Annotated in this window: 40 protein-coding genes and 1 tRNA gene; 23 read left to right on the forward strand and 18 right to left on the reverse strand. The window is 56.2% G+C overall.

All coding sequences use genetic code 11. The annotated features are described in order from the left end of the window. Positions 1-808, forward strand: an 808-nt coding sequence (locus tag RE6C_RS06455) for an NAD(P)/FAD-dependent oxidoreductase (protein WP_039961369.1), incomplete at its 5' end; no start/stop codon positions are given. Between the two features lie 280 nt (positions 809-1,088). Here RE6C_RS06455 and RE6C_RS06460 read toward each other — a convergent pair. Together RE6C_RS06460 and RE6C_RS06465 are read right to left on the reverse strand one after the other, a co-directional pair. Next, the gene (locus tag RE6C_RS06460; RefSeq protein ID WP_008654965.1) at positions 1,089-2,504 is read right to left on the reverse strand and encodes a DUF58 domain-containing protein; all 1,416 of its coding nucleotides are present in this window, start codon (positions 2,502-2,504) and stop codon (positions 1,089-1,091) included. Further along, positions 2,501-3,544: an AAA family ATPase gene (locus RE6C_RS06465; RefSeq protein WP_008654969.1), complete on the reverse strand. Its 1,044-nt coding sequence runs from the start codon at positions 3,542-3,544 to the stop codon at positions 2,501-2,503. Before RE6C_RS06465 ends, RE6C_RS06460 begins: the two co-directional genes overlap by 4 nt. Before the next feature lie 292 nt (positions 3,545-3,836). On the opposite strand from RE6C_RS06465, the gene RE6C_RS06470 reads away from it, so the two are divergent. Further along, on the forward strand, positions 3,837-4,238 hold the full coding sequence (locus RE6C_RS06470; protein ID WP_008654971.1) for a response regulator: 402 nt from the start codon (positions 3,837-3,839) through the stop codon (positions 4,236-4,238). A gap of 56 nt (positions 4,239-4,294) precedes the next feature. Then, complete coding sequence (locus tag RE6C_RS06475; protein ID WP_236617989.1) at positions 4,295-5,425, forward strand: hypothetical protein; 1,131 nt, start codon at positions 4,295-4,297, stop codon at positions 5,423-5,425. Here the strand turns inward: RE6C_RS06475 and miaA are convergent. After that, the gene (miaA, locus tag RE6C_RS06480) at positions 5,405-6,415 is read right to left on the reverse strand and encodes a tRNA (adenosine(37)-N6)-dimethylallyltransferase MiaA (RefSeq protein ID WP_008654973.1); all 1,011 of its coding nucleotides are present in this window, start codon (positions 6,413-6,415) and stop codon (positions 5,405-5,407) included. The two genes, RE6C_RS06475 and miaA, sit on opposite strands and share 21 nt — an antisense overlap. 72 nt (positions 6,416-6,487) lie before the next feature. On the opposite strand from miaA, the gene RE6C_RS06485 reads away from it, so the two are divergent. Next, positions 6,488-7,054: a GNAT family N-acetyltransferase gene (locus RE6C_RS06485; RefSeq protein WP_008654974.1), complete on the forward strand. Its 567-nt coding sequence runs from the start codon at positions 6,488-6,490 to the stop codon at positions 7,052-7,054. Between the two features lie 66 nt (positions 7,055-7,120). Here RE6C_RS06485 and RE6C_RS06490 read toward each other — a convergent pair whose 3' ends face one another. The 4 genes from RE6C_RS06490 to RE6C_RS06505 form a co-directional block, all read right to left on the reverse strand. Then, positions 7,121-7,591: a hypothetical protein gene (locus RE6C_RS06490; RefSeq protein ID WP_008654975.1), complete on the reverse strand. Its 471-nt coding sequence runs from the start codon at positions 7,589-7,591 to the stop codon at positions 7,121-7,123. Next, positions 7,588-9,207, reverse strand: coding sequence for a hypothetical protein (locus tag RE6C_RS06495; RefSeq protein WP_008654976.1), 1,620 nt, complete (start codon positions 9,205-9,207; stop codon positions 7,588-7,590). The genes RE6C_RS06490 and RE6C_RS06495 overlap by 4 nt, the downstream gene beginning before the upstream one ends. A 307-nt stretch (positions 9,208-9,514) precedes the next feature. After that, complete coding sequence (locus RE6C_RS06500; protein ID WP_008654978.1) at positions 9,515-10,402, reverse strand: DUF58 domain-containing protein; 888 nt, start codon at positions 10,400-10,402, stop codon at positions 9,515-9,517. Then, positions 10,399-11,088, reverse strand: coding sequence for an ABC transporter ATP-binding protein (locus RE6C_RS06505; protein ID WP_008654979.1), 690 nt, complete (start codon positions 11,086-11,088; stop codon positions 10,399-10,401). The genes RE6C_RS06500 and RE6C_RS06505 overlap by 4 nt, the downstream gene beginning before the upstream one ends. Positions 11,089-11,092: 4 nt before the next feature. On the opposite strand from RE6C_RS06505, the gene RE6C_RS06510 reads away from it, so the two are divergent. The 4 genes from RE6C_RS06510 (at position 11,093) to RE6C_RS06525 (ending at position 14,448) form a co-directional block, all read left to right on the forward strand. After that, on the forward strand, positions 11,093-11,380 hold the full coding sequence (locus RE6C_RS06510; protein ID WP_039961370.1) for a hypothetical protein: 288 nt from the start codon (positions 11,093-11,095) through the stop codon (positions 11,378-11,380). Between the two features lie 382 nt (positions 11,381-11,762). After that, entirely contained in the window at positions 11,763-12,866 is a 1,104-nt protein-coding gene (locus tag RE6C_RS06515) for a DUF1559 domain-containing protein (RefSeq protein WP_236617990.1), read from the forward strand. Then, positions 12,863-13,345 carry a carboxypeptidase-like regulatory domain-containing protein gene (locus tag RE6C_RS06520; RefSeq protein ID WP_008654982.1) on the forward strand — a complete coding sequence of 161 codons (483 nt, stop codon included), beginning with the start codon at positions 12,863-12,865 and terminating at the stop codon, positions 13,343-13,345. The genes RE6C_RS06515 and RE6C_RS06520 overlap by 4 nt, the downstream gene beginning before the upstream one ends. Positions 13,346-13,461: 116 nt before the next feature. After that, complete coding sequence (locus RE6C_RS06525) at positions 13,462-14,448, forward strand: YdcF family protein (protein WP_008654983.1); 987 nt, start codon at positions 13,462-13,464, stop codon at positions 14,446-14,448. Between the two features lie 74 nt (positions 14,449-14,522). Here the strand turns inward: RE6C_RS06525 and RE6C_RS06530 are convergent, their stop codons facing one another. Beyond that, positions 14,523-15,302, reverse strand: coding sequence for an SGNH/GDSL hydrolase family protein (locus RE6C_RS06530; RefSeq protein WP_008654984.1), 780 nt, complete (start codon positions 15,300-15,302; stop codon positions 14,523-14,525). A gap of 99 nt (positions 15,303-15,401) precedes the next feature. Here RE6C_RS06530 and RE6C_RS06535 point away from each other — a divergent pair, with 99 nt between their 5' ends. Then, positions 15,402-16,742, forward strand: coding sequence for a B12-binding domain-containing radical SAM protein (locus RE6C_RS06535; RefSeq protein ID WP_236617992.1), 1,341 nt, complete (start codon positions 15,402-15,404; stop codon positions 16,740-16,742). Beyond that, the gene (locus tag RE6C_RS06540; RefSeq protein WP_008654987.1) at positions 16,739-18,127 is read left to right on the forward strand and encodes a hypothetical protein; all 1,389 of its coding nucleotides are present in this window, start codon (positions 16,739-16,741) and stop codon (positions 18,125-18,127) included. The genes RE6C_RS06535 and RE6C_RS06540 overlap by 4 nt, the downstream gene beginning before the upstream one ends. A gap of 41 nt (positions 18,128-18,168) precedes the next feature. On the opposite strand, the gene RE6C_RS06545 is transcribed toward RE6C_RS06540, so the two are convergent. After that, complete coding sequence (locus RE6C_RS06545) at positions 18,169-20,085, reverse strand: serine/threonine-protein kinase (protein WP_008654988.1); 1,917 nt, start codon at positions 20,083-20,085, stop codon at positions 18,169-18,171. Then, positions 20,078-21,262 (reverse strand): aldose 1-epimerase family protein, encoded by a 1,185-nt coding sequence (locus RE6C_RS06550; RefSeq protein ID WP_008654989.1) that lies wholly within the window; start codon positions 21,260-21,262, stop codon positions 20,078-20,080. Before RE6C_RS06550 ends, RE6C_RS06545 begins: the two co-directional genes overlap by 8 nt. Positions 21,263-21,456: 194 nt before the next feature. On the opposite strand from RE6C_RS06550, the gene RE6C_RS06555 reads away from it, so the two are divergent. Continuing rightward, positions 21,457-22,707, forward strand: coding sequence for a cupin domain-containing protein (locus tag RE6C_RS06555; RefSeq protein WP_008654990.1), 1,251 nt, complete (start codon positions 21,457-21,459; stop codon positions 22,705-22,707). 95 nt (positions 22,708-22,802) lie between these two features. Here RE6C_RS06555 and RE6C_RS06560 read toward each other — a convergent pair whose 3' ends face one another. Then, positions 22,803-24,146, reverse strand: a complete 1,344-nt coding sequence (locus tag RE6C_RS06560) for a Y4yA family PLP-dependent enzyme (RefSeq protein ID WP_039961376.1) — start codon at positions 24,144-24,146, stop codon at positions 22,803-22,805. 312 nt (positions 24,147-24,458) lie between these two features. Here RE6C_RS06560 and RE6C_RS06565 point away from each other — a divergent pair. The 3 genes from RE6C_RS06565 (at position 24,459) to RE6C_RS32755 (ending at position 29,739) form a co-directional block, all read left to right on the forward strand. After that, positions 24,459-24,543: transfer RNA gene (locus RE6C_RS06565), tRNA-Leu, on the forward strand. A 245-nt stretch (positions 24,544-24,788) separates the two neighbouring features. Then, entirely contained in the window at positions 24,789-28,583 is a 3,795-nt protein-coding gene (locus RE6C_RS06570; RefSeq protein ID WP_008654993.1) for a secretin N-terminal domain-containing protein, read from the forward strand. Positions 28,584-29,298: 715 nt separating this feature from the next. Continuing rightward, the gene (locus RE6C_RS32755) at positions 29,299-29,739 is read left to right on the forward strand and encodes a hypothetical protein (RefSeq protein WP_236617994.1); all 441 of its coding nucleotides are present in this window, start codon (positions 29,299-29,301) and stop codon (positions 29,737-29,739) included. 316 nt (positions 29,740-30,055) lie between these two features. On the opposite strand, the gene RE6C_RS06585 is transcribed toward RE6C_RS32755, so the two are convergent. From RE6C_RS06585 to RE6C_RS06610, 4 genes are all read right to left on the reverse strand, one after another. After that, the gene (locus RE6C_RS06585) at positions 30,056-31,480 is read right to left on the reverse strand and encodes a Gfo/Idh/MocA family protein (protein WP_008655003.1); all 1,425 of its coding nucleotides are present in this window, start codon (positions 31,478-31,480) and stop codon (positions 30,056-30,058) included. A 401-nt stretch (positions 31,481-31,881) separates the two neighbouring features. Beyond that, the gene (locus RE6C_RS06590; protein WP_008655005.1) at positions 31,882-32,463 is read right to left on the reverse strand and encodes a histidine phosphatase family protein; all 582 of its coding nucleotides are present in this window, start codon (positions 32,461-32,463) and stop codon (positions 31,882-31,884) included. Continuing rightward, a complete protein-coding gene (gene rpe, locus RE6C_RS06595) occupies positions 32,460-33,167 on the reverse strand; it encodes a ribulose-phosphate 3-epimerase (protein WP_008655006.1) in 708 nt (235 codons plus the stop codon). The genes RE6C_RS06590 and rpe overlap by 4 nt, the downstream gene beginning before the upstream one ends. A gap of 851 nt (positions 33,168-34,018) precedes the next feature. Further along, positions 34,019-37,207 (reverse strand): type II secretion system protein GspD, encoded by a 3,189-nt coding sequence (locus RE6C_RS06610; RefSeq protein WP_008655011.1) that lies wholly within the window; start codon positions 37,205-37,207, stop codon positions 34,019-34,021. 362 nt (positions 37,208-37,569) lie between these two features. Here RE6C_RS06610 and RE6C_RS06615 point away from each other — a divergent pair, with 362 nt between their 5' ends. Next, positions 37,570-39,264: an ATP-dependent DNA ligase gene (locus RE6C_RS06615; protein ID WP_008655012.1), complete on the forward strand. Its 1,695-nt coding sequence runs from the start codon at positions 37,570-37,572 to the stop codon at positions 39,262-39,264. Between the two features lie 136 nt (positions 39,265-39,400). Here RE6C_RS06615 and RE6C_RS06620 read toward each other — a convergent pair whose 3' ends face one another. Continuing rightward, positions 39,401-40,459, reverse strand: a complete 1,059-nt coding sequence (locus RE6C_RS06620) for a sugar phosphate isomerase/epimerase family protein (protein WP_008655013.1) — start codon at positions 40,457-40,459, stop codon at positions 39,401-39,403. Positions 40,460-40,670: 211 nt separating this feature from the next. Between RE6C_RS06620 and RE6C_RS06625 the strand changes: the two genes are divergently transcribed. Continuing rightward, a complete protein-coding gene (locus RE6C_RS06625) occupies positions 40,671-43,166 on the forward strand; it encodes a ligase-associated DNA damage response DEXH box helicase (protein ID WP_008655014.1) in 2,496 nt (831 codons plus the stop codon). Between the two features lie 120 nt (positions 43,167-43,286). Further along, on the forward strand, positions 43,287-45,011 hold the full coding sequence (locus RE6C_RS06630) for a glutamine--tRNA ligase/YqeY domain fusion protein (RefSeq protein ID WP_008655015.1): 1,725 nt from the start codon (positions 43,287-43,289) through the stop codon (positions 45,009-45,011). A gap of 208 nt (positions 45,012-45,219) precedes the next feature. On the opposite strand, the gene RE6C_RS06635 is transcribed toward RE6C_RS06630, so the two are convergent. Together RE6C_RS06635 and RE6C_RS06640 are read right to left on the reverse strand one after the other, a co-directional pair. Continuing rightward, a complete protein-coding gene (locus tag RE6C_RS06635; RefSeq protein WP_008655018.1) occupies positions 45,220-46,752 on the reverse strand; it encodes a carboxypeptidase M32 in 1,533 nt (510 codons plus the stop codon). A gap of 95 nt (positions 46,753-46,847) precedes the next feature. Beyond that, positions 46,848-48,560, reverse strand: a complete 1,713-nt coding sequence (locus RE6C_RS06640; protein WP_008655019.1) for a hypothetical protein — start codon at positions 48,558-48,560, stop codon at positions 46,848-46,850. Positions 48,561-48,666: 106 nt separating this feature from the next. Here RE6C_RS06640 and hisD point away from each other — a divergent pair, with 106 nt between their 5' ends. The 6 genes from hisD to RE6C_RS06675 all read left to right on the forward strand — a co-directional run bounded on the left by hisD (position 48,667) and on the right by RE6C_RS06675 (position 57,124). Continuing rightward, positions 48,667-50,031 carry a histidinol dehydrogenase gene (gene hisD, locus RE6C_RS06645; protein ID WP_008655020.1) on the forward strand — a complete coding sequence of 455 codons (1,365 nt, stop codon included), beginning with the start codon at positions 48,667-48,669 and terminating at the stop codon, positions 50,029-50,031. Between the two features lie 201 nt (positions 50,032-50,232). After that, entirely contained in the window at positions 50,233-51,492 is a 1,260-nt protein-coding gene (locus RE6C_RS06650; RefSeq protein ID WP_008655021.1) for a beta-ketoacyl-[acyl-carrier-protein] synthase family protein, read from the forward strand. Between the two features lie 369 nt (positions 51,493-51,861). Then, positions 51,862-52,113, forward strand: a complete 252-nt coding sequence (locus RE6C_RS06660) for an acyl carrier protein (RefSeq protein WP_007325818.1) — start codon at positions 51,862-51,864, stop codon at positions 52,111-52,113. A gap of 100 nt (positions 52,114-52,213) precedes the next feature. Continuing rightward, the gene (locus RE6C_RS06665) at positions 52,214-53,608 is read left to right on the forward strand and encodes a phytoene desaturase family protein (protein ID WP_008655023.1); all 1,395 of its coding nucleotides are present in this window, start codon (positions 52,214-52,216) and stop codon (positions 53,606-53,608) included. Between the two features lie 162 nt (positions 53,609-53,770). Continuing rightward, entirely contained in the window at positions 53,771-56,002 is a 2,232-nt protein-coding gene (locus RE6C_RS06670; protein WP_008655025.1) for an NADP-dependent isocitrate dehydrogenase, read from the forward strand. A 114-nt stretch (positions 56,003-56,116) separates the two neighbouring features. Next, positions 56,117-57,124 carry a class I SAM-dependent methyltransferase gene (locus tag RE6C_RS06675; protein ID WP_008655027.1) on the forward strand — a complete coding sequence of 336 codons (1,008 nt, stop codon included), beginning with the start codon at positions 56,117-56,119 and terminating at the stop codon, positions 57,122-57,124. The last annotated feature ends 109 nt before the right edge of the window (positions 57,125-57,233 follow it).

A 57,233-nucleotide genomic window follows, 5' to 3' on the forward strand; every position in this document is an offset into this window, starting at 1 on the left:
TTTGACCGGTGCGGATTTGGCCAATCGCGGCTATTTGCAGGCTTTGAAGTTTGGAGCACAGTTCACCGCGCCGGTTTCGGTCGCGTCGATCGTGCAAGACGACAGTGGTGTTCACGTCGTCAGCTTTTGCACTGGCCAAAAGGTTCGAACACGCACCGTGTTGATTGCGACCGGGGCGTCGTACCAACGGTTGCCGCTGGATGCTTGCGAACGCTTTGAAGGCATGGGCGTTTACTACTCCGCCACATCCGTGGAGGCGAGATTGTGCCGGGAATCGACCGCGGTCGTGGTGGGTGGCGGGAATTCTGCCGGCCAGGCCGCAATGTTCTTGTCGCAGCATGCCGCCGATGTCCGTTTGTTACTTCGTGGGAACGATCTTCGCAAAGGCATGTCCAGTTATCTGGCGGACCGAATTGAAAAGCAGTCGAACATCGAAGTGATGTGTCACACCGAGCTTTGCGAGATGGCGGGTGACAAGCATTTGGAACGAGTTGAAATTCGAAACAACCAAACCGAAGAACGCGAGATGTTGGATTGCCCCTCCGCGTTCATCTTTGTCGGTGCAAAGCCTCACACGGAATGGTTGCCGGATTCGGTGGCGCTCGATGACCGCGGTTTTGTGATGACGGGGCCGATGATCCATCATCACGAAAAACTTCCCGAGGGACGCACGCCGTGTGAGCTGGAAACAACCAGTCCGGGCGTGTTTGCTTGCGGTGATGTTCGCAGCGGGACGACCAAGCGGTGTGCTTTCGCGGTAGGTGACGGGGCGTTGGCGATCACCTGCGTGCACCAGTATTTGCAGTGAGTCGTGACGATGAGCTTTCTCGCTGACTCGTGAATACATCAGCTACATACAGTGATCGCACACAGCGAAGGAATGCAATGAAAAAGAAGGCGTCGAGCGGCGGGAAGGCTCGATAGCGGTGAAAATCTTCGGCATCGCCGTACTGACCGTCGCGAAATTCGTCAGGAATTTCGATCTTTCTCCACGACTTCCATCAGTCTTGATGATTTCCGCTACGGGTCATCTCTGAAAGAGCTATTGAATTGCTTGCAAGTGATTTCGATCGAGACAAAGTCAGCCATCAACGAGCCATCTGGGCTCGGCAAACATCCATGATGCTGTCTTCGGTTTGCAAGTGGCTAACGTGAATGCGTTCGGCGAGCAGCGGGCCCGCCATACGTGAGTAGCGATCGATATCGAGCGTGTTGATGACAACGGCGATGGCCCATCCGCGACGCGAAAGTCCGACGAGCGCGGCGATGTCGGCTTCGGTGGCTTGTTGTAGCATCACCAACATGGTTGTTTCGCTGGAAAGTTGCGATTCGGTTTCGACGAGGAATTCGGCCAGCGTCAGGCCATCGGTTCGCTCGAGACGAGCCAGCGTGCGGAACATTTCTTTCAGGTGCACCGGTCCACGATCGACGTTGACGAGAACCGGTCGCAGTCGTTCGTTGAGTTGTTTGAGCGAAGCCGCTTTGACGGAAGCATCACGCACTCGGTGATCACCGCGAAAACCTTCGGTGCGAATTCGGTCGGCGGCGTCGCGGCCATTGGTGGCCAAGCCAAAGGGCTCGCCCGCGTCATGCAGTGCCGCCGCGATGGATGCTGCCGCGGTTATCGTCAGATCCGTGCGGAGTGGTTCGTGCTGGTCCGGATTGGTGTCGACGTGCAAGTCCAGAATGATTGTCGCGCCGGCGACGGAAGATGGCTCGTAGACTTTGCTGTGCAAGGTTCCGGTTCGCGCAGTCGCGGCCCAATGAACGCTGCGAAGTGGATCACCGATCTGCCATTGCCGGATGCCTCGCAGACGCGTCGGATCGGTCATCGAAGACGCACGAATTTTGATTTCGCCGATCGGCCGACGCGAGCCGATTTCATAGGTCGATAGCAATTGGACCTTTGGCAGGACGGTCACAAACATCGGGCGTGCACCCAACCGATAACGTCGAAACATCCCGACGGGGTCTCCGGTTTCCAACACCGTCGGACCGATCTGGAAATAGCCTCGCCGGAGACAACGCACCGAGTACTCGATGCGTTTGGATTGGCCGGGTAGCAACGCCATGACGGCCAAGCGGGCGCCCTCGATGGGGAGCGGCGTGGTGCGTGGATCGATTGCCATGCCGTCGGCCTGGCGGGCTTGTTGTGTGGCGCCGCGAGGGATCAAGTCTTCGGCGAGGACCCAAGCGACTGGCAATTTGCCTTGGTTGGTGACTTCGACGGTGACGGGAACCAGCGATCCAATCACGACCTCGAGATCGCGGCCTTCTTCGGGAGAGTCCAAACGGACGGCAACGACTCCGGCGGACCACTGGGTTGCGACCCAGTTGCCGATTGCGACGACGGAGGCCACGGTGATCGCGGCGGTCATCCACAATCCTGCACCGGCGACCATTCCTAAGAAAACAACGATTGCGCATACAACGATGATCGTCAGCCAACGCGATGGAGCGGGCGGATCGGATCGCGATTCCGCTGCGTTGCCTTTGTCCGTCATGATGAGATCGTGGGCACCGCGATTTCGCTGAGGATTTCTTCCAGGACCTTTTCCGTGGTTAGTTTCCGCAGCCTGCTCTCGGGGCGCAGGATCAATCGGTGGTTCATGACGGGCGCGATGATTTTCTTGACGTCGTCGGGAGTCACGAAGGTTCGGCCGCGAATTGCTGCCATCGCTTGGCTGCATCGGAACAAGGCGATCGTTGCACGGGGGCTGCCTCCGAGAGCCAAGTTTTCGTTGTGCCGAGTTTGGTGAACGATTTGAAGCAAGTAGTGGCGAACTCGCGGATCGACGTGAACGGACCGAATCGCTTGTTGAGCCGCGACCAATTGTTCGGCGGTGGCGACGGCGGTCATCGAATCAACCGGATGTTTGAACTGGAGCAGGTCCAGCATCCGCAGCTCTTCTTCGATGGACGGGTATCCAAGCGAGAACCGCATCAGGAAACGGTCGAGTTGGGCTTCGGGCAGCGGGAAGGTGCCTTCGTGATCGACCGGGTTTTGAGTTGCGATGACGAGGAAGGGAGGATTCAACGTGTAGGATTTTCCGTCGACCGTGACACGGGCTTCCGCCATGGCTTCCAGCAACGACGCTTGCGTTCGCGGAGTGGCTCGGTTGATTTCGTCGGCGAGCAGGATTTGCGTGAACACTGGGCCGGGACGGAATTCGAACTCAGAGTTCTTTTGGTTGAAGATCGATGTCCCGGTGACATCGGTGGGTAACAAATCGGGTGTGCACTGGACTCGTTTGAAGTGGCAACCAAGACTTTTCGCGAGGGCTCGGGCGAGCATCGTTTTCGCCACACCGGGAACGTCTTCGAGGAGAATGTGTCCTCCGCTGAGCCAAGCGACCATCGAAAGGACGAGCTGTTTGCGTTTGCCCACGATCGCATTTTCGACGTTGCCGATGACGCGTTTGGAAAGTTCCGCAACCGCGGAGACATCGACGGGGGCACCGTTTGCGGACTTGGACGCGGGAGCAGGCGGTGGCGGGGTTGCGTTGCCGCGAGAAGCAGCGGGCGGGGTCGCTTTGGAATTCAAGGGCAAACGCTCCGGTGACGGATGACTCCGATGGACGAGGTCGCGAGGCGGTCGAAACCGTGACGCGATGCGCCCATGATAGCCGGGAAACGCGTATGGCGTGGTGGTTTGGTGGTCCCGCGACGGCCGCAGTTGCCGGTTGAGAAGAATCGGTTGGACCGGGTGGGTGGATCCTGCTGAAAACTCTGTTGGCAGGAGACCAACCCAACAACGAGCTCGTGACGTATAATGGATGGATTCACAATTGACAGTGAACAAATTCTTTTTCTGTTTGCGGGGGTGTGGATGAGCCATGGTCGACGCTGGCATGATCCCAACAGTCTTGGTAACCGACGACGACGCCGATTTTCGCGGCGTGGTTTGCGAGGCTCTCGTGCGCGGTGGCGTGCAAACGCAGCAGGCCGCTGACGGCGACGAGGCTCTTCGCGTCATTGAGAGGACCGCCATTCACATGGTGCTGCTGGACGTGCACATGCCGCGAGTGACGGGGCTCGATGTGATGCGAATTTTGTCACAACGTCCCAACGCGATGCCGTACGTCCTGATGAGCGCCTTGATGGACGAAGCGATCGAGCGAGAAGCGGCTCGGATGCGAGCCTACAAAATTCTTCGTAAGCCAGTTCGATTGGGCAAGCTTCGTGAAATTGTGTGTGGCGGATTGGCGGAAGCCTACGGTTGGCGTCCGCCGGAATGACGGATGAGGACAGTGATGCCAAGCCAACGTCGAGAACCGACATAGAACGAGCGTCGGTGAATCCGTACGCGACTTCGATGCGACCGAGCGGATCGGAACCGGAGCCCGCTGCCAGCTCCGATCAAATCGGTACGGTTCTTGCGTTTGATGGCGAGATCACCGAAGTCGACATTCGGATGTTGATCCCAGAACGTGGGTTGTGGATTCTGTTGGCGGTGTTGATGTGGGGAATGATCATTCCCGCGTTTGCGATCGGAATCGTGGTGGCGACGACCAACATGTTCTTCAGTGGCGTGGATTCCGAAACCGTTTTCGGAATCTTGATCGGCGTCTTCGTCGCCATTGGGTTTGCGGTTGCAACTCAATACGTTGCACCGTCTAGACGAACACGGCGGGCGTTGAAGCAGCGGCCTGACTTAGTGGGGCGTGCGGTCGGCCGGTTTGTGCCGTCGGGTTTACTGTTCAACGATGGTGAACGGACCCATTTTCTGAATGGGGACTATTGCCAGCGAGCCGAGACAACCAAACATGGCATTCGAGTTCCATTGTTAGAAGGACCCTACGTTCAGCTCTATCTTGCCAAGCGATTGTTCGAACGATTCGACGAGACGGTTTGGAAAGAACTGCAAGCGATCTGGCAACAACCCGATGCGAAGCCATTCGATCGCGATGCGGTCATGGAACGAAATTGCCAGCAGTTGGGCAAGCGTCCTGAGTCGGCGATTTCCTTCGACGGACAAGTCACGTTACATGTGCCGGTGGACCACGCGGCGGTGCGGAAAATCATGTATCGAAACGGTGGCATGATCGTCGTTTACGGGGTCGCGGCGTTGCTGGCTTGGCATTTCGGACACTGGTTCATCGCCTTGGGAGCTCTGATTTTGGCTATCAGTACCGTGCGATACTTTTACAACAGTTGGCGATGGATGGCGATTCCAACTCAGGACACCACATGGCATCAGCATGGATGGATCAGCCCTGAAGAAGTGGTCAGTGTCACTGAAACGAACGGTGTACGCTTATTTCGCAATGAGTGCCAAAGAACCGAATGGATTGGCGAGACACTGGTTTGGCACCTGCCAACCAACAGAGCGATGTATTTTTCTCGCGAGCACTTTGAAAGCGACGAAGATTGGATCCGAGTCAGCGAACCCAGTTCGCTCGAATCAGTTCCCTCGATCGAATGACAAGATGGTTTCGACCATCGAATCGACGCATTGATCAATGTCCGGTGCCGAGTCCGACTCAAATGACCCGAGACCGCGAATTTCGGAGAACGATCGCAGCCAGGTTTCTTGTCGTCGAGCCAAACGCCGGGTGTGGAAGACGACTTGTTCAGCGGCGGTTTCAGGTGCGTCACCCGCCGCGATTGCTTCGATGATCTCACGGTAGCCAACCGCTTGGCGTGATGTCTTGGAAAGCGGTCGTTCGAGCTCCAACAAACCTTGCACTTCGGCGACCAAGCCTTCGTCGAACATCTCTTCGACGCGTTTTTCGATTCGTTGATGGAGAACCGGTCGAGGAACGCGGAGTGCAAAGACGAGTCCTTCGCGGCTGGATCGAGCGGCATCGAATTGCAGTTGTCGGTGGCTAATCGGCGTCCCGGTCGCTCGAGCGAATTCGAGGGCGCGAATCATCCGACGCGAATCACCCGGATCAATCTTGGCGGCCGATAGCGGGTCGACTTGTTCTAAACGTTCTCGAAGTGCGCCAATGCCATGTTGATTCAGGTCTTCTTCGACAGCGTTTCGAAATGCTTCGTCGGCGGGCGGACCAGCATCAAAACCACGCAAGACGCCTTTTAAATACATCGGTGTGCCACCGACAAACATCGGAAGTTTGCCTCGGTCGAGGATGTCTTGGACGCAGGCGTGAGCGGAATGCAGGTACTCCGCGACGCTGAATTCTTGCCAAGGATCGACCAAATCGATCAAGTGATGGGGGGCTCGGGCCAGTTGGTCGGAGGTGGGTTTGGCCGAGCCGATGTCCATTTCGCGGTAGACTGCGATGGCATCGAGAGAAAGGATTTCGACTTCTTGTCGGCCATTTGTTCTGGCCGCCAGAGTTTCCGCGACCCGCAGAGCCAGTTCCGTTTTGCCCGAAGCGGTCGGGCCGGTCAGAACGATCACGTCGTCGAACAAAGGGGCAAAGGGCTGGGATCGCGTGTCAGGATGCATCTCGAAAGTCAGCTGATGTGGTAAACTGGATTGTTCACAAGAGACCGTGATCCTGGAAAGGGGGCAACCCGAGTGGGCATGACTTACTTTCGCCGCTATCGCATGGAGATGAACCTGCGCGATTGGAGCGGATCTTGGGACGCACCCGATATGGCCGCTCGCGGATACGAGTGGGTGGCGTTCGATGAGGGATTGGTGCGTGAACATGCGGCCGCGAAATTTCAATCGTTTCGCAGCGAGATGGACGCGGATGTGTTCCCGTGTTTGGGCCGCCGCGATGGTTGTCTGCGTTTGATGCGAGAGATCACCAGTCGTGCCGCATTTGTGCCAGAGGCGACTTGGTTGATCCGCTATCGCGATCGTCCGGGGGGCCGCCCCATTCCCGTTGGCACGATCCAAGGTTTGAATCTAGACGAGTGGGGTGCGGTGCAGAATCTAGGCGTCGTCCCAGAACATCGCGGCAACGGACTTGGGCGGATGCTGATGATGCGATCCGCAGCGGGATTCAAATCCGCGGGGCTGGAACGAATGCATTTGGAAGTGACCACCGCGAATACTCATGCGGTTCGGCTGTACGAGCGAATTGGATTTCGCCAGGCGAAGGTGGTCTACAAGGCTTGCGAAGTTGCCGGGGTTTGAGGCGATTCAGCTCGCTTATTCATCGGCCGAGTGACTCAGCCGAACAGATTGACTTCGCGTTGCTTTTCAAGCGTCGAATAGCGTTCGACGAATCTCGCCCAACCATGCATGATGATGCCGACGCAGTCTGACCGCATTCTTCGCTTTTTCGATCGCGGCATCAAAATGCGCTGGCGACAAAAACATCTCGGCCGTGTGAGGTAGTTCGGCGGCGACGGCTAGGCGATCGATCAAACCGCGATGATAGATCGACAAGCCGTGAGCTCGACAAAGATCCATCGTGACCGCGTCGCTGGTTGGGACTTCGGGTTCGCGTGTTCGATAGTACCAAATCATGCCACCTGCGATCGCAGCCAAGACGAGCACGATTCCGGCAATCAGAGCGATCGGGAGCGATGAGTCTTCTGTGACGGCTTGGTATTGTGGAGCCAAGTCCGTCATGCGGGTGACGTTCATCAACGGCATTGAATGAGCCGTGTCAAAATCTGAAAGAATCTGAAGGGGTTGCATGAAAACGACGTTGGATGGTGAACTCATACCGTCAAGCCTCGTTCTGCCATGGAAACGACTGCGGCGTCTCGCAGCGATCCATCGGGAAGGCTGCAAAGATCTCGTAGCACCGCTTCGGATTGGGATCCGGTACCGTGCGCTAACGCCTGAGCGGTTCTCAGTTTTGCCAGTTGGTGATCGGTCTTCGCGATTTGCCGAAGGGGATCGATCATCAGATCAATAAGCCCCAGTGACTCAGCGAATGCGATGGCATCGAGTCGGTTTTGCATGACTGCGTGTCGCAATCCCTGCCGGACCATGTCGAGGGTGCCGGAATCTGTCTGCATCAGAATACGCCCAAGTTGCTTTCCGACTTCCGGTGATAATTCTCCGAAGATCGGAAGAACTTCGGCAGTGTTCAAATGAGCGAGCAAAGATTGAGCGGCGGCAGCAAGCGGTTTTGATTCGCTGTCGGAAAGTGCGATCAATTCGTCTAGAAGCCGAATGGTCCGATCGCAATCTAGAGTTTGCTCAGTCGTGCCGGAACCGTCTTTCTCGGCATCCAATGCAACCTGTTTTTCGAGCGAATCTTGCAGCACAGAAATCCAGTCTGCCAATTCAGGTGCTTCGATGCGTTTGAGGCAAAGTTCGGCGGTGCGGATGGCGGAGGGGCCGCCTCGTTCCAGCATCGCGATCACCAAGTGAATGGATTCTGGTTCGTGGGGCATCGCGATGGAGTAGGCGTTGCACATTGCGCCGTCGCGATCGCTTCCGAGCGAACGCATGAATGACTCACCGCCACGCAAGCAGTCCGGCAGGCCGTATTCGCGTAAATTGATCGCGGTGACCGGAGTCGGATTGTCGCCAATGGTTTCCAGAAGAGTTTCGCAAAACTTGGCATCGTGACGGCGCAGCAACAAACCGATCACCGGTCCGGGGATTTTGCGCCGCCGAATGAAACCTGCCAGTAGTTGCAGCACAGATTGATGTTCGCTAGTACGCATGCGACGAAGTAGCGTTTCTTGGGTCGGTGATTCGTCACTCATCAAACGTTGGAACAGTGCATCGTTCCAATCCGAGATGACCAGAAACGCATCCAATAGATCGGTGTTTCGATGAGTGTTGTATCGCTCGACCGCTTCGCCCAGCAGTTCTGCGATGGATTGCCGAAATCGTTCTAATTCCGGATTGATCCGTTCTCCGTCGCCACGGTGTCGGACCGCTTTGGACAGCGGGCTGGCAAGTGCCAGGGTCACTTCGCCCGAGGCCGCTCGGATGAGCGAGTCTTCGTGGTTTTGTGCGAGGTTGATCAGTCTTGCCAACGAAGCGGTTTGATTGAGGCAATCCACCAAGTCGATCAGTCGCAATCCGATCGCTTGATTCCATCCGTCTTTGGCCAGTTGTTTTGTGACCGCCGTGCCCAAGTAGCCTGCATCGAGTTCGCCGGACTTGGTCGTGAGCGCCGAAAGCAGATCGTCGTGGTATTTCTCAAAGCGATTAATCAACCAGTTCAGCGATTTCACGTCTTTGCGGTGCGCCATTGCTCGCAAGCAATTTTGACGCGTGGATTGGTCATCACTTGTCGCACCAAATTGCAGCACTTCGCCAGCGCTGGGCGATGAGTGTGTCGTGAGGATATCGAATGTGACGTCCAGTGATGACATGACTCGCGGGGCCGGAAAGGAGAAAGCGTGAGACCGGGGCGTTGTCTCGAGATTGATTGGGAAGAGTGTGTGATGTGAGACGGATAGCGATCGCCCGGCCGCTCACGCATATTGAGACAATGCCCAGTCAACAGTAGCCCTTGGATGGTGAGGGTCGGTTAAACGCTCCCGAAAAAAATCGCTGTCGCGGTTTGCCACCCGGCACAATCGATCCATTGTTCGCAACAGGTGCGTGGAATCGCTCTGGTGTTGCGTACAGTTGGGATGGCGCCGATGGCAAGGTTTATGCCGGTGCGGATCCGACTGCCTAGAACCTTGCTTGGCGTTGCTGCAGGTACTCGGTCAGTGCACGGTCAAACGGCATGCTGGTGTCCAACGGCACGTAATCGATTCGCAAAGCGGAACAGCCTTGGGAATACGTTTCGCGAAAAGCGGCGATTTGATCGAGGTACTCGGCTCGGAATCCGGTCGCATCGACCGTGACCAGTTCGCCTGATTCGGGATCTTCAAATTCGACGGGACCGTCGTATGGAAAACGAACCTCGGCGTCGTCGAGGACATGAAAGACGATCACGTCATGACCGCCGTGCCGCAAACGAGCGAGCGCCGCGAGCGTTTCTTCCGGATCGCCCAGCAAATCAGAGAACAACATCACAAGGCTGTGTTGTTTCAACATCGCGGCGACCTGAACCAAGCATCGCGGCAGTTCCGTGGTGCCTTCGGGAGTCATTCCGGATAGGGCCGCCAAGACATCTCCCAGATGCCCGCGTCGACTCCGCGCAGGCAAGATCGCTCGCAGTTTGTCGTCAAAGGTCAGCAATCCGACGGGGTCTTTTTGCAAAGACATCAGATATGTCAGTGCGGCCGCCAAGCACGTCGAGTACTCGAACTTCGTCATCGAGGTTCCTTGGCGGAAACCCATCGACTTCGATAGATCCATCAACAGAAAACCGTTCAGGTTGGTTTCCGCTTCGAACCGTTTGATGTAGTGCTTGTCCGTTTTGGCATACACCAACCAATCGATCAGCTTTGGATCGTCGCCGCGATTGTACAGACGGTGATCACTGAACTGAACCGAGAACCCTTGTAGCGGACTGCTGTGCAATCCTTGCAAGAACCCTCGCACGACCATGCGAGCGCGCAGATCGAGTCGTTTGATCTGTTGCAGTGTTTCAGGTGAAAGAGTCGATGTCATGCGGTGATGCCGAATCGTTCGCGGCGTACCAATGCACCATCGACCAACTCGAAACGCTCGTTCATGTCATCGGCCAACGACAGCGAGTGAGTGACGGTCACCAACACCGTGTTCTGCTCGGCTTGCAAACGCAGCAACAATTCCGTGATCGTCTTCGCGGTTTTCGAATCCAGGTTGCCAGTCGGTTCATCCGCCAACACAACGAATGGTTGCATCAGCAAGGCTCGGGCGATGGCGACACGTTCGCGTTCCCCGCCCGACAATTCGCGAGGCAGGTGAGTGGCTCGGTGAGACAATCCAACGGCATCGATCAGTTCCGCCGCACGCGTCGTGTCATCGCCCGTTGGTTTCCCATTTGCCAACGCGGGGATGAGAACGTTTTCTGTCACCGACAGTTGTGGCAACAAATGGTGATCCTGAAAGATGAAACCGATCGTTTGGTTTCGATAGGCAGCTCGCTCACGTGCATCGAGTGCAAACGGATCTTGACCGTTGATTTGGACGGACCCGGAGTCGGGTTCGTCGAGCGTTCCAAGAATTTGAAGCAGCGTTGTCTTGCCACTTCCGCTCGGGCCAACAATCGCGGCAGATTGTCCGGGGGAAAGCTCGAGGTTGACGCCTCGCAAGACGGACAGCGGTTCGCCCGCGGTGGGATACGATTTCGACAGCTCGGAAACAACCAACACGTCCGTGGACTCCGTTTTAACGACTGGGATGCAACCGGCTCAGTCTAGCAGTCTTCCGCCTGAACGTCTCGATGCGAACGAGCTGGTTGAAGTTTGCTGTCTGTTCGACGTGGCTTTCGATCGACTGGTGTTCGAATCAACTGCTGCTGAGTTGTTCGTTGTCGCTGACACATATGGAGCGAACAAACAGGATGAGTTGCCGGCTCAAACTCAAACCGATGAATTGCGGGCTGGTGGAGCAGATTCAAGCTGTTTGAGAAGTACCACCAATCCGTGGCAACAAGTCGCCTGAAAATTGGGCGTTGCCGCGATGTTTTTAAACACTCATGCAAATTTGCGTTGCGTGCTCAATGTTTGAAATCAAGTGGTGGCCGCGTACCCCAAAAGTCAAACGCAGAAATTAACCAAAAAACTAAGATTCTGCGTTCTATAGAGGGCGATTTGCGGCACCTAGAGACTTGCTTAAGTCGCGTAACGGGGCGTTACTTCGTGCCTTTTTTGCCGTGTGCGCATTTTTAAGCGAATGGTTTGCAAACGGTGCGATCGCGAATTCGAGGTTTTGTGTGGTGGAATGATGGTTGCGTGTCATCAGGGAATCCAAAGGTTCGAGTTCGCTCGATGCCTGCCAACCGAATCCCTGTCATATCGAGAGTCCGATGTTGAAGTACCCGTCTATGTCATCCCGTTTTCACATGCGTTCGGACGACGCAGATCAGCCGATTCACGCACGGCGAGGTTTCACCTTGGTTGAACTGCTCGTCGTCATTGCGATCATCGGGGTGATGGTTGGTTTGCTGCTGCCAGCTGTGCAGTCTGCTCGTGAGGCAGCTCGTCGCATGAGCTGCAGCAACAACATGAAGCAGATCGGTTTGGCACTTCACAACTATCATTCCGCGTTCAATTCTTTTCCCGCATCGGGGCGACCTGAGAACTACACCGCCAATGGTTGGGCTCGGAAGTCGTCATGGTTCATTGCCATCTTGCCGCAACTGGAACAATCAGCCATCTACGATGGCATTGATTTCTCCGCATCGTCGTTCGACAAGATGAACGCGGGTTGGGCCGCACCCGTCGTTCACTGGGAAGAAATGAACCAAGCGCGTGTACCGGGGTTTTGGTGCCCCTCGAGTGTGCTTGCAAAAACAAATCTGTATCCAACGAACGATGCGACTCAAGCGTTGGGAGCACCCGAAAATCTGGAAGTTCAGATTCCTGACTATGCCGGCAACAGCGGTTGCAACTTCACCGGCGGAACCATCGATGATCACCCGACCGCAGTTTGGGACTGGGGTGGCGTTCATGCTGACAACGGTTTCTTTGGTATGAAGTTGCGATTTGGTACACCGTGGCCTGGTACGGAGACCCGATTCGCTTCGCTACTAGACGGAACTTCGCACACCATCGCGGTGGGTGAGCAAGGTGGCGTTCACGGAACCTTCAACGATCACCGCGCTGGATCGGTTCTCGGCGGCATGTGGTCTTGTGGTACCGCGACCGCCGGAAACTCGAAGAACAACTACGTCGTGACTCGTTACCCCATCAACTACTCCGGCGACGATTGGCCATCGTGGGGCGGACTGAGGTGGAATGGCGGTTGGGAGAAAAACGGTATGGAAACCGCTTTTAATAACACTGCGTTTCGATCGCAACACATCGGCGGTGCCCAATTCGTAATGGCCGATGGTTCGGTGCAATTCATCACCGACAGCATTCAATTCGAAATCTACACGGCATTGATGGATCGTGCGGACCGGTCGGCGATGGAAGGACTGGAATGATGAACCTGAATCAAAAAGCAATTTTCGAGAATCCAAATCGAATTCGACCTCACCAGTTGCTGGGTTCGTCCATCGTGCTCATTGGTTTATTGAGTACGTTGTCTGGATGCGGCCCATCGGGCCCCGAGACCGGCGAGGTTTCTGGTGTGGTCAGCATGGGAGGGGCGCCGGTACCTGGAGCCTCGATCACCTTCTATCCTGTCACCGGCCGGCAGTCGTTTGGCAAGTCGGACCAAGAGGGACGCTACACATTGGAGTACGCTCAGGATCAGCCGGGAGCGGTCACGGGGCAGCACCGAGTTAAGATCATGACCGGAGGCATGGGAGCACCCAGCATGCCGAGCGGGCCTGCAGAAAGTCCCAGCAAATCGCGATCGCGTTCAAAAGGAATGGAACCACCGAGGGAAGTCACGCTTCCAGACATGGTGACGGTCGAGTCTGGTTCGAACGAAATTAACCTGGACATTCCTTCGGCCTGACCAGCCGGCTAGCGACGATAGTCCGATTACCTCGGCTGCGATTGTTCGGTTGATCGCGGCCGGGGTTTTTTGTTGGCTGATTGCCCCCAGGGCAGGATATTTTTCGGTGTGTCAGTATGATGGTTGGGATGAATTCATCTTCATCTCATGCGGCTAACGCCGACGAACCGGTTCACTCTTCCATCGGATTACGAACCTCCTGGTCCGACGTGGTTGTGTCATTGATCGTTCCAGCTGCTCTCGTTTTGTTGCTGGTTGTGGTGACCTGGATGCAACAAGGCTTTGTGGCTGGGATGCGATGCGGAACGGATCTGATCCAGCCCGTTGGTTTGGTGTGGCTGGGGATGTTGGCATTGACGGTGTTTGCGGTCCGGCAATGGCGACGTGGAACACAATCCGCGGCCAAGGCCCTCGGTTGGTTCGCCTGCTTCATTCTTTGGTGGATCGTCGGCAACGGCGATTTCGCGAACTGGATGAGCGGCCGCGTTGAGAGTCCGTTGCAAACGGAACCAAGCCCTGCGTTGGAGCAACGCGATCTCGATCGACCGTTTGATGCGGTCGTCGTGCTTGGTGGCGGTTCGTCCGCCATCGCACCCGGGTTTTACGAATTGGGGCGAGATGGCGAACGAGTCATCTCGGCGGCTCAGGCGTATCATGCGGGGGCGACACGGAAAATCATCGTGACGGGATCTTCCACCGATGGGTATGAACCGCCGTGGAAACAGTCGACTCAGTTGCTGATGTCGCTGGGCGTGCCGGAAGACGTGATCGTACGGATCGAAGGCGTCAACACTCAAGCCGAAATGCGTTCGCTCAAACAGTTGATGGATTCACCGCCGTCGGAAATGAACGAACTTCGTCAGGGCAACGGCGACTCGCCGGATGAGCTCAAGGTCGGATTGATCACCAGCGCGTTTCATATGCCGCGAGCCATGCGGTTGGCAAAGGCGTCTTCGCTCGAGCTGATCCCGCTGCCCTGTGCCTTTCGTGCCAAGGACAAGCAACGCCCATGGGTTGCTTCATCATTGGTTCCAAAGGCAGAGAACCTCGAGACCGTCGCGAAGATGATCAAAGAGACCATTGCGAAAATCGCCGGGCAGTGATTTAGCAGGCAGTGATTCAGCAGGCAAGGATTCGCTGCGTGGTGGTCGGTCGGCGATTGGATGCCGGATGGATATTACAGGTTCAGTTCATTCAAAGTGGGCTCGAGTGCCACCTTCCACTTTTGATAGCCCGCATCGTTTGGGTGTAGCAAGTCGGGAAACTCCTCTTTCTTTGCGTCGCCATTTTCGTTTGCGAATGGCGTCCAAGTATCGACCAGGTGCACGCCATCGTTTTCATTGGCGATCTCGGTCAGCAATTTGTTGAGGCGTTTAATTTTGCCAGCGGGACGTGACTTGGTTTCACTGCTTGGCATCACGAGGCAAATCACGATTGGCATCTCCGAATCGTGCGTATGCAATTCTTTGAGAATCAACCGAACGTTTCCGGCGATGGTTTTCGGCGTGGCATGCTCCTCCAAGTCGTTTGTCCCCATCAACATGACGACCGCTTGGGGATTCACGTCCAGCACGTCTTCTTTCAATCGATACAGCATGCCGCGAGTCGTATCGCCGCTGATGCCGCGGTTGGCAACTTTACGATCACCGAACGCTCCACGGAAATCGTCTCCCCAACCTTGTGTGATGGAGTCACCAAGGAACACGATTGCGTTTTGGTCTTGTTGCACGCGCGAGGCAAAAGTGGATCGTCGTTTCTGCCACAAATTCTTCATCCAGTCATAGCGACGGACGGGACCCTCGCCGGCCATCGAGTCGTTGGATTCTGGAATCAAGAATTGTCGTTCGACCGTGGCGGCATCTTGGGCCATTGCCGAAGAGCCGAAGCACAACAAACCGGCTTCCAAGCCAACGCAAACACACAAGAGACGCAGACAGGACGATCGACGTTGATTCATTGAAGCAGACTCACGGAGCGAATTCGGACGGGACCCTTTTAGTTTATCATGAACCTTCAGGGCGATGATGTCGCCATCCAGTTCACGATGGAGGTGCCGGTGCCGAAACCAAAATTGACGTTGGTCTCGATGAGTGGATTGCGAGTGGGGCATGAGGAATTGCTTCAACGCGGATTGAAGTTGCCCGGATTGGCTCGCCGCGCGTCCGCTCTTTCGCAGTTGCCTCCGCTTGGCTTGCTGACCATTGCCGCGTTGGTACCGGAGACGTGGGATATCGAACTGGTCTTGGATGACGGTGTCACACGAGAGAGCGAGGTGGCCGAACGGATTTTGTCTGGGACATCTTCGTCGAATCTGCCGCGAGTCGTCGCTTTTTCGGCGCTGACTCCCTCGGCCGATCGTGCGGCACGAATCAGTCGACTGGTTCAGCGTCCCAACGTGACAACTGTGATCGGAGGATTGCACGCGACGGCGGCACCCGAACATTGTCGCCCGCACTTTGATGTTGTCGTTCAGGGCGACGGAGAAAGCACGTTCGCGAATTTGTTGGCGGATGTGATACAGGGATCGACCGTGGCTTCCTATCGAGCTGATGGATCGTTCTCACTCGCGGATTCGCCATTGCCGCGATGGGATTTGTTGGGAGAACACTCGCCACCGCGGTACACGATTCAATCGATGCGAGGTTGTCCATGGGCGTGTTCGTTCTGCGCGGCAAGCCGAATGCTTGGGCCGGCCAGGGTCAAACCCGATGAGCGGTTCGAAGCGGAACTGCAGGCGATCTCACGCCAACAATCGCGGCCGTGGATCGAGTTGGCCGATGACAACACTTTCGCCAGTGATCGCGATCATGGACCGATGTTGGAATCACTCCGTCGCCATGGTGCGCGTTGGTTCACTGAATCCGATTGGCGAATCGCGACGCAGCCGAAACTGCTGCAGCAAATATCGGAGAGTGGATGTCGACAGATCTTGATTGGGTTGGAGTCCAGCGTGTTTCGCTATCCAGGCATGGGAGCCAAGAACGCGGATTGGGAACGTATGCTGGAGGCGGTCGTTGCGATTCAAGAAGCTGGCATCGTCGTCAACGGTTGCTTGATCGTCGGAGCGGACGGAGAAACGAGGGCATCAATCGCTCGACTGGGAGACTTCTTGGAAGAAGCTCCGATGGGTGAGATTCAGTTGACGTTGCAGACACCGTTTCCGGGAACCAGCCTTTACAAATCGTTGTCGCAATCGAGGCGGTTGCTTCCCGGTGACTTCTCCAGGTACACGTTGTTTGACGTGGTTTATCAGCCAGATCAGATGACGGCCGAGCAATTGCAAAACGAGTTCAATGATTTGGTCGAGCGAGTGTTTCGTCCGGAGGCTCAGGCACGACGCGATTCCATTCAAAAGAAGATTCGATCCTTCCGACGCACCGCGAGAAACCAGGTATGAGCGACTCACCTGACAGTGATCCAACAACGATGCGGCTGCGAGATCCGTTGCTGTTTTTGTTTGGAGTCGAGTCGTCGATCCGACGCGTGTTGCGTTGCCGTATGTCGCTTGTGCTGGCATTTGCTTTGGTTGCGACCGCCGCCATGGCTCGCGAATACGATGCGGTCAGTTGGATGCATGCGCCGCAAGATTTGCTTGGGCCATTTGCAGCTTCGTTGGTGATTTGCACCGTTTTGTTTTTCACTGTGCAAATCTGTTTGGCATTGACCGGTGTCAAACGTGATCCGCGAAGCAATTCGATCCGGGATTACCGAATCTTTCTGGTTGGATATTGGATGACCGCGCCGCTGGCTTGGTTGTACGCGATTCCAATCGAGACCATGGCGGATGAAGTCGTGTCGCTTCGTTTTAATTTGGCGCTGCTGTCAATCGTTTCAATCTGGCGAGTGTTGTTGTTCAGCCGTGTCGTTGCCATTCAGTTTGGTCTTCGATGGTTCGTGCCATTGTTTTGGATCTTGGTCCCGTGCATGGTCATCGCGTTCTTCGCACTTCTTTCAGCGCAGTTGTCGATGGTGTCGTTGATGGGTGGGATTCGGTTGACGCAGACTCAGCAAATTCTGGTGAACTATCAGTCGACGGTTGCGGGAGGATGCTTCTACGGCATCATTCCGGTGTTGCTTGCCGCGTTGGCTTCCATCGGGATGTCGAGCAACCCGAAACATCGTTTCGAGGAGGTTGCCTCACGCAACGTTTCAATGCCAAAGATCGTTTGGCTTTGGCCCACTGTTTCGGGTGCAGTTCTATTGTTCGCCGCGATGTTCTTTCAACCGAATCTGGTTCGCTCGGCAAAGGTGGATTCGTTGCTTCGCGAGGGGGCCATCAAAGAAGCGATCGTGACGATGCAAGCATCGGGAGAGGACGCGTATCCAGTGGTATGGGATCCACCACCGAAGTATCCAGATCGCGGCGAGGGATTGCCGGAAATTTCGCTCATTGCCGACGCGATTCAGAAATCCAATGCGGACCGCTGGATCGTTGACAGGTTGATGGTGCAAGCCGACGAAATCGCGATGCGACAGAAAGGATGGTATCAGGGTACAAGAAGTCTGGAATACCTACGCGAACGTCTCATGTTCGAGGACGAAGAGACGCTCGCCCGCATGCTGGATACGTTTGGGAAACTTCGCGAGTTGGAGGTCGGAGACCAAGAAACTCGAGAGCATCGCAACGAGTTGATTGAGATCATCGAAGAGGCGCGTGAGGCAGTGATCCAAGCGAAGGAATTGAAAGCGAGCGAGGGCACCGCTGAAGACGAGAGTGTCTCGGAGAACCAAGATGCTGAAACCGAAGAACCTGTCGTTTCAGAGAAGGAGAGCGGTGAGTGAAGTGGATGCGGCGAGTGATCACAGATGTCGTCCCGTTTGTTTCACTCCATCGATTCCAATTGTTGTTTGGTCTCGCCGACAATTTCTGCCGCCCATTCTTGGTCTCCGTAGAGCGTGATGATGCCTTCCAACACTCGCGTTTTCTGATCTCGCGGGAGTCGGAGTGCGGTCGTGAGACGTGAACGCAGGGCGAGTTCCCGCTGACTGTTGGCAATGTGGTCGGATGGATCTTCTTTCAATCGCTCCAGTTCATCACGAACCAGTACTTCCAACTGCTCAAGCTCTCGTTGCCGAAGTCGGTGCTTGAGTTTGTCGCCGGGTGACATGACGTACCCGGCGGATTCGGGATCCACTTCGATGGAGTAAACATCCAGCCACGCTTGCAGTTGTTCTGCCGCATCGGCGGTCGATGTTTCTCGTAGGGACAAGGCTTGTAACAGTGACTGTTCCGCGGGAGGCATCTTGGATGAACCACCCGCCGTCCTCGCTCGGTTCTTCAGCTGTCGGTAGGTCGATTCGAGTTCGACCGAACGTTGCCACTCGCGAACTTGGTCAGCACGTTCGTCGTCGGGATACGCATTCAAGAACTGAGTCATGCGTGATGATTGTGATCCGAGGTCTCCGTTCACTTCGGCCGCTTGAAAAGACTCAAACAAAGTCGATGCCGAAGGAGTTCGGATCGAGTAAGCGAACAATCCCAGGCCACCGAGAAGAACCAAAACCATGCCGGCGATCGAAGCCCACTGGACCCAATTGGATTCCGAGCCTTCAGCGCGATGCAGGTCTGACAGATAGCCGCCGGGAGGCGAATTGGAATCAATCGTTTGAAAATGAGTCTTGACCGGTTCGTTGTTTCCTTTGGATTGGGTCGCCGAATCGTTGGTGCTGGTCATCGCCGGATCGGTCAGCGGATCGGCAAGGTTGCTCGGATGATCGCCTGCCACAACGCGTCGTCCGGTCGGATGATCACCACCGGTTTCGTTGGTCGGCAAATCTGGCGAAACCTCGCGAGAGGCGTCAGTGTGATGGTGGCCTCGTGTGTCCAAATCGCCAGCCAAGTTGGGTGGCAATTCGGGCGTGAAGTCTTCGTCGCCGAGTTGCGTGCGGGAGGCTTGTTCGTTCAGCGTGCGGCCACGTTGCAAACCCGCGCGGGTGGCCTTCAGTCGATTCATCACCGCGAGGGCGGTCGGGGGACGGTCGGCCGGATCTTTCTCTAGCAACTGGTGAACGATCTCGACGACTTCGGCCGGGATGTCTGGGTTGATCAGATCCAATGGAACCGGACGATCGCGTTGCAGGGCCTCGACGACTTGCGTGACTTTCTTTCCCGCGAATGGGGCTCGCCCAGCCAGCATCGCATACATCACGCTGCCGAGTGCGTACAAATCGGTGCGAGGTGTGATCGAATGGCTGCCGGCTTGTTCGGGAGCCATGTAGTCAGCGGTCCCGAGCACCGATCCGTGCAGGGTTTGTTCACCGAAGCCAAACAGTTTTGCGATTCCAAAGTCGACCAGTTTGACTTCGCCAGCGTCGGTTAGAATCAAGTTGGCTGGTTTGAGGTCGCGATGGATCACGCCAATGTCGTGAGCGTGTTTCAAAGCGGAGCAAACCTGCGATGCGATATCCAAGGTTGGTAACCAACCCAGGCGTTTGACATCGCGAATTCGTTTTTGGAGTGTTTCGCCGCGAACCAGTTCCATGGAATAGAAAAGCTGTCCGGCCTCTTCGCCGTAGCCGATCAAGCGAACGATTCCCGGATGCCGCAATCGTCGCAGGGTTTCGACTTCCGCGTCGAACCGTCGTCGAAAACGCATGTCGTCGGCAACGTGTTGAGCGATCAACTTCACCGCGACTTCTTCGCCGGATTTCGCGTGCTTGGCTCGGTAGACCGATCCCATGCCGCCGCGACCGATGACGCTTTCAATCTGGTAGGGCCCCAGCTGTTCTGGCTCAGCCATTGAGGTCCGTCCAATCGCTTCGCGGTTCTTGCGAAATCTCAGTCGGCTCGCCTTCATCGGAGAGCGATTGGATCTTTTGTCGGGTGGCTTCGACGGAATCCGCATCCATCAGAGGACGCAATTTGATGCGGAAGGATTTTGTTTCGCCGGCACCGATGTCAACCAACCGGCCCTGTTGTTCTTCGAATCCGCGTCGGTTTGGGAAACCGGTTGCAGGTTCCAATCCGGTGACGTAGCCATCCGTTTCGGCCGCGGTGTTTTTCCACAAGACGAAGGCGGGCAAGGTGGACGTTTTGAAGCTGACCGCGAAGCCGCGTTTCTGTTTGGGAGACATCAACATCGCGTGCGTGTAACCGGTTTCATCGGCCCGAGGTCGGCCAAAGTAAACGCGTTCGGTTTCGCCGGTGGTTGGACCATCGAATTCATCCCAACGGTCAATTTGTTCGGCCGCGTGAGCGTCTTTGGGAGCCAGTTCATCAAGCGTTGAAACGAGGCGACTGTTCTCGCCAAGGACCGGCGATCCCAGGTTGATGTGGTAGAGCATTTGCATCGTTCGCGGCATGGCGAGTTCGTTCGTCACGTCGTCGAGCAGTTCGACTTCGGTGCGATCGGCGTGGACGCGAATTCGCGAACGCATTCGAAAACGCTTGAAAAACAGGCGTGTTTCGATGGTTTCGGCGATCAATTCGACGCGGCCGCTAGCTTCGTCAAACTCAAGCGACAATGAATCCGCGGGCGTGTTGGCGATGTGCCCGTGCAGCGGGTATTCGAGTTTTCCGTTGGCATCGTGCTGAGGGGCACCGTTGCTTTCTAGCCCGCATCGCACGACAAGTTCATCGAATCCCGACAACCAACCCAATCCGCTGGGTTCCGATACGGGAACGTGGCTCGGGTGAACCGGTCCGTTGACTGGTGAATGCCAGCCAAAACGAATTCCATCGCACTCGATCCGCCAAATCGACATGCCACGCGTCGGCAGAACATCGACGTGCATGCGACTGTTCTTCAGCCGTACGATTTCGACGCCTTCGCTGACGCCGCCGCGGAAGATTCCGTGCCGGATCGTCCAATCGCCCACTCGGGTCGACAAATCCAGGTGCAGCGGGCTGTTCGTGTCCCACTGGATGCGTTGGTCACGGTCATCGACTTCTCGGACAACGATGGATTCGGTGGCCATGAAGGGCTTCCAATTCAATTCGAGGGTGGCGTGCGAAGCCGGGGCATTCTGGACCCGGCCTCTGAACTTGTATAGACCTTCGCTGCGGCCTAAAACATGTCCTGGAAACGGTCTGGGCGCAATTCGTGCTGATTGTGTTCCATGCGAATTATCATTCATCATCCCATCTCCACCGCCTCCCAACCGAGCACCCGATGAGCACCGTGAAGTTAGACGAAGGATTAATCCAGGGCGACAGCGTTTCCAGTATCCTCGATTCTGCCATGGACGCCCATGGTGGTGTACTGCGGTTGACTCCGACCTGGGTTCCGCGTTCGTTCCTGCACCCTGGACGCCGGATCAAACTGCATCCTTCGGATTACTATCGCTTTGGTGCGGATCGCGGCGGAATTGACGAACGTTGGTTCGGCAGCACCACCGACGCGGCCAACGAAGGCCGAGTGTGGCACGAAGGTCAAAGTTTTTGCTTGTTCGAAGGCAAAAAATTCATGCTGAAGGATGCGGTCGCCGAACGCGGCAACGACATCGTCGGCGAAGCAATTTATTCGAAGTACAACCGTTGGCCGGTGTATTCGAAATTCTTTGACAACATGGGCCCCATCCCCCACCACATGCACCAGTCGTTCGAAGACGCGGAGCTGGTCGGTCAGGAAGGCAAGCCGGAAAGTTATTACTTCCCGCCACAGTTGAACAACGTCGACAACAATTTCTCGTACACGTTCATGGGCTTGGAGCCAGGCACTCAACCCGAAGACGTTCGTCGTTGCTTGGAAAATTGGAACGAAGGCGACAACGGCATTTTGGACCTCAGCCGTGCTTACCGCCTGAAACGAGGAACAGGTTGGTTGATCCCACCGGGAGTCTTGCACGCACCGGGTTCGTTGTGCACGTACGAGCCACAATGGGGCAGCGACGTGTTCGGCATGTACCAATCGATCGTCGAAGGCCGCTATGTGCCTTGGTCGTTGCTGGTCAAAGACATGCCCGAAGACAAACACCAAGACCTCGATTTCATCGTCGGTCAATTGGATTGGGATAAGAACGTCGACACCCACTTCAAAAACAGCAATTATCTCGAGCCAGTTCGCGACGAAAAACGCAGCGGCGATGGCTATGAAGATTTGTGGATCGTTTACGGCACGGTCGATGGCGAGCAATTGTTCAGCGCCAAAGAGCTGACGATTGCTCCCGGTGCCAAGTGCGTTTTGAAAGACGGTGCGGCGAGCAGCTGGATCACCGTTCAAGGCCGCGGCCGAATCGGAAACTTGGATCTGCAAACGCCTGCGATGATTCGCTTCGGCGAGAACACGACCGACGAAGTGTTCATCAGCCACGTTGCAGCCACCAACGGTGTCGAGATCGAGAACCTGGGCAGCGAACCTTTGGTTGGCCTGCGTTACTTCGGCCCCAACGCCCACACCGATCTGCCCAAAGCGGGTAGCTGATCCGATTCGTTCGATCGGATTGAACTGAATCTAGCAAGCAACGCGAGCGTCTCATTCCGAGGTGTTCGCGTTTTTGCTTTGGTGACGGTGTTCGATCAGATGAAAACGTTTTCCGCCAATAACATTTGGTGAGCCCGACTCTCGGCAAAATGCATCTGATAGGCGGCGGTGTTGGGAATCAGCACGAAGTCGCCACGCGAAATACCGTTTGGAAATCGAAACTTTCGCTGCATCAGATACTCTGACTCGGTGCAGTAGCCACCGACGAAGTAGCCTTCCATCTCTGCGTGATCAGTCTTTTTCGTTTGCTCCGCTGAGGCCTTCGAGGCGGAGATGACGATCGGATCGACCAGAAAATCATCGCGGGTTGTTCGGCATTGCGAGCTGTTCATCATCAGGCCGATCAGATGGTTGCGATTTTGGTCACGTTTGACAAACAAAACCTCCGCGATCGTCAAGCCACAGCAATCCAGCAAGGCTCGGCCGGGTTCGCACTTTAAAATCAGTTCCCGCCGATTGATTTCGTTGGCTAGCGACGGCGTGAGCACCTCGCGAATCCAATTCGCCGCGCTGAGCGGTTGCCATGCCGGATCGATGTCGGCTAGCGGACGCTGGTTCCACGTCAGTTTTCGATCCGAAGCGAAACGGCCGTTTGTTTCCACGGAGGCGAGAGCTTTTGTGAGAAAACGCTGCCACTGCATTTGATCGCGGAGATAGTTGACGGGAAAGCCGCCGCCAATGTCCAACCACGCGACCGTGTGCCCAAGTCCTCGAACGCGATCGACGACGTGGAGTGCTTCCTCGATCAACGCTTTTGTGAACGATGGTGCGAATTGCTCGTGAGACCGGTGGACGTGGAAATGGATGCCGACGACCTGAATGCGAGATTCGTCGCAAAGAGATTTTGCCAGCAGAGTCAATTCGTCGGCTGGCATTCCGAAACGCGATGGCAGGCCGGGGAATTTGGTCGGACAATGCTGCAGACGGAACGCGATTCTGGCTTTCGGTTCGGTTGGTCCCAAACCAGCAAGTGTTTCACGCAGGGTCGCGAGTTCATCTTTGTTGTCGATCACAAGCACGACATCGTTCAATACGCACGAACGAATTAAGCTGGCCGGTTTGACCGCAGCGGTGCACAGGATTGGATCCTTCGAAGGATGCTGCGGCGATCCATGTAGCTCATCGAGTGTTTCTTCCAATTCGGATTCGCTGGCGACATCAAAGCCGATGGATTCCAACAGTCCGGTGCGGACGAATTCGGCACACTTGTTGGCTTTGCGAGCGAAGTGAATTTGCAGCGGCACGTTGGCACGCTCGGCGACTTTTTGAAGGTCGTTGATGTTGGACCGCATGGGGTCGGTCGACAACACGTTGACTGGTGAGCCGTGAAACTCAATCAGCTGTTTGACTTGATCGGCTTCGGCAGCCAACTGCATCATCCACGGCGACCAAATCGCATCCAGCGGAACCACTCCTCGGCAACGACTGCGAAGCTCAATCGCGTGGTCGGGGGCTGAGTCTGGAACGGATGATTTGGGGCGGCATGGAAGGGGGCTGTGGTTCATCCGGTCGAGGTTACCAGTGAGCGGGAGGCGAGCGTCAGGTGTCTCGCACACGAAGCATTCAATCGGTGATTCCGGCACAAAATGCTCAACAGTTATTTTTAAACCGTTCCTTGGCGAGAGGTGTCCACGACCGGCAGGAAGCGACTTGTCGACATCGAGTTGAGACGATATCCTGCCGCTTTGCCCGCGGATGTGGCGGAATTGGCAGACGCGCTAGACTCAGGATCTAGTGCCCGATAAGGGCGTGGAGGTTCGAATCCTCTCATCCGTACTTGATTGAAAATTTCAACGAATTAGCCCCCTGTGTGGTTGCCGTTTTTGCAAACGGTGCCTGACGAGGGGGCTTTTTTTGTGCCGTTTTTGTGTCCCTGCGTTTTGTAACAACCGACGCTGCCTCTCAATTTGATTGCAGTGATTGGTCCGGTTGTGACGAAGTAACGGGTTGTGCAGAGGAGCTTTCTGCACCGGTGAGCGAGAAAACTCGGTCGCCGATTCATTCGAACACAAGGTGGCACCGTGACCGGCAAGCTCATTCGATTCAATCAACGGAAGCGTTCCGCAAAGTTGGCGACCGCAAAACGAGTCGCACTTGCTCTGGCAATCGCGACGTCGACAGCCATGGGCGTCTCCGCTCAGCGTCCCAATGAGCCGCAGCTGAAGCATCTCAAGGTGCCAGCCTCGGTGGCCGATTCGGTGGCGACACGTCTGAGTCTGCAGTATCTCGATCAGCCGGGTGTGACCATCACTCCCGACGATCGTCCAGGTGGAGGATTGTTGGTTCTGGCACCGCCGAATCTGCAAAGCCGCATCGCCGCAGACGCAGCGACCTTGTCCAGCAACATGGCTCAAGCCGCCGGTTCACAGGCCGCAACGCCAATCACCGTGCACTTGGTCAACATCACTTGGCGAGAAGTCGAAGACGCTCTGCGTATCATCGCTGGCGAAGACGTGCCGGTGACGACCAGCCGAAACGGCGAGCGAGCATCGTTCACGTTGACGATGGAAAAACGTGGCGGCAGTGCGACTCGAGTCGAAGTCGATCGTCGTGCCAACGCGGTCACGTTGACGACCAGCCCGCTGATGCACAACACGTGGCGCAAGACGATCCAAGCGATCGACCAAGCACCTCGTTTTGCCGGCGAAGAAACTCGCGTCTACATGTTGCAGCATGCGAAGATCTCTTCGGTGCAACGTGCGATCCGTTTGTTGCGAGACCTCGATCCCAAAACGGGTTCGGGAACATCAGCACGACCGGCATCCAACCGAACCCAGCCAAACTTCCGCACCGCGGCGTTTCAAAACGAAGGCGGGAACGCGGCACCGGATGGGGCAGCAGATGTTGCCGCGGCTGATCCCAACGCGGAAGGCGAAGATCCCGCCGGCCCAATCGGTGATCCCGAGATTCAGTTTGTTCCTGAATCGGGACTGATCATCGTCAAAGGCAACAAACGCGATATCCAACGCGTCATGGATATCGTCAAAGACATCGAAGAGAAGAGCAAGCTGACTCAGCCTGAGATTGAAGTGCGTCAGCTTCAGCACGCCGATTCCAACGCCGTCGCGGCATTGTTGACGCAGCTTTACGAAGACGTGTTGTCGGCTCGCCAAGGCGATGTCAGCATCACCGCTCTGGACTCGCCCAACGCGTTGTTGTTGATCGGTCGCAAGGAAGCCATTGAAGCGGTCAATGATTTGATCGAGAAGATCGACCAGCCGATTCCCGAAACGGATCGTTTGCGAGTCTTCCGTTTGCAACACGCATCGGCCACCGACGCCGAAGCCACCATTCAAACGTTCTTCACCAACCAGCCCGGTGGCGATGAAGAAAATCGGCCCGGTCTAGGCGTTCGCGTTCGGATTTCAGCCGACTATCGAACCAATTCGCTGATCGTCAGTGCCTCGCCGCGTGACCTTGCCGAAGTCACACGTTTGGTGGAAGAAATCGACGTTCAAAAGATTCCATCGACCGCTGAGATCAAAGTCTTCCCTTTGACCAACGCTCGAGCGGAAGACATGGTCGAGGTGTTGCAAGATGCGATCTCGGGTGAGCCCGAAAACATCGCTGGTGACACGACGACCGCGGCAACTTCTTTGTCAATCGTTTCGCTCAATTCGCCCGGCAACCCGATTCTCGATTCGGGAATTTTAAGTGGTGCCGTGATCACTGCCGACAGCAATGTCAACGCGGTGGTTGTTCGTGCTCCGGCCGGCGGCATGCCTTTGATCGGCGAACTGATCCGCCAACTCGATCAAACACCCGGCATTGATTCGCTGGTCAAAGTGTTCACGATTGAGAACGGTGACGCGACGCAGTTGACCACCGCCCTGCAAAACTTGTTCGGCGATGATGCGGCGACCAATGGTACCAGCGTCGGTGCGGGCAACCTTGGTGAGTTGCCATCGTTGTCAGCGTCCGAGAGTGCTTTGACTCCGCTCGTTTTCTCAACCGACATCCGCACCAACAGCATCATTGCCAGCGGATCGGCGGAAGATTTGGAAGTGGTCGAAAGCATCTTGCTGCGACTCGACAGCGAAGGGTTTGCTGAACGCATCACCGAAGTGATTTGGCTGAAACACCAAATCGCTGAGAACGTCGCGCTGGCGATCACCAACTATGTTTCACAGCGGGCTCAATCTCGAAATAACATCACGCAGTTCCAACAGGGTCTTGGTCCGTTGGACCTTCCAGATCGTGACATCGTCGCGGTTGCGGAAGCTCAAACGAACAGCGTGTTGCTCAGCGTTTCGCCACGGATCTACGAAGAAGTCCGTCAGTTGATCGATCGTTTGGATCGACGACCACCGATGGTCTTGATCAAGACATTGATCGCCGAAGTCCAACTGGATGACGGATTTGAAATCGGCGGCGAGTTTGGATTGCAAGATTCGTTGTTGTTCGATCGTGGCAAGGCAACCGGTGCGATCGCTACGGGAAATCCAGCATCGACTCCGGGTTTCAACTTTGGTGGGACCAACCTTCCCAACGCCAACTCGTTTGGGCAAGAAAGCCTCGCGTCGCAAGGTTTGACCAGCTTTGGAGCAAACGCCAGCCAACTGACTCAGTTGAGCGGTCTCAACTCCGGTGGCTTTGTCTTCTCTGCGGCCAGCGAGTCAGTCAACCTGTTCTTGCGGACCTTGCGTGTTGCCAACCGACTGCAGATTCTCAGTCGACCTGAGATCATGACTGCGGACAACACGGAAGGCTTTGTCCAAGTCGGCCAGAGCTTCCCGCGTCCAACCGAATTGTCCTTCACTGGAGGAACCGGCGGCACGGCTTCGCAACCCATCATTGGGATCGAAGACGAGGAGATCGGAATCATCTTGCGAGTGACACCGCGTGTGGGTGCCGATGGAATGATCTTTATGGCCATCGATGCCAGCCGCAGCGACATCAACAACAACGAAGGCCAGATCATTGGTGCCTTCCAAGATGATGTGCCGATTTTCGTTCCTGCGATCGATCGAACCCAGGCTCAGGCCACAATCACGGCCTTCGACGGGCAAACAGTCGTCTTCGGTGGATTGATCCAAAAGGTTCGTCAGAACCGAACGCGTCGTGTGCCTTACCTGTCGAACATTCCTGTTGTCGGAACGTTCTTCAAATATGACTCGGAGATTGAACAACGCAGCGAATTGCTGGTGGTCATGACACCGATTTTGGTGACCGGCCACGAAGATCTGGAGTACGTCAAACAGGTTGAATCCAGCCGCATGAGTTGGTGCTTGGCCGACGTCGTCGAAATGCACGGCGATGTTGGATTGTCGGGCGGTTATGGATTGTGGGGGCCCGCGGTCGGGCCAACGATCTATCCCGATATCCATCCCACGGTCGATGTCTTCCCCGCGGCTGATATGCCCGGTGGTGGACGGGCGATGAAGGGAGGCATGGTTCCTCCTGGTAGCGTCATCAATTCAGTCGAAGGACAAGTCGTTCCTGGAACAACGAACCAGCTGCCATCGGACGTGACGTTGAATCCTGGCGAGTCGATCATCCACAACGATTGGATCGAGGCTCCTCAAGGATCGATGCCGACACCTCAACAAGGTGTGCCAGTGGATCAATTGCCGCCACCAGTGTTGTCGGCTCCCAATGAAATGTTGCCGGCACCCGTGTCAGGCAGCGTACCAGCGACGGGAGCAGGTTTCACCGGATCGGTACCGACCAAACAAGCCACGACGAACGGATCGTCCTCGCAGGTTCCTGTTAAACAGGCATCCGTTCGGACACCTTCCAAACCAGAGGCGGAGAAACCCGCTGGTGAAGAAGCCGCGACCAAGAAACGTTGGTTCAACTTCAACCGTTCGAAGTAATGAGTCCATTGCCATCGCACACTCGCGTGATTCGCGTCCTGCAATCACGCAAGTGTGCAGTGGCAAAGTAGAAGTGCATCCGATTGGGGCCGTCCCGACACGGATGAAAGATGACGGCGTCGTTGTCATGTCGACGAGAACTTTCCCGCAACTGTTCTCGTTGAAGCCAACTTCGCTTGTAAATATTTGTGTCGTCGTGAGTTTGAATCCGAACGCTTTCCGCGTTGGGAAAAAGATTCGCGGTCAACCCTCAAAGCAGAGACCCAGACATGTCATTGAAATCTCGCGCCCGAAATGCATCCCGAGTGACACTTGGGGCTTGCTTGGTCAGTTTGACACTCAGCACCGGATGTGCGTCAATGACGCAGTCCGAAAGTGCGGCTCCGAAAAAGAGCCTGCTGGAGCGGATGCCATGGGCGAAAAAGGACAAGGCGCCTGAGCCTTATCCCAACCCCGCTAAATTGGCTGCGGTATGGTCAACCGAATCGTTGACGCAAGTCGGCCGAGTTCCAACACGAGGATTCGGCGGACGGATCTTCTTCTACGACGAGAAAACTCGTTCGGTACCAGTCGACGGCACGCTGGTGATTCATGGTTTCGATGACAAGGCCGAAGACCCCAAGACTGCGGTCAAACGGTTTGAGTTCACACCAGAGCAATTGACCAGCCACTTCAGCCAGTCAGACGTCGGCGCATCGTACAGCGTTTGGATTCCGTGGGATGCGATTGGTGGCGAACAGCGTCACATCTCTTTGGTGCATCGTTCAAAACCAAGGAAGGCAAAACGTTGCAGGGACAACCGACCAACGTTCTGCTGCCAGGAACGAAAACAGACAGTGCGATGGCACTCGCCAACCGCTATTCACCTGACTTCCGGGCTTGGCAACAAGCTTCGTCAGGCAAGACATCGCCTAGCAGCGGTTTGACCACGACCACGATTTCGCGACCGACGGTACGAGAACGAGCGAGCGAGCTGCCGCCGTCTGTCGGGACGTGGAACATTGCTCGTTCGAGTTCATCCAACTCGGTCGACATCGCAATGGTTGACCGAAACGATGCACCGGAGAATGGTCAGGGTGAACCCGCCAACGCAATCGCCTCGCCTGCGAAAACTGGAACGCCACAAGTCATGCCGGCATCGACTCGCTTGAAGTGAATTGAACCCGGGTGTGTTGTGTGTAGGCCAGGTTGTACCTGACTGGGTGATTGATGGGCTGCGTTGAGTGTTGTGGCTAGACGCCTCGCTTTGTACCAAAGCATCGGTTGGTTGCCAGGTGAGACCTGGCCTACGTCACCTGGTGGCTGAGCTCTCCGGGGTTTCGTGTGGTCCCTCGCCTACGCGTTCGGGTTGTGAAGTGGGTGGTGACTGGGGAAGTGGCTGCTGCCATTGCAAGATTAAAAAAAGAGCCCGGTGGATACCGGGCTCTTTGCATTTGTCATTCTTTGATTGGCTAAATCGGCCGCGAGGCGGATCAGCCCAATTCCCAACCGTCGCGGTATTCGCGTTGGACGAATTGGTTGACGGCTTCGACGTTGGGGCTCATTAATTCCTTGGCGTTCCACTCGATGCGTTGGCCTTCGCCAGCACGCATGGCCAAGTTGCCGACCAAGATGGTTTCGGTCAGGCGGCCAGCGTAGCCGAAGTTCGACATGGTGCCGGGCTCGTATTCGCCCTTGATGGTGCTAACGAATTCCCATTTGTGTCGTTCGTCGCCACTGGCGTTGAATGGGATGCGAGGCAACCAAGGTTCGGGCTTTTTGAAGTCGACGTATTTGTCTTCGGGAAGCAAGTAGTACTTGGCTCCGTAATCGTCGGGTGAGAACACAAGGCCTTTGCTTCCGACGATGACCGCACCGGATTGTTTCCGTCCGCCGTCACGTTGTGCTTGGACGCGTTTTTGGAACGAAGCGGGCAACTGCGAGATGATGCTTTCCGGTGGCAGGTTGCCGCCGTCGTACCAGTAGAACTTACAAGGTGGCAGCATCTTGCCATCGGCACCTTCGCGTTCTGGGAACTCGAACATCAGCGAGCTGCTGCCGGGGTACTGTTCGCCTTCGACGATGCCGGGGTTCTTCACAGCGGTGACCGCGATGGGGTCCCACAACTGAAGAGCTTTGACAGGCATGTTGGTGGTGTGACAGGCCATGTCACCGAGAGCACCGGTTCCGAAGTCGACCCAACCGCGCCAGTTGAACGAGTGGTAGGCGCCTTTGACGAACGGACGCATCGGGGCCGGGCCGATCCAAGCATCCCAGTTCAACGAGGACGGCACGGGGTCTTCGCCTTCAGGACGTCCGCCACCTTGTGGCCACACGGGACGGTTGCTGAAAATGTGAATTTCGCTGACGTCACCGATCGCGCCGCTTTGAATGACTTCCACAGCTTCGCGAAGACCATCTTCGCTGGTGCCTTGGTTGCCCATTTGGGTGATGACGCCGGTCTTCTCAGCGGTTTCTCGCATCAAGCGAGCTTCGCGAATCGACCAGGTCATGGGTTTTTGGCAGTAGATGTGTTTGCCCATGTTCATGGCTTTAACACATGCCGCCGCGTGCGTGTGGTCAGGCGTGCTGCAGGTCACGATGTCGACCTTGTCGCCCAGTTTGTCCAACATTTCGCGGAAGTCGTCGAACTGTTCCGCGTCTTTGAATTCGCGACCCTTCTTTGCCAGTGTGTCACGGTCGACATCGCACAACGCGGCGATCTTGACGCCTTGATTGGCGATGTGGCTGGTGTCGCTACCGCCTTTGCCGCCGACGCCGATGCAGGCCGCTGACAGCGAGTTCAATGCGGAGGGCGACTCTTCTTGTGCCACGCTGGTACCGGCAAAGTAGCCGACTCCCGCGGTCAATGCGGCCGATTGGCCAATGAAACGGCGGCGGTTTGTTTTCGAGGTCATGGACAAACAGTTCCAAAGGAAGGGAAAGGTAGGTGGGCGAACAGGCGAACCGTCGTCGCGTCAGTTTGCAACAAGATATCGTAGACAGACGCGATGGGTGACGGAGATCCGTGAATCGAATTGTACTTCACCTGAGCGCCTAGATTAACAACTCAATAGAGGCAGGACAATCTTTCCGCAAGAACGATTGGCAGCGTCTTTGTGCGACGGATCGACGTAATTGACGATTCGTTCACTTTAGAAACGCCTTTGGGGGAACTCGGCGCAATGACACGAAAAAAGCCGCTTCCGTGAAGAAGCGGCCTATCAGGTGGCCTCATCGCCCGACTTTCGAGTGCAGTCCATCCGCCTGGAATGGCCGGGCACGCATGAGAGTCGTTGCCGGTGAAGCAAGTTCTCAATCAAGATGTTTCGATCAATTGCCAGTTGCCGGCGTCTGTTTCGACTTTCCAAATTTGTGGCAACGCTTCGTCCTTCAGTTGGCTGGCGACCAAGGATGCCAACGGATCAGGAATCACGAAGGCAACAACTTGGTTGCGATTGCGTTTCAAGATCCGACGCACTGCCTTGCCCACTCGGTGTGCGGCTTCGTGCAACGGTTCACCGCCGGGAGGACAGGTCGATTCCGGCGTATCACACAATTCGCGATACAGCCGTGGTTGGTTGCGACGAATCTCTTCGATCAGTTTGCCGTGCCACAAACCGTGATCCACATTGCGGAACTCGTCGATCACCTTGGGACGCAGGTCACGTCCTTCGGAAAGACACTTCGCTGTTTCGACCGCCGATTGGCAGGGTGCACAGTAAATCGCATGGAGGCGAATGCCAGCCAGTTCGCTGGCGAGCGATTCAGCTTGCATGCGGCCGCGTTCGCACAACGGCATGTCCAGGTTGCCCTTCATGCGACCTTGTTCATCAAAGGTGGTCGCACCGGGGCGAATCAAAACCAGCTTGGAAGCGGCTTTGGGCCAAAGTGAAATCATGACTGGTCTCCCGCTGAAGGAGGCGAACCATGCATGGCCTGCGTCAATACGTTGATCGCAGTTTCGTAATCGTGTTGTCCAAAAATCGCGGACCCGACGACAAACAGATCGCAACCGGCGGCACGAGCCTCACCGATCGTCTCGGCTTTGATGCCACCGTCGATTTCCAGCAGCAAGTCTGGTTTGCGTTCTTTGAGGCTTCGCAAACGGTCCAGCGACACTGGATTGAATTTTTGGCCGCCAAACCCTGCGTTGACGCTCATGACCAGGACCATGTCGACTGAATCAAGGCAGCAATCCAGTTTGCCAAAGTCCGTGTCGGGATTGATCGCGACACCGACGCCGACGCCCATGTCACGAATCTTTCCAGCGACTTCGACGGAGTCCTCGACTGCTTCCACATGGAAGGTCAGCATGTCCGCGCCGGCATCGACCATCGGTCGCGCATAGGCAACCGGATCGCTGATCATCAGATGAACGTCCAGCGGCATGTCCGTGTGACGACGCAGACCTTCGACAATGGGCATGCCGTAGGTCAGGTTTGGCACAAAGTGGCCGTCCATGACATCCAAGTGCAACACGCGCGTTCCAGCAACGGTCAGCTTCTCGATCTCGGTGCGCAAGTCACCAAAATCGCATTGCAAAAGGCTCGGCAAAATTGCCGGCCCAGCGGCACGGATGGAATCGAGCTTCGCTCGGCTCATACAGTTGTCTCATCGGGGAATGGATTCACCACACAGGGAACACGCGATGTGGCCCATGGAAACGTCCAAAGACGTTCAACCGAGATCACTCTGCGAACACGGCAAAAACCGGGTTCACCTCGTTTCTCGATCGCACCTCGCCGCCTTGGCAGCGAAATGCCCACATTGTGTTGGTGTGATGCGATCGCCGTGCCAATTTTCGCCAGCCGAAACCGATCCGATCGGGCGGCTGCTTGCGATTTGACGACACACGATTGCATCGATGGGGCAACAGATTGATCAAGTCCCCGGGCCGCTGTCAATTGGCAGGCCAAATTCAGGGGGACTCCCCCAAGCCACAATGGCGGACGCAATGCAGAAATTCAAAACAACCGGCATTTGCTAGCAACCGCAATGGCGTCGAATCCTCCGTAAAAATTTGCTTTCGGCAACAGCGATTTTCGCGGATCGGGCCATTTGCGGCTGGAGAAGCATTCTGAGCGTCTCGCTCCCACCAGGAGATCTAGCAGTTTTACATCACCTTTCTTTTCGGAAGGTCGGACCGGGGAGGGAAGTGCACGCCGTTTCCCATGCTCGGCCCTCACTCTCGCGTACGCCTGAACGGCGTCGCTCGAACTCTCCCCAAACTTTGTTTCGGGAGAGGTACGCCGTGTGTGAATCCGCCGAAAAGCGGCACTTTAAAACCGCGCGACCTCCAAGCCGACGAGTTTCGGCCGCGCACGAAAAAACGGCCGTCGTATGTTCCGAAGAACTCACGACGACCGTTGATGTGTTGAAGGAAAAGACCCTGGTTCACCGAACTCGGCGGCGGAAGGACGCCTCCGAGTGACCGATGTGGGGCGTTTTCTCGATCAGCGTCCCGGATCGAATCCGGTTTGAGCGATCTCTTCTTCTTCTTGGATGATGATTCGTGGTGTGACCATCATCATCAAACTGCTGGACTGTCGACCGACCGCGGTGTTGCGGAACAATCGACTGACGTATGGGATCTTGCTGAGGAACGGCACGCCACGTTCATTGCGGCCTTCGCTCATTCGTTTGATCCCACCCAGAAGAATCGTGCCTCCATCGGGAACACTCACCGTCGTGTTGACTGTGGTGAATGCGAACGTCGGTTGTTGAACCGTCGTACCTTGGTTGATGGTTTCTTCTTCTTGCTCGTCTTCTTCATCGATCACGCCGTCACCATTGGTGTCAACGTTGCGGTTCGAAGTGTTGCGAGTCGTCGAGTTGCCTTGGAACGTGAATTCGTTCACCTCACCGATCTGGCTGAAGGTCGGAATCAACGTCAAGCGAACGAATCGTTTGTCTTCACTGACAACACCTTGCACGTTCAGTCGTGTGCCTTCGTCGAGAACAACGATGACGGGCTGTTGTGCGACGGCGAAGTCACCGACGACGGGAACGATACTGGTCACGAAGGGACGCGAGGTCTGGTCTTGGATCGAAGCAATCTGACCATCGAACAACGTTACCTTCGGAGCTTGCATCACGTTTGTACGACTGTCCCCCTGAGCGGCCTGCAGGAAGAAGTACGCTTCGATGTCACTGAGGATGGCGAATCCGAGTGTGGAGATCGCACCAGGGTCAGGAGCACCGAATGGCACCGTGGCACCACTGTTTTGGTTCAGTCGAATGTCGAGGTCCGCCGTCGGAGTTCCGTCGGCGTCCAGCCCGATCGTGACTTCTGGTCCGCTGTCATCGCCTGGCAAACCAGGAGCGTTGTCATCGAACTGCAAGTCAAAGTCGATTCCGATTTGTTCGAAGAACGTGTCGGACAACGTGATGAAGCGAACTTCGATTGTGATTTGCAAGTTCTGCAGACGGCGAAGCGACTCCAACAAGTCAACGATTTGATCGTGCACATCACTTGTGGTGCTGACGACCAGCGACAAGTTCTGTGGATACGGTGCCATCGTGCCGACGCCACCGAGTTGTTCCCACGACTCAGGTTCAATCGTTGTTTGAATCAATTGCATCAGTTGGCTGAAGTCAGCCATCGACTGACCACCCAAACCGCCGAGGTTGCTGGGCGAACCCAAACCGCCGGCCGAGGCGAAGCTGCCGCCGGTGTTGTACTGGCCCAGCATATTGGGGCTCATCGATGCCGCATTGTTGTTGCCGGCAAAACCGCCCAATCCCGATGCCGAGACGGGCACGACTTGAACATCAGTTTGAGGGTTGATCATTTGGTAGGCGTTTCGCAACGCACCACGCAAACCATCATCGTAACCAGTGACAAAGTTCGGAATCGGTGTGACCAAGTCAGCGACCCGATAAGTGCGACGTTCCACCATCGTTCGGCGAGCGTCCTTGCTGGTCACGTTCAACACTTCGTTGTCGATGACGTGCGTCAGGTCGAGGTCGCCAAGAATGATGTTCAGAGCACTTCGCAACGAAATGCGAGTCGAGATGTTCTGCGAAACCGGAGTCTCGCGGTTCAAACGAATCGCAGCCAAGGCTCGGTTGTCGATCACGATCGGCACACCGGTCATGTTCGACAAATCATCCAGGACTTCGCCCAGCGGACGATCGCGGTATTTGACTTCGACTTCGGTTTCGAGTTTTCGCTTGATCTGTTGTTCGGCTGGCGTCAGGTTCGATTCGGCACCTTGGGCCAACCGACGACGCGACAGTTCTTCCCAGGAACGAATTTCAGGGAACTCGAACGGACGGTCGGGATTCAGTGGCACGGAAGCTCGGTCGATGGACAACATTTCTCGATTGAAGTTGTCTTCCTTGTCCGCACTGATCTCTTCATTCATTTGAAGACGAACGCCCATGCGGCTGCTGCTAAACATGCTTTGGGCGATCGGCGAACCTGGCTTCAGCTCACCGACTTGTTTGGCGATCACTTCGGCTTCGTGGAAGCGACGATCGTCCATTAGGTCGTTGAAGGTCTCGACCAGCGATGAAATTTCATCGTCGATGCGAGCTTCTTTGGCGGCTTCGGTTGCCATTTCAGAACGAACGGCTTCGTTGGCCAAATCCAATTGGATTTCAGCACGATGCTGTTCGACGTATGTCTTTTGATCCGACAAAGCTCGGTCGACCATGGCCGCCAGCGATGCTTTGGATGCTTCATCGATGCTGGCACCTTCGACTCGACGACGAAGTCGTTCGAGATCGTCGACAGCATCCATTGGAGCTTCGGTGCGTTTCTCGTTGGCCTTCGACAATTCCGTCGTGATCTCGCGATACAAGCGTCGGGTTTGTTGTTGGGCTTCGAGGTCCGCTTTGTCCATCGCCGACAGGGGTTGGCCTGCGGTTGCCGAAGGCAAACGCGACGGTTGCAACAAGGTCAATTTGTCTTGCAACGCACGGCGAGTTTGCGTGTCGAGCTCGGACTCAAACGTCCAGGCTTTCACGAATGCTTGGCGTGCCTCGGTCTTCTTTCCTTGCGACAACAAGTCCATTCCTTCACGGAACAAACGGTCGCCTTCGGAATTGCCAAGCGGCAGTGCAGCTTGGACCTGAGCAATGCCACCAGGCGTTGGGCTTGCGCCGCCGGCCTGTTGCACCATGGAAGGAGCACCCGCAGCGGCGTTGCCACTGGTTTGCATAATTGGGTTGGCTGCCTGTTTGACCAATGCCTCCAAATCCACGCCAGTCCGACGAGCGGCGGCTTGGGTATCGAGAAGCAATTGCCACGGACGAGCGTCGCCGGCTTGGAATTCATGCTCTTTCAATCCAAAGGATTGTGCCTGTTTGGCGAACAAGTGAGCGTCTTTGACATTGCCTTTGTCGAGCGCGGCACGTCCGGCGGCAACCAATCGCAACGTTTCCGTGCGACGGACAGCCAACGGCAACGAAGCAGGCGTTTCTTTCGAAGTCGCTGCTACTTTCGCGGTCGAGTCGGTTGGTGGCAATGTGAACTGGGCCGATGCATTCGGGACTGCGACAGCGGTCGATAGCAACGAAGCAATGGACAGCGACACCAATGGTCGGGTGACCTTGTGTCGCCATTGAGTTTCCAGCGTCGACATCAACGTCTCCTTAGCAGAGGCCGCTTTGACAGGGGCATCGGTCATCGCGGTCATCGAATGACCCAATTCATCCTTGGTCTGTCCCTCAGGACATGACCGGTTCCGCCTTAGCGGATGATACGAGCGGTTCAACGCGACTCTCCTTCTTCGCGTGAGACATGAAATCCATAAAGTGCAGGAAAGCTCTCGCCCAGACTCACCATGGGTGGACTGGTTGTCGGCCGTGAACACCGGAGTGTTCCGCGTTTCGAACTGGTCTCCTCGGTAGAATCCCATCGTCGTGACGGAATAAACCCAATGAGTCAGCACGAAAACCTTCCTAGCGAGGTTGGCAATACGAATTGCGGACAACCAGTGTCAACACGGCTTTGAGTGAACAAATCGAATTTTTGTCAACCTGAAAACGCGATCCTCGCATGAAACTCTTTGCCGAACTCTTCCAGCGACTGGATCAGACGACGAAGACCAACGAAAAGGTCGCCGCGATCGCCCAGTACATGTCCGCCGCATCCCCCGAAGATGCCGCCTGGGCCATCGCTTCGCTGGCCGGTCGTCGCGTAAAACGCTTGGTTTCCACGGGGTTGCTGCGAGGTTTGGCGGCGGAGTCGGCCGGGATTCCGGATTGGTTGTTCGAGGAGTCCTACGATTCAGTCGGAGACTTGGCCGAAACGATCTCACTGCTGGTCCCGGCAGGAAACTCATCGGATGCGGATTTCCGAAGTTTGTCGGATTGGATGCAAAATGACGTGCTTCCGCTGGCCCGCATGGACGAATCCGAGCAATCGGACGCCGTGCGACAAATGTGGGCTCAAACCGAGGGCACTTCGCGATTGATTCTGATGAAACTGATCACCGGATCATTTCGCGTCGGTGTGAGCTCGCGGTTGGTCGCTCGCGGGATCGCTGAGTCCAACGGGTTGCCGGCCGATGTGATCGCTCACCGGTTGATGGGCGATTGGGATCCGACGCCTGAATTCATCGAGCGGCTGCATTCGACGGATTTGAACGACGCCACCCACAGCCGGCCGTATCCGTTTTGTCTGGCTCACGCTTTGGCGGACGATGCCAACGCGGAAGGCGACGGCCCCGATTGGCAAATACTCGGCGACCCTTCGGAATATCAATCCGAATGGAAATGGGATGGCATCCGAGGCCAAGTGATCCGCCGTGCGGGGCGAACGTATATCTGGTCTCGTGGCGAAGACCTGATGGTCAATCGATGGCCCGAGATTGAACGTGCGGCGGAGTTTTTGCCGGATGGAACCGTGATCGATGGTGAGATCCTGGCCAGCCGTCTCATCTCACCGGCTTCGGATGATTCCGAGCAGGCGATCGAGGTGCTGCCCTTCGCCCAATTGCAACGCCGGATCGGACGCAAAACGGTCGGCAAGAAGTTGCTGACGGAAGTGCCCGTGATGTTCCACGCGTTTGATTGTTTGGAACTGGATGGCAATGACCTACGAGCGAAACCATTGGCGGATCGTCGTGACGCGTTGCTGAAGATGCTGAGCATCCATCAGCCACCCAGCGTCGTTTGGAACGAACCGTTGTCGTTTGAGTCTTGGGATGACCTCGCCGCGATTCGATCGACTAGTCGTGATGTCTTGGCCGAAGGTGTGATGATCAAGCGTTTGGATGCCCCGTACAGCGTCGGTCGCGTTCGCGGTGTTTGGTGGAAATGGAAGCTCGCGCCGCACACGGTGGATGCGGTTTTGATTTACGCGCAACGAGGGCACGGCAAACGAGCCAGCTTGTACACGGACTACACATTCGCGGTCTGGGACGAAGACAAACTGGTGCCGTTTGCGAAGGCCTACAGCGGTTTGACGGACGCCGAAATTCGCAAGGTCGACCGGTTTGTGCGTGACAACACTTCCGAACGCTTCGGGCCGGTTCGAAGCGTCAAACCAGAGCTGGTGATGGAGCTGGCGTTTGAAGGCTTGCAACGAAGCACGCGGCACAAATCGGGCATCGCAACTCGGTTCCCTCGCATTGTTCGCTGGCGAACCGACAAGCAACCGGCCGACGCTGATCGCTTGGCTGATTTGATCGCGATGTTGCCGGAGGCGGAGTCGAAAGTGATTGCGAATGGTTCGGAGGGAGGGGGTTGAGCTGGGTGGGGGTAGCCGACCGAGCGGCGTCGGTCGGTTACAGTATTCCTACCGAACGGCGTCGGTCGGTTACGGCATTCCGACCGAATGGGGTCGGTCGGTTACAGTACTTCGATCAAGCGGCGTCGATCGATGCTCAGGTTAGTCGCGGTTGTTCTTTGCCGAGCATGCGATCGAGTGAATCGGACGTTTGATAGATCAATGCTTCGGGGAAGTGGGCGTAGGGGTGGAAGTATTCAAACGTGAGGTAGCCGTCGTAGCCAATCGTGTCGAAAGCTTCCAAGACGGCGGGCCAGTTCGTGGTGCCGTCGAGCAATGGCCGGAATGCCTCGAGCGAATGGTCCGTTCCCTTTTTGGTGTACTCCTTCAAGTGAACGTTTTGGATGCGGTCACCCAAGATCGGAATCCAGTGCTCAGGGAATTGGTATTCCATGATGTTGCCCGTGTCGAAATGCACTCGCACGTGTTCGCTTTGGAAACTGTCCACGAAGTCAGCCATCTCCATCGGTGACATCAAGAAGCCATTGAAGAAGATGTTTTCCATGTTCAGTTTGACGTTCAATTTCTCGGCTTGAGGAAGCAACTTTCCGATCGCTTCACGAGCCCGTTGGTCGCAAACGTCGTTGGGCGTCGGGTCGTGATCTTCTCGCCATGGCATGTGAACCGCACCGGGCACGACCAGCAAGTTCTCCGTCCCCAAATCATGAGCCGCTTGCGTCATTTTGCCCGCCAGCTCCATTCCGCGAGCACGCTCGGCAGGATCGTTGCTGGTCAGCGGGTAGGGCCAAAACAGGAACGAACACACGCCACTGATTGCGATGCCGATTTCGTCGGCCATCTTGCGAATCTCGGTGAACTCTTTGGTGCCCGACTTCGGCGACAAATCACTGTCAAGGTCGTAGTTCAGCTCGATCCCGTCGAAGCCAGCGTCCTTGGCCAGTTGCAAACATTCCTTCAGCGACATCTTGTCGGGGTAGGGGAACGCCCAAAGATTGATCGACTTTTTGAACTTGTACTTCGGTTGCGTTTGGTTGGGCGAAGCCGCGGTGGCAACCGTCGCGGCTTGAGAGGATCCCGCTGCAATCGCGGCACCGCCAAACGCGGCGTAGCTCAACCACTGCCGACGATCGACGGCTGATTTGGAAGCGGACGATGGAGAGGCTGACAGTGGGTGAGACTTCGGGTGGGATTTCACGAGGTGGGCTCCTTGGTCAACATGGAGGACGACAGCATTCGGAGAGATCGAAAGGTGGAACCAGCCTAACCGAACCGCGTCCAACCGTTGTGGATGACGGCGGAAATCGTTTTGTCCACACCGGATGATTGAACTGGGTTCATGGTTGACCCCGCTCAACACTGATCCTTGACTCCTCCACATTTCGTATTCTTTTCGCCTCGCACGCTTCATGCCCGCATCCGCTTCCAAGACCGAACGTATCCAGCCCAGGGCGTTGGTGGATCGGTTCTTTGAAGTTCGCGATTCCAAACCGTTTCTGTTCCAACGATCGACCTGGAAGGCTTACTTGGACGGCAAAAGTGGGCTGGTGCATTCGGCCACGGGCACGGGCAAAACGCTGGCCGTTTGGATGGGGCCTCTGCTGCAGTGGATGAAAGCCAGCAAAGACCCCAGCAAATGGAATCCGAAACGTCCGCCAGGTCTGCAAGTCTTGTGGGTGACTCCGCTGAAGGCTCTCGCGGGTGACACGACCGCGGCGATGCAGGCGGCCATCGACGAGATGAATTTGCCTTGGGATCTGCAGGGGCGAACCGGCGACACCAAAGCCAGCTTGAAGGCCCGGCAAATGAAGCGGTTGCCGACCGCGATGGTCACAACGCCTGAAAGCCTGACGTTGATGCTGACTCACGAGCGATTGCAACCGCAGTTGTCAGAACTGAAGGCGGTGATCGTCGATGAGTGGCATGAGTTGTTGGGAACCAAACGCGGCGTCCAAACCGAGTTGGCTCTTGCGAGGTTGCGACGTCTTTCGCCCGATCTACAAACTTGGGGTGTGTCCGCGACGCTTGGCAATTTGGACGAAGCCTTGGAATCGTTGGTGGGACCCGCCGACACAGATGACGCGGTCATCATTCACGGCAAGAGCAAGAAGAAGACCAAGCTGTACTCAATTCTGCCGCCGGTCATCGAACGCTTTCCTTGGTCCGGGCACATCGGAACGCGAATGATTCCTGAGGTGGCCAAAGAAGTTGAGCAGGCCAGTTCGTCACTCATCTTTGCTAACACGCGGTCCCAAACCGAAATTTGGTATCAAAAACTGTTGGCTCATCGACCCGACTGGGCTGGTCAAATTGCTCTTCACCATGGATCGCTCGACACCAGCGTCCGACAATGGGTGGAGAACGGTTTGCGAGAGGGCAGTTTGAAAACGGTGGTCTGCACCAGCAGCTTGGATCTGGGGGTCGACTTCACCGCCGTCGACCTTGTCATCCAAATCGGCAGCCCCAAGGGAGCGGCACGGTTGCTGCAACGAGCCGGTCGCAGCGGCCACCAACCCGGCGCGATCAGTCGGCTCGCGTTTGTACCGACCAACGCGTTCGAATTGATCGAGCTGGCAGCGGCACAAGATTCCATTCGCGATGGAAAACTCGAGTCGCGTCCGTTGATCAAATCCCCGTTGGACGTGTTGACTCAGCACTTGGTCACCATCGCGATCGGTGGCGGGTTTGAATCAAACGAATTGCTCGCCGAAGTGCGACAAACACGAGCGTTCGAATCGCTGTCGGAACAACAGTGGCAATTCGCCATCGACTTTGTCGTCCGCGGAGGCAGCACGCTGGATGCCTATCCGGAATTCAAACGTGTTGAACTCGTCGACGGTCGCTATGTGGTGACTCAGAAACGAGTCATGTCCAACCACCGCATGAACATCGGGACGATCGTGTCGGACGCTTCGATGCGAGTGAAGTTCTTGAAAGGCGGAACGCTGGGAACCGTCGAAGAATCGTTTCTTTCGAAAGTCAGCATCGGCGACAAATTTCTCTTTGCCGGTCGGTTGGTCGAGTTGGTTCGGATCGACAACAGCGAGGCCTACGTCAAACGAGCCAAGGGCGCACCCGATGCGGTGCCGCGGTGGATGGGCGGACGAATGCCGCTGTCCAGCGAGCTTGCCCAAGGCCTGCGGAATAAATTACAGCAGGCCGCCGAGGGCGACTTCGTTGGGCCAGAGATGAAACGAATGCGTCCGCTGCTGCAATTGCAAGCGAAGTGGAGTCACGTTCCAGCCGCGAATGAATTGCTGATCGAGTCCATTCGAACGCGAGATGGATATCAGTTGTTCTTTTATCCTTTCGCCGGCCGGCTGGCTCACGAAGGATTGTCCGCGGTGCTGGCACATCGCATGTCGCGAATTGAAAAGATCTCATTCTCGTTTGCCTGCAACGACTATGGGTTTGTGTTGACGTCGCCGAAGCCCGCTCCGCTGAACCAGGCTCTCGATGCCGGACTGTTGTCGCCCGATCGGCTGGTGGCGGACATCGGCGAATCGCTAAACGCGACCGAGATGAGCCGGCGTGGTTTCCGCGCGATTGCTCGCATCGCTGGATTGATCCAGGGTGGCTATCCCGGTCGTCAAAAGCCCAACAAACATCTTCAGGCGAGCAGCAATTTGTTCTTCGAAGTGTTCCGTGAATACGACCCAGACAACCTGTTGCTTCATCAATGCAATGAAGAGGTCTTGGAGAACCAACTGAACGCATCGCGAATGGAAGACGCTTTGCGGCGGATTGAGGGCAGCCAAGTCGTCATTCGCGAACCGGAGAAGGTCACTCCGATGGGGTTTGGGTTGCTGGTCGATCGTTTGCGAGAACGTCTGTCGAGCGAAACGCTGGCCGAACGAATCGCTCGCATGCAGGCTCAGCTAGAGAAAGCCGCCACGGCGAAATGAGGTGGCCGCACCGTGCCGGTTCTGCTTCCGTTGCACGTGTCGACGAGGCCAAATCGGGGCGAACATTCTACCCTTTCAACGTTTTGGCAATCGCGTCACAATGCGGCATCTTTTGATCCCTTGTACCGGCGAATCGACGTGAACGCACCCGAACCATCTGACTCGGCCACACCTGAAAAAACGCCGTCCAAACACTTCATTCGCCAAGCGATTGATGCGGATCTGGCGAGTGGACGCTTTGACGGAGTTGCCACGCGATTCCCGCCGGAACCCAACGGTTACCTCCACATCGGACACGCGAAAAGTATCTGCCTGAACTTTGGTCTCGCCAAAGACATGGGCGGCACATGCAACCTGCGATTCGATGACACCAACCCCGTCAAAGAAGACACCGAGTACGTCGATTCGATTCAAGAGGACGTCCGTTGGTTGGGGTTTGAATGGGACAACTTGCACTTCGCCAGCGACTACTTCGACCAACTTTATGATTGGGCGGAGAAACTGGTCAAAGACGGCAAGGCTTACGTTTGTGACTTGAACGCCGAAGAGACTCGTGCCTACCGCGGCACGCTCACCGAACCCGGTAAAGACTCACCACATCGCGATCGCACTCCGGAAGAAAACCTGGAGCTCTTGCGTGCGATGAAGGCGGGCAAGTTCAAGGACGGTGAGAAAACGTTGCGAGCCAAGATCGACATGGCTTCGCCGAACATCAATCTTCGCGATCCGGTGATGTACCGAATCGCTCATGTGCCGCACCATCGCACCGGCGACAAATGGTGCATCTATCCCATGTATGACTGGGCCCACGGTCAGTCTGATTCACTGGAAAAGATCACGTTTTCGATTTGCACGCTCGAGTTCGAGCACCATCGGCCGCTTTACAATTGGTACTGCGAGAACCTTGGCATTCATCATCCTCGCCAAATCGAGTTCGCTCGTTTGAACATGACCTTCACCGTCATGAGCAAACGAAAACTCTTGCAACTGGTGAAGGAAAACCACGTCACCGGTTGGGACGATCCTCGAATGCCGACCTTGGTTGGTTTGCGTCGTCGCGGTTACACGCCCGAGTCCATTCGTGCGTTCTGCGCCGATATCGGTGTGGCCAAGTTCAACAGCACGATCGATGTCATTCGCTTGGAAAATTCGGTTCGCGAGCACCTGAACTCGGTCGCGCCGCGACGGATGGCGGTTTTGGATCCGATCAAGCTCACCATCACGAACTGGCCCGAGGGCAAGGTCGAGATGATGAACGCGATCAACAACCCCGAAGACGAATCCGCCGGCAGCCGCGAAATTCCATTCAGCGGTGAGCTTTACATCGAGACCGAAGATTTTCGCGAAGAGGCTCCTCGCAAATTCTTCCGTTTGAAGAAGGGCGGTTCGGTTCGTTTGCGTTCGGGCTACATCGTGGATTGTCACGACGTGGTGAAGGACGACGATGGGAACATCACCGAAGTCTTGTGCACCTACGATCCAGAAACCAAGAGCGGCGAAGACACCTCCGGTCGCAAAGTCAAAGGCACGATTCACTGGGTCAGTCGCGAACACGCCAAGAAAGTGACGGTCCGCAATTACGACCGTCTGTTCAAGGTCGAGAACCCAGATGCGTCCTCGGATACGGGATCGTTCCTGGATCACTTGAACCCAGACTCACTGACAACACTAACCGCCCACGTGGAACCTGCTCTGGCGGAGGCCGCAGTAGGCGATCGCGTTCAGTTCGAGCGACTCGGGTATTACGTTGTCGATCCCGATTCGACCGATGGCGAGCTCGTTTTCAACCGCATCGTTCCACTCCGTGATACCTGGGGAAAGATCGAGGCGAAGGGGAAGAAGTAGCTCGTCAGGAATTCGCCGTAGCCGAATTCACCAGAATTCGGAAGCATGTTCGCCGTAGCCGAATTCGCCAGAATTCGGAAGCATGTTCGCCGTAGCCGGATTCACCAGGGTTCGGACTCGTTTGCATAGCGGACAGGCGCCGAGATTGCTCGGTGCCTGTTGAGTGATCGTTCAGTGGGGATCACAGGCTGGAAGCCTATGCCACTCTTTAGGCGAGGTCGTAGACTTGGCTGTAGCGGGTTCGCAGGCTTTGGATCAGCGGTTCGGCGGAGAGCGGTTTGCCGCTGGCTTGTTCGACCAGTTCATCCGCGGTTCGCGTTCGTCCGAGCTCATGAACGTTCTTGACCAACCATTCTCGTAGCGGTGCAAAGTTCCCTTCCCGGGCCATTGCGTCAATGTCTCCGAGTGATTCTTTGGCAGCATCGTACAACTGTGCCGCGGCCAAATTCCCGAGCGTGTAGGTCGGGAAGTACCCGATCAGGCCCGCGCTCCAGTGGACGTCTTGCAGAACGCCATCGGCGGCCGATGGTGGGCGAACCCCGATGACTTGTTCGTAGGCATCCGCCCATGCGACTGGGAGATCATCGGTGGACAGCTCGCCGCTGATGAGGGCTTGTTCCAATTCAAATCGGACGATGATGTGCAGGTTGTAAGTCGCCTCGTCGGCTTCGACGCGAATCAGCGATGGCGAGACTGAATTGAAGCAGCGATGCAGTTCCGCAGCGGTGGTATTGCCCAATTGCGCTGGGAAGTGTTGTTGGATCTGCGGGGTGAAGTGTTCCCAGAACGGCAGCGTTCGGCCGACGAGGTTTTCCCACATTCGCGATTGTGATTCGTGGATCCCCAACGACGCGTAGCTTCCCGGTGGCAATCCGAACCAGTCGTCTCGCATGCCTTGTTCGTACAGTCCGTGGCCCGCCTCATGCAGCGTTCCAAAGATGCTGGTCGGAAGAAAATTGGGTTCGTAGCGAGTTAGGATGCGGCAGTCGGAGGGGCCGATCGTTGTGCAAAATGGATGCGAAGTCTCATCCAGCCGACCTCGGTTGAAGTCAAAGCCGATCGCTTCGGCGAGCACGTGCGAGAACGCTCGCTGTGCTTCGACGGGAAATTCCTGGGTGATCAGCGACGTGTCGACTTGTCGCGGTGAGTCTTTGATCTCGCCGATCAATGCCACCAGTTCGGTTCGCAAGTCGGCAAAGGTTTTCGTGAGAGCGGCCGCTTTTGCACCTGGTTCGAATTCGTCCAGCAAGGCTTCGTAGACCGTTTGGTCATCGGTCTTCAGAAGCTCGCCCGTTTCCCGTTTGAGCGAAAGCATTTCGTCCAGCACGGGCTGGAACATCGAGTAGTCGTCCGCTTTGCGAGCGGCGTCCCATTGGCCTTGGCCGCGAACGCAACATGACGCGGTGCGTTGGACTAGGTCGCTGGGCAGTTTGCATTGCCGGCGGTAATCATCAGCGAGGCATTTGAGCGTCGCTCCGATGTCACTGTGCGGATCGGATGCTGCGTCCCAGTCCGCAAGCGAAGCGAGTTGCTCTTCGATGACCGGGGCCGTTTGCAGGGTGTGCACCAACCCGCGCAGGTGAGCAACTTGTTCGGCGCGGTACTCCGCACCCCCGCGTGGCATTCCGGTGCGTTCATCCCATTCCAGCAAATCCGCTGTGGTGGAGAGCTTTGCCGCATCACGAAAGGTTTGGCAAAGGGCATCGAAGGTGGATGCGTGGTCGCTCGTCGTCTGGTTCATCTGCGTTTGGCTCATTTGAACGGTTCCCAAAAAATCCCCGGCACAAAGACATGTGCCGAGGACGTTGTCATGTTCGCTGAGCTTTGGCAAGACGGTCAGTCTTCACTTGGCGATTTATAGGACGGTGATTCGGAATAAAGAAAGAGTTTGCCGAATTGACCATGAAATTGGATCTCTCGTTCGTTCAAAGAACTTGGCGTTCGTTGATCCACCGGCAACGATCGCGACAGAAACCAATGCTTCGTAGTTAGTGCGTCCAAGCCGGATGATTGGATCGCTTGGCGATAGCCTTCCATCGGGGCGAGGGAACCGAGTGCGTGAAGAACGGCACGCTTGCCGGGTGAGTAAGGGCCTCTGGCGGGCAGGGTGAGGTAGGTGGCAAGCTCCGCGTCGGTGACCCGTCCGGTGATGGCGGGTTGTTCAATCAAATCGCCGTCAATCCAAACGTGATGCTGGATCTCGTTGGACTCATTGATATCGCTTGTTTCGGCCAAATCGGCGAGCCGTTGTAACGCGGTTCGCCAGTCTTCACCTCTATAAACCCAGTACTTCGCGATGCTCGGATGAATCGAATTTTGTGACCAGGTGATCGCAACGAAAGATGGAATCGCGATGAGAAAGACGAGAAGTCTGTAGTGAAATCGTTGGCGAAGAGTGGCAACCCAACCGCCAAGGCTGACGCAGCCGAGCGGTAGGCCCGCGACAAGGTAGCGTCGCTGCCAAATCGGGACTCCGCCAAACTCGGACAAAATGAATGCCGAGATGACGGAGATCAGCAACACGCTGAGCAGAAGGATCGTGAAAGAGGTTGTCGGATCGCCAGTGGCGGAAGGCTCGGATTTGAATTCGGCGGTTTCTTCGGATGGATTTTGGCTGGCATGGGCGGATGAACCTGCACGTGCCGGAAAAAGTTTGTGGCAAAGAACGACGATAGTCGTCGGAATGAGTGTCCAACCGAGCCAGGGCCACATATTCCAGACTGCAAAGATTGAATTTGGGCGACCGAATGAGGACCAGGCTTCTCGGCGGTCCCAAATCTCGTGTTGGTCGCCGGAAAGAAATAGCCCCACCAGAATCCACGTGGCCAACCAACCACCGTGGCGCCAGAGTTTGCGATTCGTTTGGGCCGGTTTGCGTTGCGAATCGAACAAGTCCTTTGCCGAAACCGCCGCGACGAGTGGGACCAGCGTCATCAGAGAGGTGATGTGCATCAGCGTCGCGAAAAGCACGCTTGCATGAAGCCCGATCCAAGCCCACTTTTGGTTGATATTGGGGGTTGCCCAGATTCTCGCCGCGAATCCGACGGCAAGGGTGCTTCCTAGTATCACGGCGGCGTAGGGGCGTAGTTCGACGCCGAAGAACGCGGCTTGCCGATCGATTGCCACGGCGAGTCCCGCAACCAAGGCGGCAAGCAAACTGCCGTGGCAACGCAGCGATCCCCAGGTAATCAGGGCGGCGGAAAGGCTAACGCACCAGAGACTGGTTAGCCGAGCCAGGACTTCCACGGGATAGCTGGCGAAAGGCTCGGGCCAGGGAATTTGTTGCCAAATCCACAGGGCCCAGAAGTACAGCGGTTGCTGGTTTCCCATTTTTGCTCGTGGAGCCACGTCGTCCCAGTCGTCGGCGACGCACCATGCCGTGTGAAGTTCGTCGATCCAAAAGCTTTCGGCCAAAAACGGCCATCGGAACGCGAAGGTCAGGGCGAAGACCGCAATCACGCACGCCCACTCGATTGCGGTGGTGCGACGTTTTTCGGGAAGCGATCTTGCTTCGGCTGTCTTCGGAGCAGGCGTGGAAAAGCGTTTCATGGGCCAAGCCTAGCCCAAGGTTGTTGGCTCGGTAAACTGACCGGCTGGCTTTCACCGTCCAGTCCAGTCTGTCGATCCCTTCCTCGTTCTTTTCCGCATCGTTGCCGTGCCTGAATTTTCCATCCAAACCGTTGACGCTCGCGATCCCTCTTCGAGCGAAGCTGCGGAAACGCTGGCCGCGTTGCGAGAAAAGTTGAGTCCCCGTGGAGACTTGGTCAGTCCGCGTGGTCGTGAGTTGACGTTGAAAGTGTTCGGCAAGGCTCTCTCGCCGATCGAAGTCGTGGAAACCATTTGCAAGGATGTTCAAACGCAAGGCACCGAGGCGTTGCTGCGATACACCAAGGCTCTCGACGGAGCCGAGTTGATGGCCGATTCGCTGCGAGTGCCGGAAGCAGATTTGAAGGCCGCTCACGCCGCGGCGAACCCGAAGCTGATCGAAACCATCGGCCGAATCCGCGACAACATTGCCACGTTCCAGTCCGCGATTTTGCACCGAGATGTCACCATCACGCCGCGTCCGGGAGTCTCGCTGACCCAGCGATATGTGCCGATTCCTCGCGTGGGAATTTGCGTTCCCGGTGGTGCGGCGGCTTATCCCTCAACGGTGATGATGACTGCGATTCCGGCTCAGGTCGCTGGCGTCGATGAGATTGCGGTGGTCGCGCCTCCGACCCCGTTTGGTGCCTACAACACGGACATGCTGGCGACTTGTCACGAGCTGGGGATCAAGGAAGTCTATCGGTGCGGAGGAGCACAGGCCGTCGCCGCGATGGCGTACGGATGCGATGCCTTGCCCGCGGTCGACAAAATCGTCGGCCCCGGCAACTTGTTCGTCGCATTGGCGAAGAAGCACGTGTTCGGCACCGTCGACATCGATTCGTTTGCCGGGCCGAGCGAAGTGATCGTGATCGCGGACGATTCTGCTGACGCTTCGTTCGTTGCCTCGGATTTGTTGGCTCAAGCCGAGCACTCTCCCGGATCGGCGATTTTGATCACTTGGGTTGAGACGCTGCTGACGAACGTTCAGTCAGAATTGTCACGGCAGCTTGGCGAACTGGAGCGTGGCGATTTGGCTCGCGATGCTTTGTCAGATTTTGGAGCCTTGGTGTTGGCTCGCGATGCCGACCATGCCTGCGAATTGACCGACTCGTTCGCGCCGGAGCACTTGCAGATCGAAACTCGCGAACCGGAATCGTTGATCGCGAAAATTCGGCACAGCGGTGCGGCGTTCTTGGGACACCACACCCCGGTCGCACTGGGGGATTACGCCGCGGGACCCAGTCACGTTTTGCCGACGGGTGGCACGTGCCGATGGGCGGCCGGGTTGTCTGCGAACAGCTTTTTGCGGTCCGGCAGTGTGACTCAGTTCGATCAATCTGCTTTGTCGGCAATCGCTCAGGATGTCATCACGGTGGCGGAGAAAGAGGGCCTGACCGCCCACGCCCGCAGCGTCTCGATCCGAACGGAATGATTGGCTGAAACGGAAAAGACTGCCCGCTCGGAATGGTTTGAATGATCGTCCGGTTTGGCAGACAATCGTGCCGATTTGGCTGGGCTTTTCCCCGCAATTCCGGGGGCGCTTCCGGCATTGCCCGTTGAGGAAACCTGGCCCGATTGCTACGTTTTTGGGTCGCTATCCACGCATCAATCGCCCATTTCGGCCGCAATATCAGTGATCGCCCCCAATCTCGCATCGAAGCTTCCCGACGACCAACGCATTGTCATCACCGGCGTCGGTCTGACGTCGCCAAACGGCAACGACTGGGCCACTTTCCGACAAGCGTTGCTGGAAAAACGCAGCGGTGTGCAGCCTTACGAAATCCGCTACTTCGGTGAGACTTTGGCGGGCGTCTGTGATTTCGACGCGAAGAAGTACCAATCCAAAAAAGACATTCGCCGGGGAACACGCGCGGGCAGCGTCGGCGTTTACACGGCTCAAGAAGCTGTCGCCCATTCCGGGTTGGATTGGGAAAACGTCGATAAGGATCGAGTCGGAATTTACGTCGGCGTGACCGAACACGGCAACGTCGAGACCGAAAATGAAATCCACGTGATCAAAGGGTTCGACTACGACACGAGTTGTTGGTCGCATCACCACAACCCTCGTACCGTCGCGAACAATCCGGCTGGTGAAATTGCGTTGAACATGCAAATCACTGGGCCGCACTACACGATCGGTGCCGCTTGTGCCGCTGGAAACGCGGGCATCATTCAGGGTGCCCAGATGCTGCGGCTGAATGAGTGCGATGTGGCGATCGCGGGCGGAACCAGCGAAAGCATTCACACGTTCGGGATCTTCGCCAGCTTCAACAGTCAAAACGCGTTGGCGACCCACGCCGATCCGACTCTCGCGTCACGGCCGTTCGATCAAAAACGCAATGGAATCGTTGTTGCCGAGGGCGGGTGTTTGTACACGCTTGAGCGACTCAGCGATGCGAAGGCTCGTGGCGCCGAGATTCATGGTGAATTGGTCGGTTACGCGATGAACACGGACGCGACTGATTTTGTGTTGCCGAACCCGGAACGCCAAGCTCAATGCGTTCAGAAGGCTCTCAAGCGTGCTGGATTGGAAGCGGACCAGATCGACATCGTCAGCACGCACGCGACGGGAACCAGCAGCGGCGACATTCAAGAATGCGCAGCTTTGCGGAGCGTGTTTGGCAAGTGCGAGAACGTTCGAATCAACAACACGAAGAGTTACATCGGGCACGCGATGGGAGCCGCCGGATCGTTGGAGTTGGCTGGTAATTTGATGGCGTTTCGCGATCAAGTCGTCCACCCGACGATCAATGTGGATGAACTGGATCCCGAGTGTGATTTGCCTGGTTTGGTGCTCAACGAGCCGCAAGAGAAACCTCGCGTGGATTACATCCTGAACAACTCGTTCGGAATGCTCGGCATCAACTCCGTCGTCATCGTCGGCCGAGTTTGATCTACGAGACGCTCGCCAATCACCGACGTCACGGCAGCACCCCAGCGACAAATTTGCACTTTGCAATTGTCAATTTGCAATCTCAGCGCTCGACCCTCCCCTCGCTTCGCTCGACCCTCCCAGAGGGAGGGTGAATCGGAACGAGGCCTTTTGTTCCTTGATCCACTGATCCCCGTGGTCCTGTGGACCTGAGCCACTTTCCCCTTCCTGCGTCGATCTGTCCCAATTCAATTGGCACAGGCGCCAAGTGGTGCCCCTTGTGTCGAATCCCATTGCCGTCGAAACTACTCTATCCCGCGGTGGCGGTTGCTCCACGGCGGAACACGGACGTTTCTTCTTCCCGTTTCTCTCGCATCCCTGCTTCCTTTCATGACTCCTGCCGAAATTCGCCAAGAAATCATCGATATCCTCGACGACATTTCTCCTGATGAGGACCTCGACAACCTGGACGATCAGAAGGCGTTTCGCGAGCAATTGGAACTGGATTCGATGGACTTTTTGGACATCGTGATGGAACTCCGCAAGCGTCACCGCGTGCAGATTCCAGAGGAAGACTACGGCCACCTCGCCAGCATGCACTCCACGGTCACGTACCTGGAACCCAAGATGAAGGATCTTTGAGAGCTCTCGAGCAACTAGCGACTAGCTTCTAGCCTTTCGCATTCCGATGACTCTCACCCAAATAGCTAGGGGCTAATCGCTAACAGCTAGCGGCTTTCGAATGTACGACACCATCATCATCGGCGCGGGGATGAGCGGGCTGGCAGCCGGCATTCGGCTGGCCCACTTTGACCAACGCGTTTGCATCCTCGAGAAGCATTACACGATCGGTGGGCTCAATTCGTTTTATCGAATGGGCGGTCGCGACTACGACGTTGGTCTGCACGCGATGACTAACTTCGCTCGCAAGGGCGACAAAAAAGGTCCGCTGGCAAAGCTGATTCGCCAACTGCGATTCGGTTGGGAAGATTTCAAGCTCGCGGAGCAAAACGGGTCGTCGATTCGTTTCCCCGGTGTCGAGTTGGACTTCAACAACGACATCGCGATGCTGGAAAGCGAAATCAAATCGCGATTCCCCGATCAGATCGACGGCTTCCGAAGTCTGTGCGGATCGCTGCTCGACTACAGCGACATGGACGGTGACTCGCCCGATTTCATGCGGTCAGCTCGCGAGGTCATGGCGGAACATCTGTCTGATCCGCTGTTGATCGAAATGTTGCTGTGTCCGTTGATGTGGTACGGCAACGCGCGCGAAAACGACATGGACTTTGGCCAGTTCTGCATCATGTTTCGTGCCTGTTACTTGGAAGGTTTTGGCCGGCCATACAAAGGTGTGCGGGTCATCCTGAAGAATCTGGTTCGCAAGTTCCGTGGTCTCGGCGGCGAGCTTAAATTACGAAGCGGCGTTGCCAACATCCACGTCGAAGAAGGCAAAGCGGTTGGCGTTGTGCTGGACGATGGGACTGAATTGCAGGCCAAGCGGATTCTGTCGTCCGCGGGCACGGTCGAGACGATGCGGATGTGTGACGACATCACCGAACCAGACGTCGCGAAAGCGGGCAAGCTTTCGTTCATCGAGTCGATCAGCGTGCTGGATTGCAAGCCAAAAGAATTGGGCTTTGACCGGACGATCGTTTTCTACAACGACTCGCCCAATTTCCATTGGGAGCGGCCGGATGACTCGTTGTGTGATGCACGTACGGGAGTCATCTGCAGCCCGAACAATTACATCTACGACGCCGAAGAAGGTGAATTGCCCGACGGTGTCGTTCGAATCACGACGCTCGCCAACCACGATTTGTGGTCCGATCTGCCGGAAGAGAAATACCGTGCCGCCAAGGTGACGCAGTATGACGAAGCCGTCGCGTCGGCCGTCCGGTTCATGCCCGATTTTCGTTCACGCGTGGTCGATACCGACGTCTTCACGCCAAAAACCATTCGCCGTTTCACTTGGCACGACAACGGTGCCGTCTACGGTGCGCCTGACAAACAGTTGGATGGGACCACGCATCTGCCCAATGTTTTCCTGTGCGGAACGGACCAAGGTTTCGTCGGAATCGTGGGTGCGATCGTCAGCGGCATCAGCATGGCAAACCGCCACTGCCTTCAAGTTTGACCGTTTCGGACGATCATACGCCCGCGGATGCGGTTTTTGGATGCAGCCTGGCCATTGAGGTCGCGCCGGCATTGACAATTGAGCGGTCGGGCAGCAGGCTTTCCAGTCGGAAATTCTTCATGATTCCCGTGATTTGGGGGTCTTTGTCCAGACGAGGTTCGAATGCCCAGCGAAACTGCCGCGATTGTTTACACGCACACCGATGAAGCTCCCGCACTGGCGACCCGTTCGTTGCTGCCGATCCTGCAAGCGTTCACCAGCGGCAGCGGTTTGTCGTTCGAAACCAAAGACATCTCGCTGGCCGGCCGTATCTTGGCCGGATTCGCGGATCGTTTGCCGGCGGACAAGCAAGTCCCCGACGCACTGGCCGAACTTGGCGAACTGGTCACGAAGCCACACGCCAATGTGATCAAGCTTCCCAACATCAGTGCCTCGATCCCACAATTGGTCGAAGCGATCACGGAACTGCAGACGCAAGGGTACGACATCCCTGACTTCCCGCAGGATCCCAAAACCGATGAAGAAAAATCGGTTCGAGCGATCTACGCCAAGGTGCTGGGAAGCGCCGTCAACCCGGTTCTTCGCGAAGGAAACTCGGATCGTCGCGTCGCCGCTCCTGTGAAAGCGTATGCCCAAAAGAACCCACACTCGATGGGCGATTGGTTGGCGGATTCGAAGTCGCATGTTGCTCATATGAGCGAAGGTGACTTCTATGGCAGTGAGAAATCGGTGATCATCGATTCCGATGACACTCTGCGCATCGAGCATGTTGATCAAGACGGAAACGTCACGGTTCTTCGTGATGGTTTGGCCGTCATCGCTGGCGAGATTGTCGACTCCGCTCGATTGAGCGTGCGTCACTTGCGAGCTTTCTATGCGGAGCAAATTGCGGACGCAAAGTCGACCGGCGTTCTGTTTTCGTTGCACTTAAAAGCGACGATGATGAAGGTCAGCGATCCGATCCTGTTCGGACACTGCGTTGCCGTGATGTACGATCGCTTGTTCGAAGAACATGGCGATGTGTTGACCGCCGCGGGAGTTGATCCCGATCAAGGCCTCGCATCGGTATTCGCGAAGGTGCAAGATTTGCCTTCCGATCAGCGAGCATTGGTCGAAGGAACCCTGGTTGAGATTCAGTCGAGCCTGCCTGAAATCGCGATGGTCGATTCGGACAAAGGCATCACGAATTTGCACGTGCCCAGCGACGTGATCATCGACGCCTCGATGCCCGCCGCGATTCGTGCCGGTGGCAAGATGTGGGGAGCCGATGGCAAGTTGCACGACATGAAAGCGGTCATTCCTGATCGTTGCTACGCGGGCGTCTACCAAGCCACGATCGATGATTGCATCGCCAACGGAAAGTTCGACGTCACCAAAATGGGCAGCGTCGCGAACGTTGGTTTGATGGCTAAGAAAGCCGAAGAATACGGCTCGCACGACAAGACGTTCCGCGTTCCCGCCGACGGCAAAGTGCGCGTGGTCAACTCGGCCGGTACGGAGCTGATGAGCCACGAAGTGGAAAAAGGCGACATCTGGCGAGCTTGCCAAACCAAAGACGTTGCGGTGAAGGATTGGGTGCGTTTGGCCGTCGTCCGTTCGCGTGCCACCGGTTCCCCCGCGATTTTCTGGTTGGATGAAAATCGGGCTCATGATCAGAACCTGATTGGCAAGGTCAACGAGTATCTGAAAGATCATGACACGGCAGGTCTGGACATCCAGATTCTGGCACCCGCCGATGCGACCCGTCATGCTTGCGGTCGCGCTCGTGAAGGCAAGGACACGATCAGTGTCACCGGCAACGTGTTGCGAGATTACTTGACGGACTTGTTCCCGATTCTGGAGCTCGGAACCAGCGCCAAAATGCTTTCGATCGTTCCATTGTTGGAAGGCGGAGGCTTGTTCGAAACCGGAGCCGGCGGTTCGGCGCCCAAGCACGTCGAACAAATCATGAGCGAGAATCACCTGCGTTGGGACTCGCTCGGAGAATTTCTCGCGTTGGCCGTTTCTCTGGAAGACTTGGCGGAAAAGACCGGCAACGAAGAATTCGCGGTCCTGGCAAAGACATTGGATGACGCGACCGGACGTTTCCTGGACAACGACAAATCGCCTTCGCGAAAAGTTGGTGAGCTCGACAACCGCGGCAGCCATTTCTATCTGGCGTTGTACTGGGCCGAAGCGTTGGCGAAATCTGGTCACGAAGGGTTGAAAGCACGCTTCGAACCGATCGCAAAGGCCATGGCTGAAAATGAGTCGAAGATTGTTGGCGAGCTGAACGATGCTCAAGGCGTCGAAGTCGACCTGGGTGGCTACTACCATCCCGATGAAGCAAAGGCCAGTGCCGCGATGCGTCCCAGCCCGACTCTCAACGCCATCATCGACGGCCTGGCTGGTTAAGCTGGCGTTCACGCGTTGTCCACCACTCGCGACGGTCGCCCAAGCCCGTCTTCCACCGGTACGATGGCCTTCCAAGGCCGTCGAGCCCTACTCCCCCGACGCCCGCTGCCCATCATGCCCGTTGATCCCACGCCAGTCCTTCAGTACATCAACGGTTTTCGTTTCTCGAAAGTCATGTTTGCTGCGGTTGAGTTGGGAGTCTTTGATCGGCTGGACGAGCAACCTCGATCGGCGGAAGAATTGGCGGCGGATTTGAAGTGCGAGCCCACGGCGATGAACCGCTTGCTCGATGGGTTGGTGGGGATGCAGTTGCTCGCGCGTGAATCGCAGACTTATCGCAACACAGAACTCGCCTCGGAATTGCTGACGACGACCAGTCCCAATCGGATGACGGGCTATATCAAATTCAGCAACGATGTGAGTTGGAAGTTGTGGTCGCATTTCGAAAACGCGATTCGTGAAGGTTCGCATCGTTGGAAGGATGCCTACGGTTGGGATCAGCCGATCTTCAGCAGTTTCTTTGCCGACGAAGCTGCCATGCGAGAGTTCTTGATGGGAATGCATGGCTACGGCGTGATCAGTTCGCCCAAGGTGGTCCGCGCCGTCGACCTGTCACCGTTTAAACACTTGGTAGATCTCGGTGGAGCAACCGGTCACCTGCCGATCGCGGCTTGTGAGGCCTACGAGTCGTTGACCGCAACGGTGTTTGATCTGCCCGATGTGATTCCATTGACCAAAGAGATCGTTGCGCAGTCATCCGTGTCAGATCGGATTGATGTGACGGCGGGAGATTTTTTTGCCGACGAGTTGCCGGAAGCGGATTTGATGTCGTTGGGCAGGATTCTGCACGATTGGTCCGACGAAAAGATCGATCGTTTGCTCGCGAAGATCTTCGACCGATTGCCGGAAGGCGGCGGTTTGCTGCTCGCGGAAATTCTGATCCAAGACGACCGTGGCGGTCCGGACTGGGGACAAATGCAAGACCTCAACATGCTGGTTTGCACCGAAGGTCGTGAGCGAACGTTGGCGGAGTACGAAGCGATTTTGCGTCGTGCAGGCTTCAGCAGCGTGACCGGTCAAGTCACCGGTGCACCTGTCGACGCGGTGCTCGCGATCAAGTGATTTGCTCGATGTTGAGAGCCGATTGCATTGACGAAGTGTTTTCTCTTCACCAAGTCATACCATGCTGGCTTGGGCGAGGCCTTCGGCACTGTTCCGTCTTCGTAAGCTT

It is taken from the genome of Rhodopirellula europaea 6C (assembly GCF_000338295.1).
In the GTDB taxonomy this organism is placed as follows: domain Bacteria; phylum Planctomycetota; class Planctomycetia; order Pirellulales; family Pirellulaceae; genus Rhodopirellula; species Rhodopirellula europaea.

Bases quoted from the DNA above. Each gene is read 5' to 3' on its own strand.
- RE6C_RS06460 (WP_008654965.1), bottom strand. From the start codon at position 2,504: ATGACGGACAAAGGCAACGCAGCGGAATCGCGATCCGATCCGCCCGCT.
- RE6C_RS06470 (WP_008654971.1), top strand. From the start codon at position 3,837: ATGGTCGACGCTGGCATGATCCCAACAGTCTTGGTAACCGACGACGAC.
- miaA (WP_008654973.1), bottom strand. From the start codon at position 6,415: ATGCATCCTGACACGCGATCCCAGCCCTTTGCCCCTTTGTTCGACGAC.
- RE6C_RS06490 (WP_008654975.1), bottom strand. From the start codon at position 7,591: ATGAGTTCACCATCCAACGTCGTTTTCATGCAACCCCTTCAGATTCTT.
- RE6C_RS06495 (WP_008654976.1), bottom strand. From the start codon at position 9,207: ATGTCATCACTGGACGTCACATTCGATATCCTCACGACACACTCATCG.
- RE6C_RS06500 (WP_008654978.1), bottom strand. From the start codon at position 10,402: ATGACATCGACTCTTTCACCTGAAACACTGCAACAGATCAAACGACTC.
- RE6C_RS06515 (WP_236617990.1), top strand. From the start codon at position 11,763: ATGTCATCCCGTTTTCACATGCGTTCGGACGACGCAGATCAGCCGATT.
- RE6C_RS06520 (WP_008654982.1), top strand. From the start codon at position 12,863: ATGATGAACCTGAATCAAAAAGCAATTTTCGAGAATCCAAATCGAATT.
- RE6C_RS06525 (WP_008654983.1), top strand. From the start codon at position 13,462: ATGATGGTTGGGATGAATTCATCTTCATCTCATGCGGCTAACGCCGAC.
- RE6C_RS06530 (WP_008654984.1), bottom strand. From the start codon at position 15,302: ATGAATCAACGTCGATCGTCCTGTCTGCGTCTCTTGTGTGTTTGCGTT.
- RE6C_RS06540 (WP_008654987.1), top strand. From the start codon at position 16,739: ATGAGCGACTCACCTGACAGTGATCCAACAACGATGCGGCTGCGAGAT.
- RE6C_RS06545 (WP_008654988.1), bottom strand. From the start codon at position 20,085: ATGGCTGAGCCAGAACAGCTGGGGCCCTACCAGATTGAAAGCGTCATC.
- RE6C_RS06550 (WP_008654989.1), bottom strand. From the start codon at position 21,262: ATGGCCACCGAATCCATCGTTGTCCGAGAAGTCGATGACCGTGACCAA.
- RE6C_RS06555 (WP_008654990.1), top strand. From the start codon at position 21,457: ATGAGCACCGTGAAGTTAGACGAAGGATTAATCCAGGGCGACAGCGTT.
- RE6C_RS06560 (WP_039961376.1), bottom strand. From the start codon at position 24,146: ATGATGCAGTTGGCTGCCGAAGCCGATCAAGTCAAACAGCTGATTGAG.
- RE6C_RS06585 (WP_008655003.1), bottom strand. From the start codon at position 31,480: ATGACCTCGAAAACAAACCGCCGCCGTTTCATTGGCCAATCGGCCGCA.
- RE6C_RS06590 (WP_008655005.1), bottom strand. From the start codon at position 32,463: ATGATTTCACTTTGGCCCAAAGCCGCTTCCAAGCTGGTTTTGATTCGC.
- rpe (WP_008655006.1), bottom strand. From the start codon at position 33,167: ATGAGCCGAGCGAAGCTCGATTCCATCCGTGCCGCTGGGCCGGCAATT.
- RE6C_RS06610 (WP_008655011.1), bottom strand. From the start codon at position 37,207: ATGACCGCGATGACCGATGCCCCTGTCAAAGCGGCCTCTGCTAAGGAG.
- RE6C_RS06615 (WP_008655012.1), top strand. From the start codon at position 37,570: ATGAAACTCTTTGCCGAACTCTTCCAGCGACTGGATCAGACGACGAAG.
- RE6C_RS06625 (WP_008655014.1), top strand. From the start codon at position 40,671: ATGCCCGCATCCGCTTCCAAGACCGAACGTATCCAGCCCAGGGCGTTG.
- RE6C_RS06635 (WP_008655018.1), bottom strand. From the start codon at position 46,752: ATGAACCAGACGACGAGCGACCACGCATCCACCTTCGATGCCCTTTGC.
- RE6C_RS06640 (WP_008655019.1), bottom strand. From the start codon at position 48,560: ATGAAACGCTTTTCCACGCCTGCTCCGAAGACAGCCGAAGCAAGATCG.
- RE6C_RS06660 (WP_007325818.1), top strand. From the start codon at position 51,862: ATGACTCCTGCCGAAATTCGCCAAGAAATCATCGATATCCTCGACGAC.
- RE6C_RS06665 (WP_008655023.1), top strand. From the start codon at position 52,214: ATGTACGACACCATCATCATCGGCGCGGGGATGAGCGGGCTGGCAGCC.
- RE6C_RS06670 (WP_008655025.1), top strand. From the start codon at position 53,771: ATGCCCAGCGAAACTGCCGCGATTGTTTACACGCACACCGATGAAGCT.
- RE6C_RS06675 (WP_008655027.1), top strand. From the start codon at position 56,117: ATGCCCGTTGATCCCACGCCAGTCCTTCAGTACATCAACGGTTTTCGT.